This window comes from Hyphomonas atlantica corrig., from assembly GCF_017795365.1.
GTDB lineage: Bacteria > Pseudomonadota > Alphaproteobacteria > Caulobacterales > Hyphomonadaceae > Hyphomonas > Hyphomonas atlantica.
The window spans coordinates 2564749-2620878 of the sequence record NZ_CP051254.1 but is presented as its reverse complement, the minus strand read 5'-3'; the positions used below and the strand labels follow the sequence as shown (position 1 = coordinate 2620878).

The window sequence follows — 56130 nt, the reverse complement described above, 5'->3', positions numbered from 1 at the left end:
CGGAGTAGCTCTGGCACTGCCCTCTCTGTTGCGAGCAGAAAAGCTACAGAAGCGAGCAGCACGGGTAGGTTTTGACTGGACTGACGCACAGCAGATCTTCGACAAGCTTGATGAAGAGGCAGACGAGGTTCGTGAAGCCATCGATATCGGAGATGCGGACAAGATTGAGGATGAGGTTGGTGATTTGTTGTTCGTAACAGCAAATCTGAGCCGACGCCTCGATGTTGATCCAGAGCAGGCCTTGAGGCGCGCAAATGCCAAGTTTGAACGACGTTTCCGGGCGATGGAGGCATTGGCGGAATCAGAAGGCACGCGCTTCGCCGACCTCGAGATCGATGAACAGGAGGCGCTTTGGCAGCGTGTCAAAAAGGCCGAACGCTAATCCGGCTTGAGGCCTGGAAAATGCGCGTAGAACTGTCCCAGTCGGTCATTTGCAAGACGAACAGACATGGCGACATTACCCGTCTCAAGAGCGCTTTCAGATATTACTTCGCCATTTTGGTGCAACCATGCCCGAGCGCGTCCATCCTGTGCGCCAAGAACGAGCTGAATCTCGGAGGCGCCCTTGAGAAGAACCGCCTCGATCAGATCCAGCAATTCTTCGACACCTCGGCCAGTCAATGCTGACACCAGAACCGCCGGAGTTTCGACCGTCCCCCGCGCAGCGAATGAAAGCGCGTCGGCTTTATCGTCTGTCAAAAGATCTGCCTTGTTCCAGACCTCAATCATGGGAGGCAAAGGCAGCCCTGTTTCCTTTTCCAACTGATCAAGCACAATCATGACATCTTCAGCCTGATCGACATCAGACGGGCTCGACCGATCACGAACATGAACCAGAAGATCTGCCTGCATGGCTTCTTCAAGTGTCGCCTGAAAGCTGTCGATCAAATGGGTGGGAAGATCAGTAATGAATCCGACCGTGTCAATCAGCGCCGCCTCCCCCAAAGTCGGCAGATCAAACCTGCGAATAGTCGGATCGAGCGTCGCGAAAGGCATGTCCCGCGCGAAGACGTTGGCACCCGAAATTCGGTTAAAAAGCGTCGACTTGCCGGCATTCGTGTACCCCACCAATGCGATGACCGGCTTGCCACTTCTCTTGCGTCCAGATCTCTGCACGGCGCGGGTTCGCTTCACATCATCCAGATCGCGCCTTAGCCGCAAGATCTTGTCGTCCAGCATTCGGCGGTCTGCTTCCAGCTGACTTTCACCGGGACCCGACAAGAACCCTCCACCACCGCGCTGGCGTTCAAGGTGCGTCCAGGTTCTTACAAGTCTTGACCGCTCGTATAGCAGACGAGCCAATTCGACCTGCAAGCGCCCTTCTTTGGTGCGCGCCCGCAATCCAAAAATTTCAAGGATCAGACCCGTCCGGTCGATGACTTTAACTTCCAGCTTGCGCTCCAGATTGCGCTGCTGAACGGGCGTGAGGTCGCCGTCGATCACCGCAATGGTGCAATCATTCTGTTTCAGGTCGTCAGCCAGACGCTCAAGAATGCCGCCCGAAAGCAGTACAGACGAGTTAACTTTCCTAACATGCTCTGCCCGCAGGAATGCCAAATCACAGCCCAGCGCCTCGACGAGACCCGATGTCTCCTCCAGCCTGTCTTCGGTTGGCCTATTGGCAGGTGTGAACCACGGGATGATCGCACCGGCCACTTCAGGCGCCGGCGTTCGGTCGATCATCTTATCAGTCAAAGCGGTTTAGTCCGCATCCATTTCCTCATCGAACAATTGTACCGGAGCGCTCGGAGCAATTGTGGAAATGGCGTGTTTGTACACAAGTTGTGGTGGCCGCCCGTCACCGCGCAGAAGCACACAGAAATTGTCGAACCACGTCACAACACCCTGCAGTTTGACACCATTGACGAGAAACACGGTCAGAGGCGTACGTGATTTGCGGACGGCGTTGAGAAAAGTATCTTGCAAGTTCTGTTTTTTGTCGGCGGACATGACGGAAATCCAATCTGGCCTGTTCTTGTTATGTGTCGCGCTAACGGGATTACTGCGCAAGTGCAAGTGCGAACAACTGTTAACCCCGCCAAAAGCTGAGGGAAAGCGCTGGAATCAGGGCCAGAACCTCCAAACGCCCTAAAATCATGGTAAAAATGGTTAAAGCCTGCGCAGGTCCAGACAGATCCATGGGGTAGCTCCCAAGGACAGCCGCAGAGTTCGTCAGGCTTCCTATGGCGAGGCGAATTGATGGCACAAATTCCTCGCCCATGAACGAATAGGCCGCCATGGTGAGGAAAATCGCCAAGATGTATCCAATCAAGTACACCCAAACACCGATGACGCTTCTTTCGTTGAGTTCCCTGTCTCGAAATGTGAAGCGCAAAATGGATCGACGGTAGCCAAGCTGTCTGAACTCCTGTCCTGCTCGCCTTGCCAGCACGATAAAACGTGCAAGCTTGACGCCGCCCGCAGCCGACAGCGCAGAGCCTCCAATCAGCGCTGGCAAGACCAGGACTGGTAGTGGAATGCGATTGTAGTCGGCCGGGTCAGACAAGGACAAACCGGACGTCGATAGCGCGGACAGCGCCCAGGAGAGCCCTTCCGTGACGTTCAGGTCTGAGGCCAGTGCAAAACAAATGAAAACGATGAGCAATCCCACGAACAAGGAAACTTCGGGATCGGAAATGGCTTTGAAGGGTTTTCCATCGCGCAAAGGTAACCACAGGGCGAGGCCCATGGCCCCCGCAAACAATCCCACGCCCAAGATAATGGATGGCCCGGTATCAAGAGGTGCGCGCATAACTCCCTGAGGATGCACAAGACCCGTGGTCAGAGCGCTAATCGCGTCGCCCAAGGCCCGCTCTGCTGGAACACCCATGAAAACGAGTCCTGAAAACAATAGCAGGATCGAAACAATCATGAGCATGGCAACCATGCGAACGACGCGTGGAACTGCATCAAAAAAGCTTGTTTCAGGAACCGTAAACAAGACGGTTCGGTGAATTCCTGGCCCACCAAGATTAAGTGCAGCCAGCACACTGGCCGCCGCAACGACCGTCGCCAAACCGCCTAACAAATGCAGCATGCCCCGCCAAACAACCAGACTGATTGGCCACTGATTATCCTGCACCGAAATCACGGATTGTCCGGTGGTGGTCAAGCAGGCCGTTGCCTCGTGAATGGCGCTGATGACGCTGTCGTTTTGAACCCCCAGAATAAAGGGCAAGCACGTAGCAACGGGTGTGATGAACCACCACAAGATAACTGTTGCCAGTGCATCTGAGGGCCTCGCCTTGCGTTCAGGCTTCGGCGTTAGAAGCAGTACGCTGCTCGCCAAGACAATGATTGCCAATGCCATTGTACCAAAGGCAAAGATCTGACTCGTTTCCCTTGCGGCGATTGCCATGAACATGGCGGGAATCGCTGCAACCACAACGACAATCAATAGTAACGCCAGAACCCGAACGACCGATGCGTAGTTCATGACCTAGAAGAAGTCCGGGCTGACCCGGAAATACTTCTCAACCTTCCTGACCATCTCTTCTTCATAGAAGATTATCAATTGATCCTCTGCCTGAACAATAACATCGGGCCCGGCGATCAAAACCTCCTTGCCACGAATAATTGCGGCTGCCGTCATGCCTTCGGGCAGATCATCATAGCCCAGTGGCTTGCCGATCAATGAGGACGACTCAAGTGTAATGCCTTCAGCGACTTCTGCCTTCCCGTCTTCAATCGACTGAAGCCCCAAGATACGGCCGCGTCGCATCCGCAAAAGGATTTGAGATACGGTCAGCGCCCTTGGGTCCAGAACAGCATCAACACGAAGGTCTCTTGCCAAACCGGCGAGTTCTGTAGCGTTTACAAGCGCCAAAGTTCTCTTCGCACCTGCTCGCTTGGCCAAATTTGATATCAACAAATTCGCTTTGTCGTCGTTTGTGATCGCCACAACGAAGTCTGCCTTTGGAGCCCCGGCTTCGGCCAGAATGTCCGGGTTCAGGCCGTCCCCCTGAATGACGATCGTCCGCCTCACTGCCGCGACAACGTCGTTGGCGCGCTTCGCATTGTGTTCGATCAAGCGTACGCGGTTCTTCGCTTCCTGTTCCAGCGTTGTAGCGACGTAGAGACCGACATTGCCCCCGCCAACGATAACAACATGCCCAGACTGTTCGGAATCCCGGTTGAAGATGGATGTAAGCCGCTCGGCATGTTCATCCAGCACCGCAATGTAAGCGCGGTCTCCTGGCTTCAACACGTCATTTGATCTGGGGGCCCTGACAGAATCTTTCCGACCGATGCCGACAATTCGGGCGGACAAGTCTGGAAACAATCCCCGGAGCTGATCGACCGGTGTATCCAGAAGTGGATTACTGTCCTCAACCTCAAGACCGATAAGCCGAACGCGTCCCTTCCCGAACGTCGCGCTCATAACGGCGCCAGGCGTTCTGAAGCGCTGAAGAATGGCCTCACCAACTTCCATTTCAGGCGAGATCACCATGTCTATGGGCAGGCCTTCGCGCGAGAATACGTTCTTCCACGCCGGGTCTATGTAGGATTGCTCCCGCACCCGAGCAATCTTGTAAGGTACCGAGAACAGGGTGTGGGCAATCTGGCAGATGACCATGTTGATCTCGTCAAAATGGGTCACTGCGATGATCATTTCGCAGTCCGCCGCGCCGGCTTTCTTGAGGACATCCGGGTGAGCCGCATGACCTGTGACACCACGAACATCCAGATCCGTCGAAACCTGATCGACGAGGTCGGGATTTTCATCAATGATGGTAATATCGTGCTTTTCGCGTGCGAGGCGGCGCGCGATTCCGTGCCCCACGCGCCCCGCGCCGCATATCAGAACATGCATGTCTACAGCCCTTTGACGGCCCTAACCGTCCTGACGAGTAAGATTGGAGTTAACGCCTAAAGCCTTTAATTTTCTATGCAAGGCGGAGCGTTCCATTCCGATAAATTCAGCCGTCCGCGAAATGTTTCCGTTAAATCGCGTGATCTGAAGCGCGAGATACTCTCGCTCAAACTGCTCGCGAGCATCTCTTAGCGACAATCCAACCAATTCAGCAGAGCCACTTTTACCCGTATTTCCCGGCACGACCGATGTCTCACGCGGCAATTCATCGACGCTGACCGGGCGACTTGCGTCTGACGGAGAAAGGATGAGGATGCGCTCAACGACATTTCGAAGCTGCCGGATGTTGCCCGGCCAATCCATTGATTGAAGCACGGCCATGGCTTCATCCGAAAATGCTCTCGGTGTTAGTCCAGATGAATCGGCAATTCGGTTGGTGAAATAGTCCACCAGGTCGCGAATATCATCGCGGCGTTCGGCGAGAGACGGAACGCGCAAGGGAACCACGCTCAACCTGTAGAACAGGTCTTCACGAAAGCGGCCTTCTGCAATTTCCTGACGGATATCCTTTGTTGAAGCCGACATGACGCGCACATCGACACTGACGTCCGATTTGCCCCCTACTCGCTGAAAACGTTGTTCAGTCAGAACGCGCAGAATTTTGTTCTGTGTGCCGAGTGGCATGTCAGCCACTTCGTCCAGAAGAAGTGTGCCGTTATGAGCTTTCTCGAACAAACCAATACGGGTCGTGCGGCCTTGAGAATCTTCCTCCCCAAACAATGCGCCTTCCATTTGCTCCGGCGCAATCGTGGCGGCGTTCACAACTACGAATGGGCCGTCAGACCTCTGAGAATTTCGGTGTATCAGTCGGGCGGCGAGTTCTTTGCCGGAACCGGCTGGGCCCGTTATCATGACCCGTGAGTTTGTCGGTGCCACCTTGTCGATCGAAGCGCGCAAAGTCCCGGCTGCCTGGCTTTCACCTATCCACTGCTCATTGTCCCCCGCCCTGTTCTTCAGGGCAGCATTTTCATATTTCAGAGCTGCAGATTCGATCGCCCGCTCGATCATATGAAGCAACCGATCGGTCTTGAAAGGCTTCTCAATGAAATCATAAGCGCCGCGCCGGATAGCTGCGACCGCTGTCTCAATATTGCCGTGTCCGCTAATAACGATCACCGGCAAAATGGGGTCGATAGATTTCAGGTACTTCAACAGCGACAGACCGTCCATCCCACTTCCCTGAAGCCAAACGTCGAGGATAACCAGACGAGGTGTTCGTGCACGAACTTCTTCCAATGCGCGTTCAGCCGTGTCAGCTGTTCTGGCGGAATATCCCTCATCTCCGAGAACGCCAGCAATCAGCTCTCGGATATCAGGTTCGTCGTCTACCACTAGAATGTCAAATGCCATCTGTCGGGCTCCTCTACACCAAACCGGCCGGGGCCGGTAATTCGTCCAACTCGTCGTCGTGTTGGGCATCAAACGTTTCACTAACTTTCAGGGAATCATGCGGTAACCAGACCCGAACCCGGGCGCCGCGCATTCCATCCAGACGGTTCTGCAAGGATATCGACCCGCCATGGTCAACGATAATTCGGTTCACAATCGCCAAGCCTAGACCAGTCCCTTTTTCACGAGTTGTCACATAGGGTTCAAGCAGCCGATCCCTGACATCCTCCGGAAATCCGGGCCCGTTGTCCTCGATCGTGATGTCTAGCCCTTTCTCGGACTCTGTCAGGCTCACCCGAATGTGCCCTTGCACGTCAGCTTCTTCCGGCATGCCCTCAATTGCTTCTGCCGCATTCTTGAGAAGGTTTCCAAAGGCCTGGCCGATCAGTCGTTCGTCTCCCAGATACGTGACTGACTCTGCTTCTGATTCAAACACGACCTTGATATCGGGAGACACCATGCCTTGTGAGAAACTCGTCGCCTCAAGAACCGACTTCATATCGAACTTGTTGGCGTTGGGTTTTGGCATTCGCGCAAACGACGAAAACTCCTCTACCATCCGGCCAATATCACCTACTTGGCGCAGGATTGTCTCGATGCATCTGTCGAACACACCATCGGTGTCATCAATGGAACTCGCATACCGGCGCCGAAGTCGCTCAGTCGATAGCATAATGGGTGTCAACGGATTACGGATTTCGTGAGCGATTCTTCGAGCCACGTCGCGCCAAGCCAACTGCCGCTGCGCGTTTACAAGGCGAGTTGTGTCATCAAACGTCAGCACACAACCACCAGCTGGGTCGGGTGCGGTTTTCAGCCGGAAATGCCGTATTGCACCGTTTCTGTTTATATCGATTGAAGCATCAACCGGTGACCCCTGTTGAAGTGTGTCTTTCGCAAACTGAACAAAGTCAGGTGCGACATCTGCTAGAAACGCGCCCTCCTGAATTTCGTCAACACCCAGCAAGTCTCCAGCCGACCGGTTCGCCAGCGTTACGACCATGTGTGGATCCATCCGGATAACGCCTGCACTTACCTCGGCAAGCAGTGTCTCAACAAAATGGCGACGATCTTCTTCATCTTCTCGTGCTCGGATCAGGGCGCTTCTTTGCTCTGACAATTGCTCCGTCATCGCATTAAACGACTTGCTGAGAGCATAGACTTCATCTTTTGCACCGGTAACAGGCACCCGAACGGTCAGGTCGCCGTCCCTGACCGTGTGAGCCGCCATAGCAAGTCGACCGATTGGACCGGTAACGCGACCAGCAGCCTCAAGACCCAAGCGCCCGGCCAATAACAAAACAAGTGCAGCGATTTGCGCGTATCCGATGGCAAAGATTGTCTGGAGCCGCCCGCCCTGGCGCTTCGCATTATTGTACTGAATGATTTCGGCCTCCGCTTCACGAAGGCGAACCGCGGCATTGCGGTCAAAATTCTTCACCGCGTAAATATAGCCGTTCAGGGGTTCGGTAATGTGGATGAGCGCGGTGGCGACGCCGCGATTTTCGTAGAGCGTCGTTGCGATTTCACCTCTGTCAGCTTCCTCAAAAGCTGCTGCGGGCGGCGGGATCAGAATGGCGTCCTGCACGCTTTCCTCGGCAATCAATTCGACCCCGTCGTCACCTAGAATGGCAATGGTAAGAAAGTCCCTGAAGGCAAGTTCAGACCGCAAACCTTCAGAAAACGCTACGGAGGTATTTGCGGACAAGGCACGCGAGACATCGCCATCTCCAAAACTGGCCTCAACATCTCGAGCAAAATTCTCGACATCGAGAGCGGCCAATCGCACATCTACGTCGAATGTCGTCTCGAAATTATCGACATAGTTGCGAAAAATCTCTGCGTTCTTCTCCATCACCGAGTCGACGCGCTCGCCAAGCCAGTTGTCGAGCCCCTGTGTGAAGATGGCACCCAGAAACACAGCGACGATCGCTGAGGGAACCAGTGCCGAAAAGCCAAACAACATAACGAACCGCCGAGCGAGACGACCACGCCCCTCGCTCTCACTGTTTGACTGAATAGCGAAGTATTCGCGCACCACGATAGTCGCGAGCACGATGACGACGACGAAGTTCAGACCCAGCAACCAAGGCGTTGTACCGGCGGTCGGATTGTCGGGGTCTACGCCTGAAATCGCAATAAAAGTTGCAAAAACGGCAACAAGCGCAGCGATAATGAACAGCCCTTCGAAAAGGGCCCAACTTGCCTTGGAGGCTTGCTGACTCAACACGTTCGACAAAAAACTACCGCTCTACACTCGGCTAAAAAGCCCATTGCACTTCAAACACATAATCGTGCCTGAATCGCAACACTGGTGCAGTAATGCCACAGTTGTTGTGTCAGTCAATCAGTCTTCTGCAATGCCTAGCGCGTTGATCTTGGCCCTTAACGTGTTTCTGTTCATGCCTAATAGCTGCGCCGCCTTCACTTTGTTGCCTGCTGTCACGGACAGAGCCAAACGAATGAGTGGGCGCTCAACCTGATCAATTACGCTCGAGTAGACGTTGGATTCCTCATTGTCGCCATTGGCGATGAGATCGCCCATAATGTAGCGGTGCAACAGTGTCTCCATGTCTTTCTCAAATCCTGCGCTGGAGCCTTTCTGCTCGCTTGCACCTGCGCGCAATTCACGTTCGACATCCCTCAAGGTGACTGTCTCATCCGGGCAGAGTACCGCGAGCCTAAGGACAAGATTCTCCAATTCGCGCACATTTCCAGGCCAGTCATAGGCAGTCAGCAAATCCAATGCGGACTTGTCCAGTGTTTTCGCCGCCAGGCCCTGCCGTTGGGCGCGGATCAGGAAAGCGCGTGCGAGTTCGGGGATGTCTTCCTTCCGCAAGCGTAGTGGCGGCATTGTCAGCCGAACAACATTTAGTCGGTAGTAAAGGTCCTCACGAAACTTCCCATCATCCACCAAACGCCCCAAATTTCGACGAGTTGATGCGATGATCCGGGCACCACTGGAATCCCGCATCAACTTCACGAGTTGGGTTTGCGCCTCCGCTGGAAGGTCGCCAATTTCATCTAGGTAGAGAGTTCCCCCTTTTTGATGGACCGCCCCCTGCTCACCGTTGGCACCGAACAACTGCCGGTTAATCTCCGATGCTGGCAGCGCTGCCAAATCCAGAGCCACGAAGTGTCCATTCTTCGCGTCTCCCAACTGGTGGATTGCGCGCGCAGCAAGTTCTTTACCCGTCCCGCTTTCGCCTTCGATCAGGACGGTCAAATCGGTATTCATCACCTTGGCAATGATCCGATAGACTTCTTGCATTGCGTCAGAGCGACCGATCAGAGGCAGGCCGGCGTCCGATATCGCCTTCTGGGATTCAGGGTTGATCGCCTTGCTCGATCCCTTCGGCTGTGATTTCAGCGCCCGCTGAACCAAGCCTGATAGGGTGTCGATATCGAATGGCTTCGGAAGGTAGTCGAATGCGCCATGTTGAGCAGCAGACGCGGCCGTCAGGATCGTATTCTGGCCGCTCATCACAATGAAAGGCAACTCCGGGCGAGCCAGCTTCAACGATGGTAACAAGTCAAAGATCGACGCGTCACCGAGGAAGACGTCTGTCACCACAACATCGCCTTCCCCATTGCGGACCCACCGCTCCAGAGCCTCTGGTGAGCTTGTTGCGCGAACTTCGTAACCTGCAGACACCAAAGTCTGATTCACGATCAAACGAATGCTGGCATCATCTTCTGCAAGCAGAATCGTTTTCTCAGCCATCAGATCTTTCTCCTGTTCCTAGGGGTAACAAAACTGAAAAGCGCGTCGAACCGGGAACGCTATCGACGCGTATTTGGCCGCCATGCGCGGTGACCACTTCCTTCACAATTGACAGACCAAGTCCCCGTGCGCCCGATTTGCTGCTCTGGAAGACTTCGAAAATAGAGCTCTGCCGGTTTCGCGGAATGCCCTTACCGGTGTCTTCTACAGAAACAAGCATAGCGCGCCGAAGCCCGGCCCCTAGCCTTGCCTGGCGGAACGAAAGTCCTGCGGCGTAAGATGTACGCACAGTAACTTTCGCTGGGACGCCACCGTCGCTAGCAGCCTCGGCAGCGTTCCGAATCAAATTCTGGAAAGCTTGTTGCAGGTGGTCTGAATCGCCGATCACAGGCGGAAGCGATGGATCAAAATCTCTCTTGAATTCTACCTTCGATCCCATGGCGGCAGTTTCAGACGCCAGCACGCGCTCCAGCAGCGCATGTATGTTGAATGGCTCCATATGAGGCGCGGAAAACAGCTCAAAGGCCGACAGCCTGTTTACGAGACGCTCAATACGGCGCGCCTCTTCCTTGATGATCTCCAGAAGTTCTGATTGACCGTCAACGGACTGTCTTTCAAGCAACTGCGCCGCGCCGATAATCCCCCCAAGCGGGTTCTTCACTTCATGTCCGAGAATACGGCCAAACCCGGCAACACCCGCTGCGGATTCATTTACGTCTCGAGTCGCAGCGTCGCACATAGCGATCATGAAGCCGCCTTCGTCCGTGGATCTTACCCAGATATCACAGATATGACGAGACAAGAGCCCCGGCCCGCTGATGGGCGTGCCAGGCGCGGTGATATCCCCAACTGTCCGTTGGGCGCGATCCAGCAACTCAAATACAGGCGAGTCGTGGTATACAATCTCGCTCAAAGGTTTGGTTCTCAAAGCCCTACGAGAGAGCTGAAGTAGACTTTCCGCTGCCGCGTTGACCTCGACTACTTTGCGTCTGGCATCAACCAGCATTAGCGCAATCGGAGACAAATCTGCCAAACGAGGCGCCGGCATCGTTACGTCACTCGTCATTACGCGGCCTCCAGTTCGAACGTTTTGCGATACACGCGCCTGAGCGCAGATTGCAGGTCGCCAGCATGATTGATCTGGCACAGCTGAGATCGCAATTTCCGGCGGACATCGTCCGTTAACGGCAGATTCACACTCTCGATAGCCGCGGACACGTGCTTGCGCACTGTGCGCACTCCCAGAAAGTCTCCGTAGAGGTCGACGCTGTCTGATATTTGTTCGAGCAAACTATCAAGTTGCTCTTCCAATGCAGGCTCTTCAAACGTCTCTCCGTCAAGGTGAGCCGCAATCCGGCCGAGCAGCCAGGGTTGGCCCATAGCCGCCCGCCCGACCATCACTCCGTGCGCCCCAGATTCCGTCACAGCTTTCCTGGCATCATCACAGGAAGAAATATCGCCATTGACGATGACCGGTAGCGACACCGCCTCGACAGTGTCAGAAACGCGCTTCCAATCCGCAGTGCCTTTATAGAACTGGCATCGAGTCCGCCCGTGCACCGTCAACATACGGACGCCCATATGCTCGGCTGATTGAGCAATGTCTGGCGCATTGAGCGAGTCATGGTCCCAACCAAGCCTCATCTTCAGGGTCACAGGCAGGTCGCCCGCGCCATCGATAGCCGCCTGTATGATTTCTAGTGCCAGAGGCACGTCACGCATCAAGGCTGAGCCAGACTGCGCGCCTGTCACCTGCCGCGAGGGGCATCCCATATTAATATCAATCACATCGACGCCCGCTTCACGAAGCAACCGCGCCCCTGTTTGCATCGCTTCAGGGCGACTGGCAGCCAGTTGGACAATCCACTGGCCATCGCCATCGTGGCGACATGTGCGCCGCACAACATCCGGACGAGCAATCGCCAGCATATCGCCTGCCACCATTTCGGACACCACAGCCGGCGCGCCAAACCTGACGGCCTGTCGACGCATTGGCGCATCTGTTGCTCCTGACATTGGAGCCAACCAGACTTTAGGTGCCTGAAAATTGGTCATTTGACCATCTTTCCGTTTTTTCATGACTTCGCAAGTGCACAATATGCAAGCAGCTGCAACCGGCGCTGATAGAAATCGCCAGTAGCCAACCCTGGCGCCCTCGCATATTAACCCGCCCATGAATAGAACCGTCGCCATTATCGTCGCCGCCGGCAAAGGCTCTCGGGCAGAAAGTGAGCGCGCCAAGCAATGGTGTGACCTCAATGGCCGTCGCGTCATCGAATGGTCAATCCGTGCTTTTCAGTCCCATCCCGCCGTCGATGACGTAATCATCGTGACCGGGCCTGACGTACCAGACGGCTTTCATTCAGATGGGTGCCTACTTGCGACAGGTGGCGACACGCGCACACAATCGGTTCGCAACGGCCTGCAGGCGATCAAGGACCCTGCGGAAAATACGGCTGTGTTGATCCATGACGCCGCTCGGCCAGGCCTGACTCACGCGATTATCGATAACCTGTTGGAGGCTCTATCCACACACGATGCAGCGGCGCCCGCTTTGCCAGTACAGGATGCTCTGAAACGGGCGTCAGACACGAACTTGGTATCTGTATCGAGAGACGATCTCTATCGGGTTCAGACACCTCAAGCATTCCGTTTCGGCGCAATTGTTCACGCCTTAAGTGAAGCCGCGGACGATCTCGTCGATGACCTGGCCGCTGTAGAGCGCCAAGGCGTCGCGGTGAAACTGGTCAAAGGCTCCGATCGACTGCACAAAATCACCTATCCGGAGGATTTCGACATGGTTTCAAGAATGATGACGCCACGCCTCGCCTTTCCTCGCATCGGAAAAGGTTTTGACGTCCACGCGTTCGAACCGGGTGACCATGTCATTCTTTGCGGAGTGAAAATTCCCCACACCGCCAAGCTTAAGGGGCATTCAGACGCAGACGCTGCATGGCATGCTTTGACGGACGCTATTTTGGGGGCGGCTGCGTTAGGTGACATTGGAGATCATTTCCCCCCGAATGAAGACCGGTGGAAGGATGCAGACAGCGGGCTGTTCCTGAAAGAAGCGCAAAATCTGGCTTTAAAGCGCGGCTTTGCCATAGGAAATTGCGACGTAACGATCATCTGTGAAGCTCCAAAAGTAAAACCTCACCGGGAGACAATGCGCAAACGAACAGCGGAATTGCTCGACCTTTCGCTCGATGCTGTCAGCGTGAAAGCCACAACGACAGAAGCACTTGGCTTCACGGGAAGACGCGAAGGGATCGCTGCGGAAGCAGTCGTCACACTCGTCCCGACGTCAGGTGACTGAATTCGTAATCTTCGCTTCACGCCGCAGCGAACACCCCTTATCTTGCAGTCTATGTTTCCAGATCGACTTCGCAATCTCGCCATGCTTGTGCTCGATGACGCCGCACAATCACGCCTCAGAATCTGCACGGCTGAAAGCTGCACTGGTGGCCTGCTGGCAGGCTTGCTGACAGACATCCCCGGCAGTTCGACCGTTTTTGAACGCGGCTTTGTGACCTACTCAAACCGCGCCAAGGAAGAAATGCTGGGCATTGCTGGCGATGTTTTGGCGGATTACGGGGCCGTATCAGAGCCGGTTGCCCGAATGATGGCGGAAGGCGCCTTGGAAGCCAGTCGCGCAAACATTGCCGTTGCCATAACCGGCGTCGCCGGCCCCGGCGGCGGCACTCGCATGAAGCCCGTCGGCACCGTCCATGTGGCCTGTGCTCGCGAAAACCGTGCCGTCATACATGAAATGCTGCAAACCGGCGATATTGGTCGCGAGCAGATACGCCTCGCCGCGATGGAATGTGCTTTGCGGCAAATACAGATGCAAATCGCTTAGGCTTTGGCCCCGTAGCGTCGCTCCGCCTCAGAAAGAAACGCTCCGAGGATCTTGTTGACTGCGAGTTCCTGATTGGCCGCGGCCAGCATGCCTATCAACGGATTTCGGAAATCGTAGTCTATGGACAGCGAGATGTCTGACCCGTCGCTATCTGTCGCCTCAATCACCCACTCCGCTTTCAGCTTTCGAAACGGACCTTTCACCAAGGACGCAACCACGCGCCCCAGCGCAGGATCCGCCTCGACCCGAGTGGTGAAACGCTCGACAAAACCTTTGAAGCCTACAGCTGCCTCTCCCAGGCAGGTGAAGCTCGCGTCGGGCTGTACGCGCATCTCAGACACGCGCATTGCCGTGATCCACTTTATGAAATCCGGATAAGCGGCGATGTCCGAGACCAGTTCGAACGCCTGTTGACCGCTATACGGCACATGAATCGATTTCGAGAAATGCGGCATCGCCTAGACGGCTTCGGTGGCCAGTTTGGCTTCACGCGCTGCGCGCAGTCGCGCGAAGTCTTCGCCCGCATGATGAGAGGAACGGGTCAGCGGTGACGCCGAAACCATAAGGAAGCCTTTGGCGCGGGCAATTTCTTCGTACGCCTTGAACTCTTCCGGCGGGACATAGCGATCAATCGCGGCATGCTTCCGAGTGGGCTGCAGGTATTGACCAATTGTCAGGAAGTCGATGCCGGCAGAACGCATGTCATCCATGACCTGCATCACTTCTTCTTTTGTTTCGCCGAGGCCGACCATCAGGCCAGACTTGGTAAACTGTGTCGGATCACGATCCTTCACCTTCTCCAACAGGCGCAATGAATGGAAGTAGCGCGCACCCGGGCGGATTGAGAGGTAAAGACGCGGAACTGTTTCAAGATTATGGTTGAACACATCGGGCTTCGCATCAATGACACGGTTCTCCCAGCCATCCTTGCGCAGGAAATCGGGCGTCAGTATTTCGATCGTGGTTCCGGGAGACATGGCCCGAATCGCTTCGATCGTGTTGACGAAATGCATTGCGCCGCCATCCGTGAGGTCATCGCGGTCCACTGACGTGATAACGACATGCTGCAGTCCCATTTCAGCAACTGCTTCAGCCACTCGGCGCGGCTCATCTTCATCCACTCGCCCTGGTGTGAGCGGCTTACCGGTGGAAACATTGCAAAAGCTGCAGGCGCGCGTGCAGATTTCGCCGAGGATCATCATAGTGGCGTGCTTCTTGTCCCAACATTCGCCAATGTTCGGACAGCCCGCCTCTTCGCAAACTGTAACGAGGCCTTTTGATTTCACGATCTGGCGCGTTTCTGCGTAGCCCTGCGATGTCGGGGCTTTCACGCGAATCCAGTCTGGCTTGCGGAGCAACGGCGTATCCGGGCGCGATTGCTTCTCCGGATGCCGGTGCTTGCGCGAGTTTTCGGTCAGATTGATGAGATTTGCCATGGCGGGAAAATGGACCTGACCAACTGTTTCATCAAGGGAAATACACTGCAGAGTGTTCATGCAATCTTGCATTACCGCTTGCGACAGTGTCGATAAATGACAGATTGTTACAAAAAACACATGGGGCAATGCCCCGGAGGGAACCTGAGGCCATCATGACCGGACAGACCATCCCGGCACCTTTGCCATATCAACCATCACGCACCCGCACCGATCTTTTCAGCGCACTCTTTCGCGCAAAAAAGGAATTTGGGAGCGGAAAGGCCATTTTGATTGATGGCGACGAACGCGAACTCACCTACAAAGAGATCGTGCAAGCGGCGCTGGCGCTGGGCTCAGCCTTGCGCAAGGGCACAAAACCCGGAGAGGCCGTCGGCGTGATGCTGCCCAGCGGGGCCGGCGCGGTCATCGGCTTCTATGCAATCAGCGCGTTCAACCGAATCCCCGCAATGCTCAACTTCACGGCAGGCTCTCGCAATCTGAAAGCCGCCATGAAGGCCGGACAGATCAGTCGCATCGTGACAGCGCACAAATTTGTTGAGCTAGGCGGCCTTGAGGATCTGATAGAAGAATTGTCCGATTCAGCAGAAATCCTGTATCTGGAGGATGTTCGGGAAAACCTGACGCTCAGCAACAAGCTGATCGCGGCTCTAGGTTCTGTGCTTCCGGGGCTGGTCCGCAAGCAATCGCGCTACAAATCTCCCGGTGTGATGCTTTTCACGTCTGGCACCGAGGGTGAGCCCAAGGGCGTCGTTCTCAGCCATGAAAACGTGATGGCCAATGTCGAACAGGTTCGCGCGCATATTGGATTGAGCCCGGATACAGATCGCCTGTTCAACCCCCTGCCAACATTCCACTGTTTTGGTCTAACAGTGGGCGCGGTGTTGCCAATTGTCGCCGGAATTCCGGTCATGTTTCACCCATCGCCGCTTCAGCCGCGCGAAATCGTCCGCCGTATTCGTGCCAACCAATCAACGATCCTTCTCGCGACAGACACATTCATCTCGCAATATGCGCGTATTGGTGGGGACGGCGACATGAGTTCGGTTCGACTGGCCGTTTGCGGTGCTGAACGAGTCAAAGATGAGACGCGTGCACTTGTGCGCCGGAAGTTCGAAATCGAGATCCTCGAAGGATATGGAGCAACCGAAGCGTCCCCTGTAATCGCCGCGAACCAGTGGGAGAATAATCGTCCCGGCACGGTCGGAACACTCATGGCGCGTATGGAATCGCGACTGGTACCCGTTGAAGGCATTGAAGACGGTGGCCGGCTCCACGTGAAAGGGCCGAACATCATGCTAGGGTATCTGCGCCCTTCGAACCCTGGCGTCCTGGAACGCCCCGAGGGCGGATGGCACGATACAGGAGATATCGTGGCCATCGATGATGAAGGCATCATCAGGATCATGGGGCGGGTCAAGCGCTTCGCGAAAATCGGCGGCGAAATGGTGTCGCTGGCAGTCGTCGAGAATTGCGCCAGCGCTATCTGGCCGGATAATCTTCACGCAGCTGTCACCCTGCCCGATCCCAGAAAGGGCGAACAAGTTATTTTGTTGAGCGACACCAAGGACAGCAATCGAGAAGACATTCTGGCCTGGGCGAAGAACCATGGCGTGCCCGAACTGTCCGTTCCCAAGCGGGTATACCAAGTGGATGAAATTCCGGTGCTCGGCACAGGCAAGATCGATTACGGAGCCGTTCAGAAAAAAGCCGAGCAATTGCTCGCAGACTGATCAGGCAGACGTCGCCCGGCGCACCGGCAAGTGTTTTTTGCCCCAATCGCGAAGTGACAACAGCGCGGGCGCCAGCTCCTTGCCCTTCTCCGTCAGGACATAATCGTAGCGTTTGGGTGTCGTGGTATAGGCAACACGCTCCAGCACGCCCGCTTCAACGAGCCGCTTGAGACGGTCGGCAAGGATGTGCCGGGTCATTCCACTCGATTCAATGAATTGTTCGAACCGCGACATACCCAAAAAGCAATCGCGCAAAACAAGCATTGTCCAGCGGTCGCCAACAACGGAAAGCGTTCGCGCAACCGGACACCAATTATCTGATAGATCGGACCATTTCATGCTGACACACCTATACTGATTTGCCATAGTTCCAAAACGACACTCAATACGGAGCGATCATGGCAAACTCTCTTGAATTCTATTTCGACTATATCAGCCCATTTTCTTACGTCGCCAATGCTGCAGTAGCGCAACTAGCAGAACGAATTGATGTGTATGTGGAATTCAAACCCATGTTCCTCGGGGCCGTCATGCAATCCACTGGCAACCGCCCGCCAGGTATGGTGCCGGCGAAGGGGGCCTACATGATGAAGGACCTCCTGCGCTGCACCTCGCGCTACGGGTTGGACTTTAGAATGAATCCCTACTTTCCAATGGTAAACACGCGCGTCCTGCTGAGGGCGACATGTGGCCTCGCAAATAATCCAGCCGAACAAAGACGCTTCATGGATTCCGTCTTCCGCCATATGTGGGCGACCGAGACCGCCCTGAAACCAGACGACGAATCATCGGTCAAAGTCATGTGCGAAGCCGAGGGCTTTGAGTACAGTCAAGTTCTAGCCTTCGCTGAAGACCCGGCGAACCGGGAAGCAATGCAATCCAACACCGATTCAGCAATTGCACGTGGCGCATTCGGCGCCCCAACCTTCTTTGTGGGTGATGAAATGTTCTTCGGTCACGACCGCCTGGATTATGCAGTGGAAGCGCTCAAGGCTCAGGCGTAGATGCCAGCCGCCTCTGCGAGCTCCTTGTACGACTTCTCAGGCCGAGGTCCGAAGTGAGAAATGACTTCCGCGGCGGCGATATGCCCGAGATGCGCACAAGTGGCCAAAGGAAGCCCTCGTGAAATGCCAAAAAGGAACCCGGCGGCGTATTGGTCTCCAGCACCGGTCGTATCAACAACGTTTGAGACAGCTTCAGCCCCCACCGTGATCGGGTCTCCCTCGCCTATGACGACAGACCCTTTCTCGCTGCGCGTGACTGCGGCGATTGCGGTGTCGGCCTGAAGTGACGCGAGCGCCTCCTCGAAATTGTCGGTCTGATAGAGGGACAGCAACTCCTCCTCATTCGCGAATACGATGTCCACATTGTTCCGCACGAGTTGGAGGAAGCTGGCACGATGTCGATCAACGCAGAACCGGTCTGACAGGGTGAGCGCAACTTTGCGACCCGCCGCCCGGGCAATCTCTGACGCAAAAACAAAAGCCTCCTTGGCTTCTTCGCGGTCAAACAGATACCCTTCAAGGTACAGAATGCCACCAGAGCGAACCGTCTCTTCGTCTACGTCATTCTTCGAGAAGAGGACCGATGCACCGAGAAAGGTGTTCATGCTGCGCGCGCCATCATCGGTTACGAAGATGATGCTGCGCGCGGTCGCGGGTCCACTTTCGAGTGGCGTCGTGGCGAAGGGCACACCGGTGGCAGCCATTTCCCTGGTGAACTGGCTGCCGAGTTCATCCTTTGAAACCTTGCCAATGTAAGCGGCCTTTGCGCCGAAACTTGCCAAGCCCGCAATCGTGTTCGCTCCACTGCCGCCGGATGTGTAGAGCGGGTCGATCGCCGCTTCAGTCAACGCTTCTGCCCGATCCTCTTCAATGAGATTCATCGCATCCTTGTGGATACCCCACTTCTCGAGAAAGGAATCGTCAGCGCGCGACAGAACATCTACAATTGCATTTCCAAGGCCGACGACGTCGAAGCGGATTTCACTCATTTCACAATTTCCTTGATACCAGCAGGTCGATTGCCAGAGCTGAGTTGTGGACGCAACTGCGCTGCATGCTAAAGGCCTGCGAATGAAAGTTGCTTATCTCTCCTCGCAAGTCACCCAGCCGGGTTCACCAATCCGTCGATCAGACGCATTCGAGCATGATTACATGATGCGTGCGCTGCGGCCGGAGTTCGCTGAGCGCGGGATGCAGATCCTGGACATCTGCTGGGATAATGAATCAGCAGACTGGTCCCGTTTTGATGCTGCGTTGATCGGAACAACCTGGGATTACTGGGATCGACCGGATGAATTCCTGAAGACGCTGGAATCTATTGAACAGCAAACCATTTTGCATAACCCCGCCAGCCTTGTGCGCTGGAACTCGCATAAATCCTATCTGAAAGAGTTGGCCGACCGCGGCGCAAACTTGATTCCCACCTTGTGGATAGATGAAATGACGGACGCGCGTTACCTGCAAGCGTTTGACACGCTTCAATCAGAAAAGCTCGTCTTCAAACGGCAAGTCGGCGCTGGTGCAGCCGGGCAGCATCTTCTGTCACGCGATGACGTCCGTCCAGATATGCCCCATGCCATGATGGTGCAGCCTTTCGTGTCCACCATTCAGACCGAAGGAGAGTATAGCTTCATTTTCGTTGAAGGGACTTTGTCTCATGCGCTGATCAAGCGCGCGAAAAAAGGCGACTACCGGATTCAATCGTCCTACGGCGGTCAGGAAGAAGCGATTACGCCCGCAGCATCGGACCTTCAGGCCGCGAGAGACGTTCTGACGACATTGGACGACGTGCCGCTCTACGCTCGTGTTGATATGATCCGGCATGAAGACGGGTCCCTGCTCCTGATGGAACTCGAACTGATCGAGCCATACCTCTATCCGGAACAAGGACCACGCCTGGGTGAGCTGATGGCCAAAGCCATCTCAGCACGTATCAGGGCGCGCTAGAGCTTACTCGCCAAGGGTATAAACCAGCGAGAATTTCGTCGCTGTATCCGTCGCCTCGTAGGTTGGCTGAGGCGATGTATCGTGCCGCACGTCAAACGACACCCGAGCGGCCAGGTGACCATTCAAAGCTGCAGTAAGACCGATGCTGTTGTTGATCTGGGTAGACTCCTGTCCATAAACGACGTTCGTCTTGTTGCTGAGGGATACCGCCTCATTGAAGGCATAGAAGTATTCTGACTGGGCTACGGCGCCGAGCGATTCTTCAGTGCTGGCCGGAATGATGGTCACCGCGCCTGTGTTGGCATCTGTCGTGACTTGTCGCTTCACTTCGTCGATCTTGAAACCGGGACCGCCACGAACAGTCCAATTGTGGTCTTCATCGTCCAGAATGTGCCAACCGACACCGCCGCCGACAAAGGTACGGCTGTCAAAGCCGGTGAACTGGTCGACTTCGTAAGACGCGCGACCAAACGTAAACATGGTGTCGTTGAAATCATGCTCTACGTCGCCTGCCAGGAAATAGCGATTACGGCTCTCAATGCCGTCTTCCTCGCCATAATCTCCTGAAAGCTGCAGGCCGAAATTCCATGCGCCGGAAGCTCGATCAACATCGACGGCCAGTCCCGCTTCGGATGTTTCAGTGTTCCCTGTTGTCAGACCTGCGCTGAGGGCTGCTTCTCCTGACCAACCATCTTCGGCGATCGCCGGTAACGCAGACACCAGACTGACTGACGCTGCGCTCACGAGAATTTTGGCGACATGTTTCATACGGTACGCTCCATTTCAAAACCTGCGAGAGGCCGTGTCGGGGGGAGATGGCCGTGATTTGGTTAAATTTGGGCGAACTGGAGGCACCGGTTCAGCAGTGCATCAGGGCCACAGTGTCTCAGTTGGATTTCGGGCCTAAAGCCGAGACAGATGCCGGATCTGGTGTCTTTGGCTTGAACCGGCACAAATCAATGATCGCGCAATGCCAACACTCGGGTTTCCTCGCCTTGCAGACATATCGCCCATGAAGGATGAGCCAGTGGTGGGCGCCTTTCTTGAACTCTGGAGGCGTCGCGCGTTCCAGGCCCGCCTCGACTTCGTCCGGGTTTCTACCAGGGGCGAGCCCGGTGCGATTTGATACTCTGAATATATGCGTATCAACGGCGATGGTCGGCTGACCAAACGCCTCATTGAGCACAACATTCGCCGTCTTGCGTCCCACGCCCGGCAACTGGACGAGTTCCTCGCGCGTTTCCGGAACTTTTCCGCCGAACGTTTCGATCAGCATCTTGCTGAGCGCGATCACGTTCTTGGCTTTGTTGCGCCACAGGCCGATCGTCTTGATGTGTTCGGCTACACCCTCCTCTCCCAGCTGAAGCATCTTCTCAGGCGTGTCCGCCACAGCAAACAACTTCGCAGTCGCCTTGTTCACGCCGACATCTGTCGCCTGAGCGGACAGCGCGACAGCGACAACCAGCGTATAGGGATTGACGAAATCCAGCTCGGTCTTGGGGTCCGGCCTGTCCTGCGCAAGTGCGGCGAACAAGGCGGTGGCTTTCTCGCGACCGAACACCCGTGGCGGGCGCTTTTTTGAAGCCGGTTTTGAGGGAGATTTTGGCTTTGTCATACCGCCTGTCTAATGAACCCTCGCCGACGAACAAGACCGTGCTATCTAGTTCGCATGACCGAAACGCAGGAAATCGTCTACATGGACGCGGTGTTGCGTCCCAACCAATCGCTGAGCGAGCGTGGTTTTGCCATTGTAATGGCAATTGTTGGCGTCGTCAGTTTCGCTACGGGCATGATGTTCATGGCTTTGGGCGCTGTTCCGGTAATCGGCTTCTTTGGGCTGGATGCCCTGATCTTCTATTTTCTCTTCCGTGCTTCCTTCAGAAAACAACGCGAAGAGACGCGAATCATTGTGACCGCAAGCGAGCTGCAACTCACCCATACCCCCAACAAAGGGGGCGAGAAGCGTGTCACTCTTCCATCGGCATTCGCGCGAGTCGAACTGGACGAACCGCTGACAACCAGCAGCTGGTTGCGAATCGAGTACGGAAAAAAAGCCTACATTATTGGGCGGTTCCTAACGCTATCAGAGAGAAAATCGCTGGCCGATGCGATACGTGCGGCACTGCTGGCATCAAAGCGCGAACGACATTTCTCATAAAAATGACGCCTGCGTCATAGTTTTTTCAGAATAGCCATGTTAAGGTGACGCCGACGTCATAAATCGAGCCTGAGACAAAGGCTCACTGTCGGAGGAACATCCATGGCTGCCGATACGGTTCACCTGTTAGATCACCCTGCCCTGCAACGCCCAAAGATCTCTCATCGGGATCCATTGTTTGAGGGCTATCTGGAAATTGGCCAGCCAGCGCCGCCAGCCAGCGAGTTGCCGCTGTCAGAGCTTCATCCGGAAGATCCTGAACTCTGGCGCCAACAAAAAATGTGGGATCGTTTTGAACGCCTGCGCAACGAAGCGCCCGTTCACTATACAGCGGATTCTTTTGTCGGTCCGTTCTGGTCCATCAGCCGCTACGAAGACATCATGGCGGTAGATACCGACCACAAGCGCTTCTCCTCCAGCTGGGAATATGGCGGCATCACTCTGGGTAGCCCGCCCGCTGATTTCGAATTGCCGATGTTCATCGCCATGGACGAACCGCAACACTCAGAACAACGCAAAACTGTTCAGCCGGCCGTTGCGCCCAACATGCTGAAAGAGTTTGAACCGCTCATTCGCTCCCGAACCCAGGGTCTTCTTGATTCCCTGCCCGTCGGTGAGCCGTTCGACTGGGTCGACAAAGTGTCCATCGAACTGACCACGATGATGCTGGCTACCTTGTTTGATTATCCATTCGAAAAGCGCCGCGACCTCACTCATTGGTCCGATATGGCGACCGGCATGAACAATCCAGACATCTGCCCTGGCGGTGAAGAACAGTGGAAACGCGAGATGATGGAGTGTCTCGCCACCTTCATGCAGATCTTCCAGGAGCGCGGCGCACAGCCCCTGAAGAACGATCTGATAAGTTTGCTGGCTCATGGCGAAAAAACCAGGAACATGACGCCGATGGAATTGCTCGGCAATGTGATCCTGCTGATCGTTGGCGGCAATGACACAACCCGCAACTCGATGACGGCATCTGTCTACGCGCTGAACAAATACCCAGCTGAATACGAAAAGCTGAAGGCCGACCACTCCCTCATCCCGAACATGGTTTCAGAAACCATTCGCTGGCAAACGCCTCTGGCACACATGCGCCGGACAGCGCTTGAAGATGTCGAGATGCACGGCCAAACCATCAAGAAGGGCGATCAGGTCGCCATGTGGTATGTTTCCGGAAACCGCGACGAGCGCTTCTGGGATCGCCCGAACGACTACATTATCGATCGCGAGAATGCCCGCCGTCATATCTCGTTCGGCTTTGGCATCCACCGCTGCGTCGGCAATCGTCTCGCTGAACTTCAGCTTCAGATATTGTGGCAGGAACTGATGGAGCGTTTCAGCCACATTGAGGTTATGGACGAACCATCCTTCACGGCCGGCGCATTCGTCAAAGGCTATACTTGGATGCCCGTGGTCCTGCATGGAAAATAGTCTTTGGCTGACGCCACGCTAAGCCTTTAAACCTCCCATCATCGCCAGATGGGAGGTTTTTTCATGGACGTTTCAAAAGCCGTTGATCAACGCATATCAACTCGGGCCTTTCTACCTGATGCCTTGCCGGAATCGGAAATCCGCGACTGGCTGGAACAGGCCCAGCGGGCCCCTTCTGGTGGAAACACCCAGCCTTGGCGAACGATAATTGTCAGCGGAGCAGCCAAGGATGCAGTTATCGGAATGGCCGCGCCAGTACTTGCAGCCAATCCGAAAGGTCAGCCAACAGATCGTCCGATATACCCCAAGGATCTCTGGGAGCCTCACGAGTCGCGCCGCCGGAAGGTAGGTGAGATGATGTATGAAGCTCTTGGCATTCCTCGCGAGGATCGTGCTGCGCGCGTTGGCTGGTTTGCCAACAATTTCCGATTCTTCGGTGCGCCAGTCGCAGCCTTCATCATTATCGACGAGAGAATGGGGCACGGACAATGGGGGCACACCGGCATGTATCTGCAGACGTTGGCGCTGCTCGCCGAAGAGCGCGGTTGGGGCACCTGCATGCAGGAGTGTTGGGGGATGCTACGCCCTGCCCTGAAAGAACACTTCAAGCTGTCCGATACGGAAATGGTCTGGTGCGCCATGGCGGTGGGCAAGCCGGATAAGGAACACCCGGTCAACACGCTCCGCGCTGAGCGCGCTCCGCTCGACGAAATTGCCGAACTACACGGTTTCTGAATTTCGCCCCAATCCTGCCGGATCTGCATGGCGCAATAGCGTCATGCTTACCCGTCGCTCTGCTCTTCTTTGTGGCCTGGCCATGCCTTTGGCACCGGCCCAGCTCTTCAAGGAAACGCTTCCCTGGCCCACGCGGCTGGTAAATTCGGCGCGCAGGCAAATTGGCGTCACGCGGACATACGATCCTGCCTATGTGCAACTGGATTATCCGATGGGCGACATCCCACGCGACCGGGGCGTATGCACCGACGTTATTATTCGTGCCTACCGCGACGCTTTTCAGATCGACCTTCAGAAACTCGTCCATGAGGACATGATGGAGGCGTTCAACTCCTATCCAGCGATTTGGGGGCTCACACGACCTGACAGGAATATTGACCACCGCAGAGTGCCGAACCTCGAACGCTTCATCGAACGATATGGCAGCGCTCTTTCAACACCGAGCAAAGTAACCGATTGGAAAGCTGGTGATCTGTATACGATGCGCTACAAGGGCAGCTTGCCGCATATTGGGATCGTGTCAGACAGGACGTCCTACTCTGGCACGCCACTTGTGATTCACAATATAGGGTGGGGCACGTCTGAGGACGACATAATCGGTCGCTTCGATTTCGAGCGAAGGTTCAGACTTTCGCCCATGTCACTGATCTGACCTATTCGTCGTCATCCCATGAGGTCATGGGTTGCTCGGGAATTCGCGGCTGTTTGGACAGCTGGATCACGGCCGCCTTAACGTCTCCGCTGTCAAACTCCTCTTCCTCGACGACTGTACGCTGAGGCGCGCGCGTATAGGAAAAAACGCTGACAGTATCGGCGTCTTCATCCTCGTTTTCTTCAAGCGCTTCGTCCGTACCCGTTTTTTCCAGTGCCGCGTCCTCGACGATGGCTTGCGCTTCATCTCCGTCTTCCTCAGCGTCCATGAAGTCAGTCACAAAGGATTCAGTCTCTTCAAGCGCAGTGGAATCATCTTCCGGCATCTCTTCGCCATTCAGCGCTTCTTCGTCAGGCATCTGGAAGCCTTCCGGAATTACATCGGACAAGAGGCCCTCGGCTTCGAGGTCCGCTTTGCCAGGGAGGGTGTCGAGACTTTCAAGCCCAAAATGCTCCATGAATGCATCTGTCGTGCCGTAGGTGATCGGCTGTCCGGGTGTTTTGCGGCGCCCCTTGATCTTTACCCAGCCGGTTTCCAGCAGAGTATCGATAGTTGTTTTCGAAACCGCGACACCGCGCACTGCTTCAATCTCCGCCCGAGTCACGGGCTGGCCGTATGCAATGATTGCAAGCGTCTCCAGCGTGGCCTGCCCGAGTCGCTTCTGTACCTGACGTTCTTCGACGAACAGGTAGGATAAATCCTGCGCCGTCTGGAATCGCCACTTCCCGGCCACTTCCACAAGATTGACACCACGGCTGACATATTGCGCCTTGAGCGCCATAAGCACTTCAGCGGCCTCTACGCCATGAGGAAGTGTTTCCGAGATCTGCTCTGCACTCAGTGGCTCACCAGCCGCAAACAGGATTGCTTCTGCCCGGCGTATGCCCTCCGCCAGTGCTTCGCTCGCCCCTTCAGCCAAGGCTTCTTCAGAGCGGCGGTAGGCGAACGACAACTGCGCAATGGGATCGCGGTCCGTATCAGGCGTGTCGTCAGTCATCAGGTGTTTCTCAAGCGGTTGCATTTTGGGCCCCCTCTGGACGTTCACCCGCATTACGCAAGTAAAGCGGTGCGAAATGCTCTTCCTGGCGCACATCGACTTCACCATCTCTGGCAAGCTCCAATGCGGCTGAAAACACACTTGCTGTGACAGACCGTGGCGGCAGTTCCGGATCCACGTCTGTCATGGTTGAGCGGATCTCGTCCAGCGAAGACCACTGTTCCAACTGTTGCCGAAGTGCACGCAAAGTGGTCCGCGCCAGCTCCAGCGGCAGCACGAGTTGCTGCTCGATTGTATGCGGGCGTTCTTTCTCACGACGATCACGAATGGCACCGAAGGCTTGCGTCAGTTCAAACAACGATGCCTTGAATTCAGTGTGCTTCACCACCTTTGGCTGAACTGGCGCCCCACGAAGGTAAACCACATTGTTCAAAATGGGCCCCGCCTCAAGCTCTTGTACGGCACTGCGCATTGCGTCCAGCCGTTTGAGCCTGAATGCTAGGCGTTCGGCCATTTCCTCGCCTGTCGGCTCATCTTCCCCGGTGCTTTCCGGCTTTGGAAGCAAAAGGCGCGATTTCATGAATGCCAACCAAGAGGCCATCAGCAGATAATCTGCGGCAAGGTCTATCCGTTGGCTTTTCGCTTCATCGATAAAGTCGAGATACTGCTCAGCCAGAGACAACATCGAGAGATGAAGCAGATCGACTTTCTGTTTACGTGCCAACTCCAGCAAGAGGTGCAACGGCCCCTCATACCCGCCGACATCGACCGAGAACAGATCGCCAGCTTCTGCTTCCTGAGCGTCTGCCGACAAGGCGTCGATGGAAATCATGTCAGAGCTCATGTCTTGCCCGCCAATTGCGGAAAGTAGGATCGGAATGTGTTCCATCCTTCCGCCACATCGAAATCCTGTTCATGCGTCGACAAAGCCTCAGCGCGCTGGGCCCGCGCCAACGACTTGCCGGTAAGTTCAGGTGCAACAGACGCGACTTCTGACATTTCGGCCAGAATCTCCTGAGCATCAGACAAGAAACCAGAACAGTGCAAAAGCACGTCACATCCTGCAGCGATCGCCGCCTGACCTCGCTCGCCCAGACTACCGCCCAGCGCTTTCATCCCCAGATCGTCTGTCATCAGCAGACCATCAAACCCGATTCGCTGGCGGATCACGTCTTGAATCATGATTTTTGACAGCGTGGCCGGCACAGTGGCGTCAAATGCGTCGTAGGCAATGTGAGCGGTCATGGCCATTGGCGCATCCGCGAGCCGCGCAAAAGCATCAAAATCCTTGGATAGCTCGTTGTCGCCAGCCGTGACGCGCGGCAATTCCATATGGCTATCGGCCTTGGAACGCCCATGCCCAGGAATATGCTTGATCACGCCCGCTACGCCGCCAGCTGCCAGGCCGGCAAGTGCGGCTCCAGCGAGGCTTGCAACCGTTCCGGTATCAGAGCCGAAGGCCCGATCCCCAATGACGTCATGCGCGCCTGATACGGGAACATCTACAACCGGCGCACAATCGGCGTGGATCGCCATGTTTGTCAGTTCCGACGCGATCAGGCGGTGCCCAAGCCAGGCTGCCGATAGACCGAGATCTCGATCTCGAGCGTAAATTTCCGCATAATCCTGTCCACGTGGAAACAGCGGCCACTCCGGCGCTTTCAAACGGGCAACCCGGCCGCCTTCCTGATCTATGAATATCAAGCACGGACGCTGCATCGCGTTCCAGATATCGTCGACAAGCTGGCGGACCTGCTGACGCGTTTCGCAGGAACGCCCCATCAGAATGACGCCCCAAGGCTGCTGCGCCGCAAACAAAGCGGCTTCATCTGCAGTCAGGACTGGGCCTGATACGCTGAGGATGCAGGCCTTCATCACTAGCCCGTCACCACGATGCAGTTATCCCCCGCGGCTTTGACAGCATCGCAGAACTCAGAGGCATCCGCGCGATCTGCAAAGCTGCCAACGCGCAGGCGGTAGAATACGCCTTTGGCGCCGAGATCAGCTCGCTGAATGTGCTTTGTGGCGCTGCCGAACAATTCGGGCTTCTTCCGGTTCAACTCAGTCCAGGCCGACTCCGCGGCTTCTTGTGAGCGGAACGCTGCGAGTTGAACCAAAAATGCGCCGCCATTCGAAAACGCGAACTCAGGCGCCGCTGAAACAGGCTTTCGTTGGACTTGCGGTGCTGGCGCCGGTGCGGCCGGAGTGGCGGGAACCACGCGCAAGGGTTCTTCCTCGTCTTCTGGCATGGATTCCAAGTCGGCCAGAGCGCGCACCTGGTCGTCATCGGGCTCAGCGCCCTCTAGACCGGGTCGCAACTCAATTGGGGGGCCTCCTTGCAGAAGACCATCCTCAGCGTTTTCAAGTTCGGCAACTTGGGATTCAGTCATGATTGGACGCTCAGAGTCGTCCATCTGGTCGTAAAAGCGTTTGTCAGTATCCGGGATGGCAACGCCTTCACGATCTTCAGGGGCGCGCTTGTAGGGTTGCTTGTCTGCAATAACGCTTGGAATACCCGCGCCATTGTCCCGAATGCCCTGCCTGTACGTGTTCCAGACCACAGCGCCAAACACCAGCAAAACACCTATCGCCAGGGCGAGTATAAGCGGGCCACGCGCGGAATCGTCCCCACGCACGTCAAAACCGCGATAATCGTCCTCGAACGGGGAATAATCCCTGTCATCTTCCCGGTATCGCCCCATGGAATCACCCTTAGAACAGCTTCACAAAGTTAATGTTAGCGACCGTTTCGTTAACGACGCTTGAATGCCACGTCAGAAACCGTGACCGCTGCTGTATCGTCGGCGTTACGTGTCCGGAACGGCAGAAATGTGACTATCGCAGGACATCTGGATGATAGAGACGTCGGTGCTCTTCAATTGCGTACGTATCCGTCATGCCGGCAATGTAGTCGCAGACAATTCGTGCGCGCCGCGCTTCGTCAGCCTGGGAGGCGTCCAGACGCCATAGAGAAGGCAAAGTATCCGGCTCTTTCAGGAATATATCAAACAATTCGGCAAGCATCCGCTTTGCTTTGCTTCGCATCCTGTTGACGGTGTAATGCTTATACATGCGCTCGTGCAGAAACGCGCGTAAAGCTCTCTGACGACTTTCCAGTTCTTCGGAAAATGCGACCAACGGCACGTCCATTGCGCGAACATCGGCGGCGCTTTTGGGCGCGTACTCTTTTATTCGGCGCTCGGTTTCTGATGTCAGGTCATTGATCCAAAGTCCGATCAGGCGCCGCACAGCTTCGTACGAGACCATTCGGTCTTTCAAATGCGGATATTCCAGTTTCACGGACCGGAATACGTCTCCGACAATTGGAAGGTCCATAAGGTCGTCGACCGTGAACAGACCTGCAGCGATGCCGTCATCAATGTCGTGATTGTTATATGCAATGTCGTCCGACAACGCTGCGACCTGAGCTTCAGGACCGGCAAACTGGTGTGGCTCAAGGTCCATGAAGTTTGCATATTGGCGGAAGGCGGCTGGCAGCGATTCCATTGGTGCATCCCGCGTCACCATTGGTCCATTGTGTTTGACGAGGCCCTCCAGCAGCTCCCAAGTGAGATTGAGTCCTTCGAAATTGGGGTAGCGAACTTCCAGTTTTGTCACCACGCGTAGCGTCTGTGCATTGTGATCAAACCCCTGGTAATCGGCCATGCATTCATCAAGCTGGTCTTCCCCGGCATGACCGAACGGGGGGTGTCCGATATCGTGCGCTAACGCCAAAGCCTCTGCGAGATCTTCATCCAGACCAAGCGTTCGGGAGATGCTTCTCGCGATTTGGGCTACTTCCAGTGAATGGGTCAGCCGCGTGCGGAAATGGTCGCCTTCATGCGCAACGAAAACCTGCGTCTTCTGCTTCAAGCGACGAAAAGCGGTGGAATGAATGATGCGGTCACGATCCCGCTGGAATGGCGTCCGCGTGGCGGATGGGGCCTCTTCATGGTACCGACCACGACTATCCTCGTGCCTCGTAGCAAACACTGCTCTCTTTTCCATTGGCTAGAGAATCCCTATGTTGAGGTCATGAGCACGATTACCGTCCCCGATGTGACCCTTACAGCCTCCGCTGCCAAGCGAATTAATGCGATTCTGGCAAAACAGGACGGCGTAGACTATCTGCGCGTATCCGTTGAAGGCGGCGGATGCTCCGGCTTTTCCTACAAGTTTGATTTCGACAAGGTAGCAAACGCTGATGATGTGGTGCTTGAGCGCGATGGCGCGAAGGTTCTGATCGATGAAATGAGCCTCGAATTCCTGAAGGGATCCGAGATTGATTTCACAACCGAGCTGATCGGGGCGGCCTTCAAGATCAACAATCCGAATGCGACAGCTGCGTGTGGCTGCGGAACCAGTTTTTCGATTTAACTTGCCTCGCCCAACGGCATGGTCGCTAGGTGGTCCTCAAATTTGAGCGAGGATTAAACCATGCCTACAGCAAAGCCGTTTCGCATCGATGTGCCCCGTGTAAAACTCGACACCATCATGGCGCGGGTCAAAGCGTATGATTGGTTTCCTGCTCCTGCAAACGAAGACGGCTTCACTTACGGCATGTCAACGCCGGTGATGAAGGACATCCAGCGATACTGGCTCGCTGGATACGACTGGCGCAAATCAGAGGAAATCCTCAACAAGTTTCCTAGCTACAAAGTCGAGATTGAGGGCCAGGTAATTCATTTCGTTCATGTCGTTGGGGAAGCAGGCGGAAGACGCCCCCTGCTGTTGACGCATGGCTGGCCGGGATCGGTCTTCGAGTTCTGGGAATCAATTGCACCGCTCGCATTTCCATCTCGCTACGAAGGTAACTCCGAAGATGCCTTTGACCTGATTATTCCGTCCCTTCCCGGCTACGGATTTTCAGGAGCTCCGAAATCTCCCATCGGACCTCGGACCACGGCGGCGCTGTGGGACACGTTGATGCGGGACGTGCTGAAATATGATTCCTATCTTGCTCAGGGCGGCGATTGGGGAAGCATGGTCACCTCCCATCTTGGTCTCAATCATGGCACAGTCGATGGCAAAGGAGGATGTCGCGCAATTCATCTCAATATGACGGGATTTCGTCCCACACCTGCTACGCCGGAAAATGAAGACGAAGCCAATTGGCTTACCGGCATGCAGGATGCGATGCAGCGTGAAGGCGCCTACCTCATGCAACAGTTGACCAAGCCGCAAACGCTGGCGATGGCGCTGATGGACTCTCCTGTGGGCACGGCTGCATGGATCATCGAGAAGTTCAACGGATGGTCTGACCTTTCAGAGGGCGGACTACTTGATACCTACACGAAAGACCAGTTGCTCACCAATGTGATGATCTATCTCGTGAACGATGCCATTGCGACCAGCGTCTGGTTCTACAATGGATTCGCTCAGGAAGGCGGTAATGCGCTGCCTGAAGGTGTTCGTTGCGAAACGCCAACTGGCTTTGCAAGCTACCCTGGAGAGCCGGTCTACAAGCCTGCGCCGCGTTCCTGGATGGAACGCGCCTATAACATCACTCGTTGGACGGATATGCCCCGTGGCGGCCATTTTGCTGCGATGGAAGAGCCAGAACTCTTCGTCAAGGAAATGCGCGAATGGGCGCGAGAGCTTGACGCTTAAGCTCTTAGATCTTTGGCAAGATTATCCAGCACAGCGTTCGCGAACTTTGCTTCCTGCTCTTCGAAGAAGTCGTGAGCAAGCGAGACATACTCATCAAGAATGATCGCGTTCGAGAGATGCTGATGCTGAATGAATTCAGCCGCGCCGGCCCGCAACAATGCTCGCATGGTTGCATCCAGACGGGTCAGTTTCCAGCCGGATGCGAGACGCGCCAGAATTGCTTTATCGATGGCAGCCTGGTGTTCGACGACTGCGTTTACAATGGATTTGAAGATGTCCGGATCGGCTTCCTCGATCGGCTCTTCATTCGGTCCAATGCCAAGCCGGTCTTCCATGAAGGCGCGAATAGTGGCGCGTGCGGATTTCCCGGTCTGCTCCATTTCGTAGAGCGCCTGAACGGCTGCGAGGCGCGCTCCCGCCCGCCTCGCTCTTGTAACTTCAAATGGGATCTTCTGATCGGTCACCGAATAAGTTCCTTGCGGAATTTGATCATCGCCAAGCACGCTTCTGCAGCGTCCTTACCCTTGTTGCCGCGCTTGCGATCAGCACGGGCAAGTGCCTGCTCTTCATTCTCAACTGTGAGGATACCATAGCCGATGGCCTGGCGCCGCTGAACGATGAGGTCCATCAAGCCACGTGCACTTTCACCACAGACATAGTCGTAGTGAGACGTCTCTCCGCGAATGACGCAGCCAAGCGCAACCGCACCATCAAACCGGCCGCTATCTGCCGCCATCGCGATCAGTCCCGGCAGTTCGAATGCACCAGGCACTTCCATTACGGTGACTTTTGCGCCAGCTGCTTCGAGTGCTTCCAGAGCCCCGGCTTCCAATTCATCAGAAATGTGTTTGTAGTAGCGGGAAATGGCGACAAGTACGCGTTCAGCCATCAATTGCTCTCCTCATCAAGTTTGCGCCACCCCTCTATGCTTAAGCCATAGCCGTCAAGGCCTGCGAGGCGGGTGGGCTGAGTACCAGAAAGATAAATCATCTTGCGAACGCCCAGGTCACGCAGGATTTGCGCCCCTACACCATACTCGCGGATGGGCGCAGTGGGATCTGCAGGCGCAGACGGCTTCAGGCCGAGGCGCTCTGCAATAACGTTCGGCCGGATCGTGTTCACGAAAACTATCACGCCCGGCTCATCGGCGTCCGCGATCATACGCATTGCGCGACCGACAAGGCCTTGACGGGGGCCATTTTCACCCAGCACGTCAGACAGAACATCCATGCGGTGAACACGCACGAGCGTGGTGCTGTCAGGCGTGATATCGCCATGAACAATGGCAATATGTTCAGAATTGTCGAGCGCATTGCGGAAGCAAACCGTTTTGAACCCTTCGCCAAAGCCGGAATTCAAAGGCGCCTCGACACGTCGCTCCATGAAGCGATCATTCTTCCGACGCCAGGCGATCAGATCAGCAATCGTTCCGATCTTCAGATTGTGGAGCTGCGCAAACGCAACGAGCTCTGGCAGCCGGGACATCGAGCCGTCCTCGTTCATGATCTCACAGATCACACCGGCAGGATAAAGCCCGGCCATGCGGGAGATATCTACGGCCGCCTCGGTATGCCCGGCTCTGACCAATGTGCCGCCCTCGCGCGCGATGAGCGGGAAGACATGCCCCGGCGAAACGATGTCTTCATGGTCCTTCGTAGGATCGATCGCGACCGCAATTGTCCGAGAGCGATCGTGGGCTGAAATGCCCGTTGTTACGCCCTCTTTTGCTTCGATCGAGACCGTGAAGGCGGTGCCCATACTTTCCCGGTTGTTCCGGGTCATCATATCCAGGTTCAGCGTGTGGGCGCGCTCCTGAGTCATTGCAAGGCAAATAAGCCCACGACCATGACGGGCCATAAAGTTAACATGTTCCGGCGTCGCGAAGTTTGCCGGAATGATGAGGTCACCCTCATTCTCGCGATCTTCTGCATCGACCAGAATGTACATGCGACCATTGCGGGCATCTTCGATAATCTCATCAATCGAAGAGATGGCCTCGTGGAATTCGCTACTCATGACGCTTACTGCCCTTCTGGCGCATCGGCGCCGATCATGCGTGCCACGTAGCGCGCGAGCATGTCGATCTCAAGATTGACGCTGGAGCCGGGCTGCAGTTCGTTGAGGGTTGTCACGTCCCACGTGTGAGGAATGATCGCGAGTTGGAAATCGCCATTCGGCAACGCCTCGGCGACGGTGAGCGACACGCCGTTCACGGCGGCAGACCCCTTCGTTGCGAAATAGCGCGAAATCGCTTCAGGTGGCCGAATGGTGATCCGAAAACTCTCGCCCTCAGGCTCAATGGACACCACCTGACCGACGCCATCGACATGGCCAAACACGAAGTGCCCGCCTAATTCATCGCCCAGTTTGAGACTTTGTTCGAGATTGACCCGGGATCCGACGTGGAGGTCGCCAAGAATAGTTTTTGCCAGCGTTTCAGGCACTGCCTCCGTCGCAAACCAGGCGCCGCGCTCTCCTTGCCCCATATCCACGACAGTGAGGCACACACCGGAGTGCATGATCGAGGCGCCCATGGAGATTTCATCAAGAGGGTAGCCGCTTTCGACTTCAAACCGGCGCAGGCCATTGCGATCTTCAACAGACCGAACCGTACCAACGTCGGTCACCAGACCTGTAAACATTTTCCTGCCCTTAGTTTCTTATTCAGACTCGTACATAGGTATCGAGAACGTCATCCCCAATCCGTTCCGTTGCGACAGCGCGCCAACGTGACGCCTGACCGAGGTCTGAAAGCCCCAGAGCCCCGAGAGCAGGTAGGCCGTCTCCTCCGATCAGGATAGGCGCACGGAACCAGGCAATCTCATCAACCAATCCCTCGCGAATGAAGCTCGCCGCGAGAGTACCGCCACCTTCAATAAGTAACGACGACAAACTTTCGGCCTCAACGCGTCGCAGCAAATCTTTGACATCCACCCGGATGCCCCGTCCGCAACGCCAGATCTCCACGCCACTTGCCGCCAATATGTCCTGCGGCTGGCCATTCGTGGCGACGACAACGCGGCCCGTCCCGGCCGATTGAACCAATCTGGAACTTCTAGGTGTGCGCCCATGAGAATCCGCCACGATCCTGACCGGCTGCTTCGCAGGCAGCGGTACGGTCCGCGCCGTCAAGAGTGGATCGTCAGCGAGTACTGTGCCGATACCCACAAGGATCGCATCATGAGCCGCCCTGAGTTGATGTCCCCGTGCGCGGGATTCGCTGCACGTGATCCACTGGCTTGTTCCATCAGACAAGGCGATACGTGCGTCCAGCGATGTTGCGATCTTCAGGGTGACCTTGACCCCGCTCATTCCTCGTCGCCCTCATCGTCGAGCGCAGTGTTTTCAATGAACTGGGCGAAATCGTTCGGATCCTTGAAATCCTTGTAGACACTTGCAAACCGCACATAGCCAACAGGGTCGACCCGACGCAGGGCTTCCATCGCGAATTCCCCGACATCGTTTGAAGATACCTCGGTCTCGCCGGCACTTTCGAGGTTTCTCGCAATTCCGGAAACCATCTGGTCAATCTGATCGCGATCCACTGGCCGTTTCCGCAAAGCGATCGTGATAGACCGAGTCAGGCGATCACGATCAAACGGCACCCGTTTTCCGTCTCGCTTCACCACGGTAATTTCGCGAAGTTGAACTCGCTCAAAAGTGGTGAAGCGGGCCCCACAAGACTCGCAAACCCGCCGGCGACGGACAGCCGTGTTGTCTTCAGCCGACCGGCTGTCCTTCACCGATGTGTTCTCGGAACCGCAGAACGGGCAACGCAAAGTCTATCAGCCCCCCAAACCATTATAGATTGGGAATTGCGCAGTAAGCGCCTTCACTTCTTCGCGAACCTTGTCCTCAGCCGAACTGCTCTCACCAGAAGCGACAGCGTCCACAATTTCACCAATCCAGTTGCCGATCTGAGTAAACTCTGCTTCGCCGAATCCACGCGTTGTGCCCGCGGGTGAACCGACCCGTATGCCGCTGGTGATCGTTGGCTTCTGAGGGTCGAATGGAACGCCATTCTTGTTACAGGTAATGAATGCGCGCTCCAGCGCATGTTCGGCGTCACGACCCGTTACGTTTTTCGGACGCAGGTCAATCAAGGCTACATGCGTATCCGTACCACCAGAAACAACATCAAGACCGCTGGCTTTGCACGCCTCCGCCATGGCGGACGCGTTTGCGACAACTTGAGCCGCGTAGGTCTTGAATTCCGGTGTCAGGGCTTCCCCGAACGCAACGGCTTTAGCGGCGATCACATGCATCAGAGGACCGCCCTGAATGCCCGGGAAGATTGCTGAGTTGATCTTCTTGGCTAGCGCTTCGTCATTGGTCAGGATCATGCCGCCGCGTGGACCGCGCAGGGTCTTGTGCGTCGTCGTGGTCGCAACATGCGCATATTCAAGCGGATTCGGATGTGCGCCGCCGGCAACCAATCCAGCGAAGTGGGCCATATCCACCATGAACAGCGCACCGACCTCATCAGCGATTTCGCGGAAGCGCTTGAAATTGATCTGACGCGGGTAAGCCGATCCACCGGCGATAATCAGTTGAGGACGATGTGCTTTCGCCAGTCGCTCAACCTCAACGAAATCGATCTGGTCGTCTTCGCGGCTAACTCCATACTGCACAGCATTGAACCATTTACCCGACTGGTTTGGACGCGCCCCATGCGTAAGGTGTCCACCAGCATCCAGGCTCATGCCAAGAATTGTGTCTCCTGGTTTCAATACCGCCTGAAACACGCCTTGGTTGGCCTGACTACCGGAGTTGGGCTGTACGTTGGCAAACTCGCAATTGAAGAGTTGTTTGGCCCGTGAAATAGCCAGCTCTTCCGCGATATCCACGAACTCGCATCCGCCATAATAGCGCCGACCGGGATACCCTTCCGCATACTTGTTCGTCAGGATCGTACCCTGCGCATCAAGCACGGCCTGGGAAACGATATTTTCCGAAGCAATCAATTCAATTTGCTGCTGCTGACGCGTGCGCTCTTTCTTGATTGCTTCGAACAGTTCAGGATCACGTTCCTCCAGCCTTTGGCTGAAGAAATCAGTCGTGTCGGGGCGTGCTGACTGGGCTGTGTCTGCCATGTAGCGAATCTCCTGCTGGGTTACGCGCTGTTTACGCCCGGCGGCGAGAAGCCGCAACCATTCCAAACCGCGCACGGCAGAATATCGCACTCAATGCCGTCATGATGCGAATTAACATCAAGAATATCATGTAAATACTTGAAGATGTGTGGTATTTAAAGATTAACAGGGGCTACAAATCAAAACTCCATATCGCTTTTCATACCCGAGTCTTGTCCGACCATGACCGAATACGAGACATCTGACCTACTCGACATGACGACGGAGATCGTTTCGTCGTACATCTCTAATAATCAAATTGATGCAGAGACGTTGCCTGTCCTGATCCGCAATGTTTACAGCACAGTCTCTTCCCTGTCCGCGACAAGCGAACCAGTCACAGAGACAGCCGAGCCCGCCGTCCCGATCGCCAAATCCATATTGCCTGATTACCTGATCTGCCTGGAGGATGGGCGAAAGCTCAAGATGCTGAAGCGCTACCTTCGGTCGAAATTCGACATGACGCCTGAAGAGTATCGTGCGAAATGGGACCTTCCTTCGGATTATCCCATGGTTGCGCCCAACTACGCAAAACTCAGGTCAAAACATGCCAAACAAATCGGTCTGGGCAAGAAAGCGGCACCGACTACCGGCAAGAAAGCCAAATAGGCACCAAGATACCTAAGCGGCCTTGTCGAGCCCAAGCTGTTTCCAAACAGCAAGAATGGCCGCGACCAGCTCGTCCATCATGACCTCATCATGGACAGGGCTAGGCGTGAAGCGGAGACGCTCGGTGCCTTTTGGAACTGTTGGATAGTTGATCGGCTGCACGTAAATCCCAAAATCAAACAGCAGCGTGTCAGACAGGGCCTTGCAACGCTCAGGGTCTCCCACAAGCAACGGAACAATATGGGTGTCCGTGTCAATCATTGGCAGACCGGCATCACGAAACTTCTGCTTCAGCAATGCAGCATTGGCCTGATGTTTTCCGCGCAGTTCGCGCCCCGCATCTGTCCGCAACTTCTGAATGCTGGCCAGAGCACCAGCCGCCATGACCGGGCAGGTTGACGTCGTGAAAATAAATCCCGAAGCCATCGACCGGATCGCGTCGACCACGGTCTCGTGGCTGGCGATATAGCCGCCCATCACACCATAAGCTTTGCCGAGCGTACCCTCGATGATATCAATCCGGTCAGCCAGGCCCCACATTTCTGCGACGCCAGCGCCATTATCTCCGTACATGCCGACCGCATGGACTTCGTCCAAATAGGTCAGGGCATCAAACTCATCGGCTAGATCACAGATTTCTTCCATGCGGCCGAAATCGCCATCCATGGAATAGACGCTCTCGAATGCGATCAGCTTCGGACGGCTCGGATCGTCATTCTCCATGAGTGCCCGCAAATGATCGACATCATTGTGACGGAAGATTCGACGGTCCGCCCCTGACCGACGGATGCCTTCGATCATGGATGCGTGATTCAGGGAGTCCGAATAGATGATGAGATCTGGAAGGATCTTGCCCAAAGTGGACAGCGTCGCCTCATTGGAAACATACCCTGACGTGAACAGCAGCGCAGATTCCTTGCCATGCAAGTCAGCGAGCTCTCGCTCAAGGTCTACGTGATATCGGGTTGTGCCAGAAATGTTGCGCGTACCGCCAGATCCTGCACCAAAACTGTCGATCGCCTGATGCATGGAGTTGATGACATCATCGTCCTGCCCCATGCCGAGATAATCGTTGGAACACCAGATCGTGACTTCGCGCTCACCGTCCTCGAATCTCGCGGTCGCCTTTGGAAACCGTCCCTTGTGACGGTGCAAGTCCACGAATACGCGGTACCGGCCTTCGCCGTGAATGGAATTGAGGGCGTCTTCAAAGGCCTTCAGATGTTTCATCTGCTTCGTTCCCGATATTTCGTGAGCCTACATAGTGCCGTATTGAGCAATTGATAATGGCTCCATACGCCGCGGGCCGCTTTTGTCGCATAGGGGAAACCCCTTACGCGTCATAGCCCGGCATTTCACGGTCGAGCTTCCGCAACAGCGCTGGCCAGATCAGTTTCTCAGTCAACATGCTCATTCCAGAGCTGTGCTCGGTCATTCCACCCTGCCCGGCAACCTTTTGCTGCAGGTCGTTGTCACATTCGAGCACGCCGTCGCGCCCAGCTGACAGCGCCATAATCTGCATGTTGCACGCGCGCTCGAGGAAGAACATGCGCGTGAATGCTGAAGCCGCCGTCTCTCCGATGGTAAGCGTGCCGTGGTTGCGCAGAAGCATGGAATGCTTCTTAGGACCAAGGTCAGCCACCAGGCGCTCACGCTCATCCAGATCCAGGGCGATACCCTCATAATCGTGATAGGCAATGTCTTCGCGAACGATCATCGCAGTCTGGCTCAGTGGCATCAGCCCCTCTTTCTGCGATGACACCGCAACGCCTTGGTCTGTGTGGACGTGAATGACCACTTTGGCGTCATCGCGTGCGTCATGAATCGCCGAGTGAATCGTGAAACCAGCCGGATTGATGAAGTGGTCAGTTTCCTGAACCACATTCCCTTCAAGATCGACCTTGACCAGCGACGAAGCGGTAATCTCTTCGAAAAAGTGCCCATAGGGATTGATCAGGAAGTGGTGGTCGGGGCCAGGAACGCGATGTGAAATATGGGTGAAAATCATGTCATCCCACCCATGCATGGCAATCAAACGGTACAGTGCCGCAAGGTCGACGCGCGCTTGCCACTCCTCCGCTGAAACACTGGAACGAATATCTACTTTCTGCGCGCCATCGGCCATGACCTGTTCTCCCATAATAACTTTTGCAGGAGAGTAACGGATTAGTGGTGTCTACGCCAGAAAAAGCTGACACTGGCGTCATCTTGCAAATGCGCCGCACGCTTAGCTGATTTGGGTATTCCCAATGGCTTGACGCACCCTTCAATACCAAAGCACATGACGCAAATGAGTGGACCACGCCTGCATTTTTACGCCTCCAAACGCCCTGAAGCTCAGGAAGCCTTGTCCGTGTTGACCAACAAGTATGGCCAGCATGATGAGGAAGATGCCGAAGTTATCGTCGCCCTGGGAGGCGACGGTGCCATGCTGGATTCGCTACGTCGGCAGTTCGAGGGTGGCAAACCGGTTTACGGCATGAATCGAGGGACGGTTGGGTTCCTGATGAACGAATACGGCGTTGATGCCCTGCCCGACAGAATCAATGCGGCCGAACGCGCTGTAATCTCACCGCTGCGCATGACCGTTCGCGACGTGCATGAACACGAGCATCACGCGTTGGCGATCAATGAAGTGTCGATGTTTCGACAAACCGCGCAGACTTCACGCTTCCGGATTACGGTCGATGGAAAAACGCGCATGGACGAGCTTGCCTGCGACGGATTGATGGTGGCGACTCCTGCCGGTTCCACGGCATACAATTTGTCCGCCCATGGCCCCATTTTGCCAATTGGTGCGGGCTTGCTGGCCCTGACACCTGTGAGTGCTTTCCGCCCGAGACGTTGGAAAGGTGCCCTGCTCCGCCGCGATGCGCATGTGAGGATTGATGTAATCGCCCCGATCCTGCGTCCTGTGGCGGCTGCTGCGGACAATCAGGAAGTCAGGGATATTGTCAGTGTGGACGTTCAGGAAGACCGCAGGCGCCTGACAATGTTGTTTGACCCGGGGCACGCCCTGGACGAGCGCATTCTCCGCGAACAGTTTGGTTTCTAAAGGAATTACAAAGGTTTTCGGTCAGGAAAACGTTAAGCCTTATAAACTATGATGGCACCAAATACGGGGAGTCATCATGCTCAAATCCATGCTTCAGAAACTCAAATCCGGAAATGGAGCTCGAACCAGTTCTTCGGATGTTGTCGTACCGGATATCAGCCGCGTAATCAAAATGCCCCCGTCCGCATCATCCCCTGATGCCGCACCTTCTGACCCTTCAATCGAGCACGATCCGGAAGAGCTTGGTGATCGTGCAGAAGCCGCGGTCGATGACCTGTCATCACGTTTCGAGGCGTGGATGCAGGCAGATCTCGACAAGCTCAAACAGGCTTGGGCAGTTGCAAAGGAAGACGGCGCAACTTCAGACGACTACAAGTCGCTGGAAACTTGCGCACACAATATCCGTGGCGTGGCGACATCTTATGGATACCCAGCGATATCGCGGCTCTGCGGTTCACTCTGCGCCTTGCTGGCCGACACGCAGCCCGGCGAGAATGACGCCTTGATCAACCTTCACGTTGAGGCATGCTCTGCAGCTTTTGGATCAATAGGGCGCGGTGAGGCGGCACAGTCTGTTGCGGACGCTGTGTGCGACGCGCTTGAAGAACGCGTCGCAGTGAAAGCGAAAAAGTCCTCAGAGTAGCTTTCAAAAGCTCTGCGCGCACTTTTTGCTGGAGCCATGAAGCACAATCGTTGGTGGTACTTTTCCGTTTGGGTCTACTTCATCAAACGTCTGGCCTGCTTCACCCACTCTTCTCTCACGATGCGACCGCGAGCCATGATCTTCGCATCAAGCGCTTCGATTTCTGCCTTGTTCAAGGCGGCGATCTCGGAGAACGTTACAATTCCTGCAGACTTCAATCTCGCGGCAAGCGCTGGCCCAACGCCCGTCATCAACGTGAAATCATCCACCGGGTCTGTATCCTGTTTAGGCTTGGGTGTGGACTTGTCGGAAGGTTTCGCAGGTGCATCGACAGAGCCGACCATTGCTTCGTGAAGTGCATCCGTTGTCTTCTTGGCCGCCTTCATACTGGACTTCACAATGTCTGAGCTCGCCTCAGCGGCAACGGCTTCAATCTCTGTAGACAGACGGGAAATTCGCTCCTTCAGATCCTGACTTCGGGCCTTCGAGTGTGCCCGCGCTTTAGAGAATGACTGCACAACCTCCTCTTCAAGCTTTTCGAGTTTTGCCGCGAGCTTCTTTCCCTTTTTACCTGCTTCCGAGTTTTCTACACGAGCCTGCAATTCCTTCTCGATTTCCTGGCCCTGCTGGACCAGCTCCTCGAAGAGCTCAGTAGACTGTTTATTAAAGGCCTTGCTGCTCTCGATCGCCTTGTCGTAGGCTTTTCCATATGCGCCAACTCCAGCGAGCCATATCTTATGCGCTATCTCAGTCGAGCTGAGTTCTGGAATGGACGTCGAGGACTTCTTGTTCTTCTTTGCCTTCTTGGTCTCTTTTGGCGACTTGCTCGAGTTTGATTGCTCTGACGAGAGCTTGGACTTCTTGTCCTTCTTCTTGGCCATGGAATGACTCCTTCATTCGATTAATACTGTGAACATCCAATACTGGTTACAGTCAAATCTTATACTAAACGCGACACCCCTTGAAACCGGGCTTCGAATGTCCTGTATCTGACTCTCACGCACGAAGGAGAGCAAACAAATGAGCGCAGTTGATTATACCGTCGATGGTAAGAGCTATGAAGGCTATTTCCTTCGGCCCAAAGGTAAGGACGTTGCTCCGATCGTTGTCATCGCTCACGCTTGGGGCGGGCTTGGAGACAATGAACGCGAAAAAGCTGAGCGGATCGCCAATCTCGGCTATGCCGCTTTCGCCATGGATGTGTATGGCAAAGGCAAGCGCGGCACGACTGTTGAAGAAAATCAGGCTCTGATGAATCCACTGGTCGAAGATCGCGCCGAGCTTCAAAAGCGCCTCGCTGGCAGCCTTGAAGCAGCGAAACAACAAGTTGGTGTTGATGCCAAGAAAGCGGCCGCAATCGGCTTTTGCTTTGGCGGCCTCGCTGTCCTGGACATGGCTCGCGCAAATCATGACGTTCTGGGCGTCGCGTCATTCCACGGGCTTTTCCGTCCGGCAGAAAATGTTCCGGCGCCAAAGATCACTGCCAAAGTCCTGATCGAGCATGGCTGGCACGATCCAATGGCAACGCCTGAAGACGTTCTTGCGATTGCAAAGGAGCTGGAAGGCGCTGGAGCTGATTGGCAACTGCACGCCCACGGCACCGCAGTTCATTCGTTCACAACGCTAGGCGCAGACAACAAGGAAATGGGAACAGTTTACAGCGCAGACGCGGACCGTCGCAGCTTCGAAAACCTTGAGAATTTCCTGGCTGAGCTGTTCTAGTCGGCTCGAAGAGCATACCCGGCGGAGCGGACGGTCCTGATGGGATCGTCCCCGCCTTCCTGGCGCAACGCCTTGCGCAAACGCCCCACGTGAACATCAACTGTTCGCGCCTCGACATACACATCAGATCCCCAGACCGTGTCCAGCAATTGCTCTCGGGAAAACACCCTCCCCGGATGCTGCATGAAGTAGTCCAAAAGACGGAACTCGGTTGGGCCCAAGTGAATATCCTGACCATTCCGCGCAACCTTATGAGCCACGCGATCGATCTCTATATCCCCCACGGTGATCCGATCGTCTTTCAGGCCCGGTCGAATGCGGCGCAGGACGGCGCGCACACGCGCCATCAACTCTGTAGTTGAGAATGGTTTGGTGACGTAATCGTCCGCGCCAGTATCGAGGCCACGGATCCGGTCGCTTTCTTCACCGCGCGCAGTCAACATGATGATCGGCAAGTTTGGATTCGTACCGCCACTGCGAACGCGGCGACAGACCTCAATCCCACTGACCTTTGGCAGCATCCAATCCAGCAACAGCAGATCTGGAGCGCGCTCCTCAATCATGAGCATAGCCTCTTCACCGTCACTGGCGATGGCGACATCATAATCTTCTTTTTTGAGATTGTAGAAGAGCAGCTCCGAAACGGCACTTTCGTCTTCAGCAATGAGCACATAGGGCTTCATGACAGATCCTCTTGTCCTGCGTCCGGGTCAGACGCCCGTATTCGGTGATTTAGGGCGCTCATGGGGCATGAGATATTCGCCAGTGATTTGAAAGTAAATGAATTCTGCAATGTTCGTGCAGTGATCGCCAATCCGCTCGAGATTCTTTGCCATGAAAAGCATGTGCGCTCCGGCACCAATCGTGCGGGGATCTTCGATCATGTAGGTTATCATCTCGCGAAATAGCGAATTATAATGCTGGTCGATGTCATCATCGCTTTCCCAAACGGTTTTGGCCGTCTCGGCGTTGCTAGTTGCATAGGCATCCAGCACGGAATGCAATTGAAACGATACGGGGCGCGCCATTCTCGCCACTCCGTGCCTCATATTTGAGGGCACGGAATCGTCCAGCATAAGTGTGCGTTTCCCGATATTCTTGGACAGGTCGCCAATTCGCTCCAGTTCGCCAGCAGTCTTGAGCGCTGCAAAAACTGATCTCAAATCATGCGCCATCGGCTGACGGCGCGCGATCAAACTGACGATCTGACGCTCAACCTCTTCCTCAAGCCGGTCCACGCTTGGATCGCGAGAGATGACATCTTTCGCAAGACTATGGTCATTTCTGTCCACAGCCAGGCATGAATCCAGGATCATTGTCTCAACAATGCCGCCCATTCGCATGAGATCAGCGGCGATTTTATCGAGTTCATCTGTAAAGGCTGAGACGATATGGTCTGCCATTGCTGCTCCCTTTAGCCGAACCGGCCTGTAATGTAGTCTTCCGTGCGGCGCTCGCGCGGGCTGGTGAAGATTTGGTCTGTATCACCCATTTCGACCAAGTGCCCCAAATGGAAGAAGGCGGTACGCTGGGAAACGCGGGCAGCTTGTTGCATCGAGTGCGTGACAATTACGATGCAGTATCGCTTGCGAAGTTCATCAATCAACTCTTCGATCCGCGCCGTAGCAATCGGGTCGAGCGATGAACACGGCTCATCCATAAGGATCACTTCCGGACGCACCGCGATAGCCCGTGCGATACAAAGCCTTTGCTGCTGACCACCTGACAGGCTGGTACCGGGTTGTCCCAGACGATCCTTTACCTCTTCCCAGAGCCCAGCTCGGCGAAGGCTCTTTTCAACAATGGCGTCCAGTTCTTGCCGATCATCCACAAGCCCGTGAATGCGCGGCCCATAAGCGATGTTATCGTAGATCGATTTCGGGAATGGATTAGGCTTTTGAAATACCATCCCGACGCGGGAACGCAACAAGACTGGATCAATATGCGATGAGTTGATGTTTTCCCCATCCATGAAAATCTCGCCGGTAACTTTCGCCCCATCGATCGTATCGTTCATGCGGTTCAGGCATCGAAGAAATGTCGATTTTCCACAGCCAGACGGACCGATAAGCGCAGTTACCGAGCGGTCAAAAACCGGCAGCGACACATCAAACACAGCTTGCTTGCCGCTATAGAATACGCTGACGTCCCGACAATCGATGCGCGGATAGAGCAGCGGTTGGCCATCGTCAGCGCCTTCTCCAGCAAGTGCCGGATCATAAGTCGTGTCCATTACCATCTCCGCTCAAACTTGCGCCGCAGCAGGACTACAGCAAGGTTCATCAGAACCAAAATCGCCAGCAGTATGACAATCACTGCAGCAGTCATTGGCTCCCATGCCCTTTCGGCATTGGAGGCCCAACTATAGATCAGAACCGGCAACGCTGTTGCCTCATCTGTTGTAGAAGACGGAACTTCAGCAACAAATGCCACCATCCCGATCAGCAGCAGCGGCGCTGTTTCACCAAGCGCGCGCGCCATGCCAAGGATTGCTCCAGTCAACATGCCCGGTAGGGCCAGCGGTAATACGTGATGGAAAACCGCCTGCATCCGGGATGCACCAACGGCCAGGGCCCCGCTTCTGATTGAAGGGGGCACAGCGCGAAGTGCGGCTCGCGCGGCAATAATCACGACCGGCAGGATCAACAACGCCAACACCAGACCTCCGACAAGTGGGGCTGATCGTGGCAAGCCGAATGTTCCCAACAGCAATGTCGCCCCCAGCAGTCCAAACACGATGGAAGGAACTGCGGCCAGATTGTTGATGTTCACCTCGATGATCTGAGTGAGTCGGTTCTTTGGGGCAAATTCTTCCAGGAAAATCGCCGCAAAAATACCCATCGGGATAGAAACCGCCGCCGTCACGAGCATTGTCAACAAGGATCCGACAAGCGCTGCCAGCGCACCGGCCAGTTCCGGGTATGTGCTGTCAGTATGAGTAAGCAAACTAAAGTGAGGCACACGCTTGATGACGCCCTCTGCTTTCAATGCCAGCGCCCACGCAATTTGCTGGTCAGATACAGATCTTTGATCTTCCGGAGACGGAATTATCACTGCCTTCACAGACGCGCCGTCAAACTGATCCTGACGGCCCGTCAGAATCTCCAAGATGACGTCACCGTCTTCCATACTTTTTATTCGCCCGACTGATTTGTCCGCAACCAGCAACACGGTTGGCTCAGCACCATGTTGACCAATCGCGGCGATTTTAGCCGACACCTTGTTCAACCTGTCGACCTCAATCTTGAAGTCGCCCTCTTCCGCATTCCGCATTGGCGACGACGCTTCACCCACTCGCAGGAAGATTGCTCTGGGAGCCGCGCCTTTAAGAAACATGTCCACATCATCAGACAATGGCACATCTACCGATGTCGTCTGTCCGATCAGGTGAGGTTCATCCGCCACTTCTCGCGCCAGTGGCAGCACAGCCATTCTGTCTATCAGGGAACTAAAGGCCCGTTTTGACTGAACTGTTTCATTCGCTTCAGGAAATCGCGTTAGCAAGTCATTCCGAACCAGGGAATAGAAGCCTTCGATATTTCGAGTGATTTCCTCTGGTGACGCGTCCCCTTCCGGCAGAATGGTCTGCGGACTTAACTCCAGATCAACGCGGATAACGTGATAAGTGGACGCGCCGCTAGCCTTCCAGGCTATAGCAGAAATCAAGAACACCAACGCGAATAGCGCAAAACCCAGCGCCACAATTCCGTAGCCCTGAAATCGCATATCAGCATTCCGGCGGCGCCGCAGGCGCTTCAGGGCCTTTTCTGACCGAAACGGATTGTCCTGCGCGTTATTCATACTTGTCCCGATACCTCTGGACGACGCGCAAGGCGATCAGATTGAAAATCAACGTTACGACAAACAAGACCAAGCCAAGGGCAAATGCTGAAAGCGTCTTGGGGCTATCGAACTCGGTTTCTCCCGTGAGGAGGGCCACGATCTGAACAGTAATGGTCGTCAAGTCGGTAGACGGATCGAAGGAAATCCTGGCGCGCTGCCCCGCTGCCATCACAACAATCATCGTTTCGCCGATCGCCCTTGAAACCGCCAGGAGCATAGAGGCAACAATCCCTGGCAAAGCTGCGGGCAAAATGATCTGCTTGATAGTCTCTGACTTCGTCGCCCCCATCGCAAATGCACCATCTCTCAATGAGTCCGGAACCGCATTGATCACGTCGTCGGACAGCGACGACACAAACGGGATTACCATAACCCCCATCACCAATCCTGCAGCGAGCGCGCTGGTAGGCTGTGCGGCGAGAACCGGTCCGTTGGCCGCGCCCAGTTCAATAAGAAAACTATTGATTCCCAGCGCTGAGGCGCGAACCGCAGGTGCGACCACCAACAAAGCGAAGAAGCCATAAACGACCGTCGGGATACCCGCGAGCATTTCCAGAAGCGGCTTCACGTATCGACGTGTGCGGACCGATGCGTACTCTGAAAGATAGATGGCAGAGAAAAGGCCCACCGGTGCCGCCACCAACATTGCGATGAGGGCGATCATGAACGTGCCGAAGAATAGCGGCAACGCTCCAAATTCTGCACTCGTCTGGGCGTTCCATCGTGTGCCAAACAAGAAATCCGTAAAAGGCACCTCTGCAAAAAATCGCAAACTTTCGTAAAGTAGAGACGCGACGATCCCGACCGTTGTAGCAATAGCGATTGCTGCGCAAAGGAACAGGAACGCCTCTGCACCTCGCTCCACTCTCAACCGCGCCCGAAACGCCGGGCTGACCTTCCGACGGGCGTACATGATCCCCAGCACGGCGCCAGCCAACATGAGCGCGAGGGTCGCACCCTTCAGGCTACCCCATAACTCCAGATAGCGACCTGTTACTGTCGCGAATACAAGATCGCTTCCACTATAACCCCCCATAGCCGCAGCATTGGCAACAGATTCCAGATAGGATTGAAGCTCGGCGGACGAAAGCGTGTGAAACGCCTCGGGAAGTTCGCTTGAAAGCAGGCCCAGCGCCGTTGGTTTCGCGAACAGTACGTAGAGCCCAGCAACCAATAGTGGCGGTATGAAGCCCCACATCGCGACATAATAGCCATGATAATTGCCACGGGAATGAAACTTCTGACCGCCCGCGATCAGATAGCGCTCAGCCCTGATGCGACCTATCGAGAATCCCGAAGCGACCACGATCACTATCAACGCGGTCAGCAGCCATCCCATGGGGAGTTGACCGAGCTCTTGGGCCATTCGGGCGATCCCTTTCCATCCGCGCCCAAATAGCCGGGCAAAGCTACACTAATGTGACATATCTCTGTGGAAATTCATGTAACAGGTCCTCTCTTGAACAGACAGCCCGGATCGGCCACATCAAGGCCCATGACGAATGAACACACCAGCGCAGCTATCTGGCACGGCACAACCATTCTCGCTGTCCGGAAGGGACAGAAACTTGTCATGCTGAGCGATGGCCAGGTTTCGATGGGTCAAACCATCATGAAGGGAAATGCCCGCAAGGTGCGCCGCATCGCCAATGGCGAAATTCTGGCCGGTTTTGCCGGTGCCACTGCGGACGCCTTCACCCTCTTCGAGCGGCTCGAAGCGAAGTTGGAACGCCATCCGGGCCAGCTACAACGCGCAGCAGTCGAATTGGCCAAGGACTGGCGAACCGAGAAGTATCTCCAGAAGCTTGAGGCCCTATTGATTGTGGCGGACAAGGAATCCACCCTCGTCATCACGGGCGCGGGTGATGTGCTGGAACCTGAGCACAATGTTGTCGCGGTAGGTTCAGGTGGGAATTATGCGCTCGCCGCAGCACGTGGGCTTTATGACTACGAGGCTGACGCGGAAGAAATCGGTCGCAAGGCCATGCAAATCGCGGCGGACATCTGCGTATACACGAACAGCCACTTCACTCTGGAAACACTGGACCTCTGAGTTCGCTCCCCTTTTGCGCCTCATTGCCCCCAGGTGGCACTGAAGCAGCCAAACTTGGAATGCCCTATGAAAGACCTCACCCCTCGCGAAATCGTTGCTGAACTGGATCGACACATTGTTGGTCAAAACGGCGCCAAACGTGCAGTAGCCATCGCTCTGCGTAATCGCTGGCGACGCAAGCAGGCACCCGATGCCATCCGCTCGGAGATAACACCCAAGAACATCTTGATGATTGGGCCAACCGGAGTCGGCAAGACGGAAGTTTCCCGTCGCCTTGCCCGGCTCGCGAACGCACCCTTCCTGAAGGTTGAAGCCACCAAGTTTACGGAAGTCGGCTATGTGGGACGAGATGTTGAGCAGATCATTCGTGATCTGGTCGAATCAGCCATCTCCATGATCCGTGAGCAAAAGCGCGAAGGCGTGTCTGCACAGGCGCAAGATGCCGCCGAAGAGCGCTTGCTTGATGCTCTCGTGGGAGAGGACGCCCAGTCTTCAACCCGGGAAGTGTTTCGCGGGAAGTTAAGAGCGGGAGACCTGGACGACAAACCTGTCGATCTGGACATCGCTGACAGCGGTAATCCGATGCAGATGATGGACATCCCCGGCCAGGGCGGCTCCATGGGCATGATCAATCTGTCGGACATGCTCGGGAAGGCTATGGGCGGACGCACCAAGCGCGTTCGCACCACAGTGAAGGAAGCTTACAAGCCGCTCATTGAAGAAGAGTCCGACCGCCTACTCGACGAGGATGCCATTGTACGTGAAGCAGTTTCGTCAGTTGAGGAAGACGGCATCGTATTCCTTGACGAGATAGACAAGGTGGCTGCCAAGCAAGGTCGCGGCGGTGCAGACGTTAGTCGTGAAGGCGTTCAGCGGGACCTCTTGCCGCTCATCGAAGGCACAACTGTCAGTACAAAACGCGGAGCCGTAAAGACGGACCACATTCTGTTTATCGCATCCGGCGCGTTCCACGTTTCGAAACCATCTGACCTGCTGCCCGAACTTCAAGGCCGCTTGCCTATTCGCGTTGAACTGGATGCACTTACACGAGACGATTTGCGCCGTATTCTCGTTGAACCCGAAGCCAGCCTCATCCGCCAGTATCAGGCACTAATGGAAGCCGAAGGGGTTACGCTGGAATTCGAAGATGCCGCGATAGATCGCCTCGCCGATCTGGCCGAGGCGGTGAACAGCAGCGTCGAGAATATTGGTGCACGCAGGCTCCAAACCGTACTCGAACGGCTGCTGGACGAAATCAGCTTCGATGCCCCGGACAAGAAAGGTGAGACGATCACCATCACGCCTGATTATGTGAATGAGCGCGTTGAAAGCCTTGCCGGCAACGCCGACCTTTCCAAATTCATTCTCTAGACATTTACGCGAGAGAGCAGTTCGACAGTCTGGCCATAGCCCTTCACGTCCGGAATCACGAGGCACGGCTCGCCTTCGGGTGTTTCTGACTGCTCCGGCTTTACTGTAACAACAGCCTCACTGCCGAAGCGTTGAATGGCATCCTCTACGGAATTCGCTGTTGCCAGCTTTTTCAAATTCATCCGCGTCGGGAAGATAATGACAGATTCTCCTGACTCCTCTGAATTCAGCGCCGCTTGGGCGCCGATCCAGATCGCATCAGTTGTTTCCCTTCCATCATGGGCCGCGATTTGGTCCGGCGGTGCGGGAGCCAGGTAGAAATGGGTATCGAAGCGCTTCGGCATCATGTCAGGCGTAATCCAGTGCCCAAAGTACACGAGACTATCAAGCGCGAGCACGAGATCATTATCTTTGATAAGTTCCAGAAAGCTCTGCTCCCCTCGGTCAACAGCGCCCCGATAAGGGTTTAGTCGATCCGCCACGTCGGTACCAACCAGCGGCTGTTCCGTTCCCCGCCGCGCCTTCGGGCGTGCGAGCAGCAATCCTGACTCCTCAAAAGCCTCGCGCACGGCTGCAATGCGAGCATCCTGTTGAACCGGACCGAAGTCTCCGTCCGTATAGTCGTCCCACCCCGAACTCGCATCTTCGTCTGTCGCCTTTCCACCGGGAAATACCAGTGCGCCCGCCGCAAAATCTATCTGATAGTGCCGCTTCACCATCAAGACTTCAGGCAATGTCGCCCCGTCTCGTACAATCAGAACTGTTGCGGAAAGTCTCGGCGCATCGGGCGATGTTGTCATTCTTGTTGTCCCGTCATTCTTTTAAATTTTCTCGAAATCCAAACGGTTTTCTGCGCGTGATCTTCAATCCTCTCCCCTAGGTAAGGCAATAGGCACAGTCAGAAAGACGGGAAGAGTGATGCGGGAATTACTTCAAACGAAAATTGTCGCTCACAGTGGACAGAAGGTCCATCTCCGTTTCCAGCCCGTGATGCACGTGCAAGACGGATCTTCCTACGGTGCCGTTTGCGAGATGTCTCGCCAATACGAAGAGCGTGTGCGTTTCGGGCCGGCTGCCAAAACCACCACAGAGAACGGCCCAGCCAAATGGTTGGCCGATCGCCTGCTCGAAGTCGCCTCCGCTGCGCACGATGCCGACCATCGCCTGAGACCAATTCTGGTGCCAGCACCCACAGCGGCGCTGTTTGACGACAATACAGCAATTGGCTGCGACGCAGTCATTCGCCGCACGACACTGTGCCAACAGGAAATCAGTCTCGAATTTCAGGATTCAGCCTTTGCCGAAGGCAATCAAGACGTAATCCATTGTGTGGCAAATCTGCGTAAACGCGGCTTTCGAGTCGCCATCGACATGCGCAAAACCTGGAAAACACAGCTCAGAGATGGACTGGGCCTCTTGGTCGACAGCATCCGCGTTGATGCACGCGAACTCAGCGACAATGAGCAATTGATGGATCTGTGCGAATCCGTAGGCACCGCAGGTATCCTGGTGATTGCCGATCAGGCGAATTGGCGCGACGGCGAATTCCTTGAACGTATTGGGGTCAAAGCAGGCGTTCGCATGCAAAGCGACTGTTAGGCAGCCCCGACCGAGCTTTCGACGTCGTCCATCGCGGCCATTTCAGAATAGTAGTCCAGCTTCTCCAGAAGGTAGTCGAGGTCTTCCTTGGGGATGGCCTGGAACTGGGTCAGAACACGCTCAATCATGCGCGCGCGGAACCTGGCCCGGTCGTTCGGGCCGCCGTCATGGCTTGTTTCATGGAACACATTCACTGCGGCTCGGAAGGCAGGAAGCATCTTGCGAGGCATGCCGGCACGATCAAACACAGCCTGAAGCCCCAAAGGCCCGGCATCATGGATCATCAACCACACGCGCTGGTGCCCAACACCTGAAAGTTCGGCGAGCGAATGCTCTACAAAAGGCATTTGGCCACAGCACAAGGCTCGCATGATCAGCGAATGAGTCAGTCTGCCATTCAAATGCAACTGGGACACAAATCTCGGCAAATCGTGAGTTCGCCCCGCCTGCTCAACCAAGTCTATTGTCGCGCGTTCACGCGCGCCTGAGGCCAGATCAATGGCCAGCTGCGCCGGCAGCTCGTGACGATTGACCAAGAGGTCGAACAATTGGCCCGACACCAGCGAAACCATTTTCTCTGCAATGTGTGTCGGAATGTATTCTCGGCTGATCAGGCCCTTCTGAACGCCCTCATCCGAGCCAAAGCGGCGTATTGAATGCTCAAAAGCACGATCCGTGTATTCTGCGCCTTCATTCGCGGACAATGCCCGTACGGCTTCGACCGCACCATGTTCTGAGATCACTTCGGTCAAAGTTACTGACAACCCATCACGATTGGCGATGGCGGCCTGCTTCGAAGCAGTCAGTGACAGCACCAATTCGATCAAGTCTTCATCTGTGAAGACCGGCGAGTCCTGAAGGACAGGAATTGCAACAGCTTCCACGTCCTGAGCAAGCTGTATCGCAATGTCACGTGGCAGAATGGGGGAATTGCGAAGCGTCACAGACAAGGTACGGCGCACCAGATCGGCAGCATCCTTGGCCAAAATCGCCATGATTTCCTGCGCGTAGGCTCTCTCTGCATCGCTCAGGACATCAAGCGCAATGCGACGACACAAGCGATGCGCAACCGTTGCACGGTCTTCCGGTGTCTCACCCTTGATGAGTCTGTGGATGTCCTGCTCAGTCAATTGAGGGCGAATGCTCTGGACGCTCATCTTCTGATGCCTCTTCCTTACGATTCGACACAAATTCGCTAGATGCGGTTAACATCCAGTTTACCTATTAACGTTCGCAGCATGAAAAAAGCCGGTCACTGCGGACCGGCTTTCTAGAAATTCGAAATTCGTGTGGACGACTATTCGTCGTCTTCCTTGAACAAGTCTTCGCGTGAAACAGTTTCCTCGGTGATTTCAGCCACTTCCAGGATGTGATCAACCACCTTGTCTTCATAGATCGGCGCACGAAGCTGGGCCATCGCGCCCGGATTATTGCGGAAAAATTCCACAACCTGCTGCTCCTGCCCCGGATACTGGCGTGCTTCGCGGACGAGTGCCTGGTTCACTTCCTGCTCTGAAATGCGAACATCGGCGACACGACCTATCTCGGCAAGGACCAGACCGAGGCGCACGCGGCGCTCAGCGATCTTGCGATACTCTACTTTCAACTCGTCTTCGGACTTGTCCTTGTCCTCATCCGCCGTGCGCCCGGCATCCATTTCAGCCTGCAGCTGTTGCCAAATCTGATTGAACTCTTGTTCAACCATATTCGGCGGCAGATCAAAGCTATGTGCCTCGTCCAATTGATCCAGAAGATTGCGCTTCGCCTTCGCACGGGAAGCACCATCATGCTCGGCCTTCAGCTGATCTTTCAACAAGCCCGTAAGTTGCTCGAGGCTTTCAAGGCCAAGACCCTTCGCAAACTCATCATCGACGTCTGCGGTTTTCGGAGCGCGCACTTCGTGTACTTTCACCTCGAAGACCGCTTCTTTTCCGGCGAGATGCTCAGCGCCATATTCTTCAGGGAACGTGACGGTGACTTCTTTTTCTTCACCTGCCTTCACGCCAACGAGTTGATCTTCGAAACCGGGAATGAACTGTCCGGAACCAAGAACCAGCGTCTGTTGTTCAGCGCTACCGCCCTCAAACGCTTCACCATCGATCTTGCCGACAAAATCCATGACGACTGCGTCGCCATCTTTCGCCTTGGCCGTCTTGGCGCGCGGCTCGTACTGGGTGTTCTGCTCTGCAATACGGGCCAGAGCTTCGTCAATCTGCTCTTGCGAAACCTCAGCAACTGGGCGCGTGATCGTCAGCTTGGTTACGTCAGCTGGCTCGAATTCCGGCATTACATCGACGTTCATGTTGTAGGAAAGGTCAGCCTCCCCCTTCACGACAGCTTCCATGTCGCCGTCAATCTGAACATCGGGCTGGCCAGCCGGACGCAGTTCGTTGTCTTCCAGCGCCTTCTGATTGGTTTCTGTGACGAGCTTGTTGATCAACTCACCCATCAGATCCTGACCGTACATCTTGCGCACGTGGGAAGCAGGGACTTTGCCCGGACGGAAGCCTTTCAGCTTCATTTGCGGCCGGATTTCCTCGATCCGCTCATCAAGTTTCGCCTGCAGCTCAGATGCCGGCACCTTGATGGCAAACGTGCGGCTGAGACCTTCTGACTTGGTCTGGGTAACTTCCATCGGTTCAATCATCCGTAATCTTGGGTCACGGGCGCAAGAAATGCGCGCGGGCGCCCTGTGAATCCTGTCTGAAGGGGCGGCTTATGTCATAGCCGAAAGCCCCTGTCCACGCTGGACTATGCGCGGATAGCAGCGCTTTCAAGCGTGCTGTTAAGGGAAACCATTGTTGTAAGGTTTTCCGCGCAAGCTAACACCCGGAATTCACGATCTCCTGAAACGGAAATGGCCCGCCGCATTTGCGGCCGGGCCTGAGACCAGGGAGTAAACTGGTCGGAAATGAGGGCGCCGAACGTTCATTCGGGGGACTGACGGCCGCCCGGCGCCCTCTTCCGCACTTACTGAACCGAAATGTTCACCGTGTTGCCGATCGACGCTGCGGTAGCAGCAGCTTCAGCGCCATGGCAAACTTGGGCAGCGAGTGTGGAAATCTGATGACCCGAATTGGCTTGATTGATGCGGGTCAAAACGTTGCCGACAACATCGGAGTTGAGGCTGGTCAGCGATGCCGAGTTGCCGATTGCCGCAGCGGTTGCTGCACCATCTGCAAATCCGGACAGGCGGCCATTCAATTCGGCAACCATGGTTCCGGAATTGTACTGCTGAGCACTCATGCTGCCACTTCCGGGTACTTCGACAGACAATGAGTTGCCGATCGACGCTGCGGTTGCAGTAGCTTCAGTGATGTCGTCGATCGAAGCATTCATTTGCGTCGTCATGTAGCCACTGTTTGACTGCAAGGAACGTGTGGCAATCGTGCTGACATCAGACGTAACAGATGCCGTGTTGCCGATGGCAGCCGTCGTCGCAGTGGCGATTCCGGAGTTCTGGATGTCCACGTTTGCGTTAGCGTAACCGGCTCCGGAATTTGCCTGATTGACCGAAGAGACGGCATCCGCGACAGAGTCGATTGAATACGAGTTGCCGATGGCGGCTGCAGTTCCAGCGATTTCACCCATGGCACCGCTGACAAGGTTCAGCGTCGCCGTTTGGTTGCCGCTGTTCACTTGGCGTGTGGCGTAGTTCACAGCGTTGGCTGCTGCGTTTGAGGCATCAGCCGCCACTGGAGTATCAAGGCCGAGATTGACATCAGCGTCAGCCAGACTGTCGCCGCCAATATCAGCAGTCGCATCAACAACGTCCCCAAGCCCGAGGTCGACATCAATGGGCCCCCTGCCATTGTGCTTGCCCGGTTCGGCGAACGCATGTCCAGCAAGGACGAGGACGGAAGCGAAGAAAAGAGCAGACCGTTTCATGAATATTCTCCTTTAATGTTGGGTCTGTTGAAGGGCAGGCACGTCCAACATGACGAACTCTGCTTGAGAGCAGGCTTGCGCGGACGGGCCGGCGATACCTGAGACGAGGTCGAAAACTGCGCTTTCGACAATCGTTCGAATTGCGGTGTGCACCGGCTCTTGAGCGCGCTCACCCAAACCGATGTCAATGGTCGTGTCTCCGATGAACTCAAAGACCCCCGCGCGAATTTCGCGACCACGAATAACTTTCCGTTGGCTGACCAGATTGATCACGGACAGGTCCGTCGTGTTTACCAGTCGAAGGTCAAGCGCCACGGTCATGGCATAATGTCTGGCACCGCCGATGACTGGGCCGATACGTGCTTCTCGAACACCGCTATGCACATTGAAGTTCAGCTCTGTTATGCCGCCGAGCAGAATGTAGTCGCTGCCTGCAATGGAACCCGTGAACACTTTGCGGTAGTCTTCTGTTGGCTCGCCTGATTCACTGATCAAGCGATTGTTGGCAAACTCGAGTTCCTGCTCTGCAACAGCCGTATCAAGACGTTCAGCAAGCGGAAATCCTGCCTGACTAAGTGCAGACATCACCATGAGAGAAGCACCTTGCGTGGCAACCGCCCCTTCAAATGTGGAGAATCTGCCCGTCATGTCGCGAATATCACCG

The 56130-nt window shown here is 55.3% G+C and carries 59 protein-coding genes (2 of these 59 cut by a window edge); 19 read left to right on the top strand and 40 right to left on the bottom strand.

Features of this window, described 5'->3' with window-relative positions:
* A protein-coding gene (mazG, locus tag HF931_RS12675) for a nucleoside triphosphate pyrophosphohydrolase (RefSeq protein WP_051602903.1) crosses the window boundary here: on the top strand, window positions 1-382 show its 3' portion. Its footprint begins 443 nt before the window's first position; only the last 382 of its 825 coding nucleotides appear in the window; its start codon lies off the left edge, out of view; the stop codon is at window positions 380-382.
* Here mazG and hflX read toward each other — a convergent pair.
* The 9 genes from hflX to HF931_RS12630 all read right to left on the bottom strand — a co-directional run bounded on the left by hflX (window position 379) and on the right by HF931_RS12630 (window position 12041).
* On the bottom strand, window positions 379-1695 hold the full coding sequence (gene hflX / locus HF931_RS12670; protein WP_155842010.1) for a GTPase HflX: 1317 nt from the start codon (window positions 1693-1695) through the stop codon (window positions 379-381). The two genes, mazG and hflX, sit on opposite strands and share 4 nt — an antisense overlap.
* Before the next feature lie 6 nt (window positions 1696-1701).
* Window positions 1702-1950 (bottom strand): RNA chaperone Hfq, encoded by a 249-nt coding sequence (hfq, locus tag HF931_RS12665; RefSeq protein ID WP_034812840.1) that lies wholly within the window; start codon window positions 1948-1950, stop codon window positions 1702-1704.
* A gap of 79 nt (window positions 1951-2029) precedes the next feature.
* Window positions 2030-3436 (bottom strand): potassium transporter TrkG, encoded by a 1407-nt coding sequence (locus HF931_RS12660; RefSeq protein ID WP_035555191.1) that lies wholly within the window; start codon window positions 3434-3436, stop codon window positions 2030-2032.
* A gap of 3 nt (window positions 3437-3439) precedes the next feature.
* On the bottom strand, window positions 3440-4813 hold the full coding sequence (gene trkA / locus HF931_RS12655; RefSeq protein WP_035555194.1) for a Trk system potassium transporter TrkA: 1374 nt from the start codon (window positions 4811-4813) through the stop codon (window positions 3440-3442).
* Between the two features lie 21 nt (window positions 4814-4834).
* The gene (ntrX, locus tag HF931_RS12650; protein WP_035555197.1) at window positions 4835-6223 is read right to left on the bottom strand and encodes a nitrogen assimilation response regulator NtrX; all 1389 of its coding nucleotides are present in this window, start codon (window positions 6221-6223) and stop codon (window positions 4835-4837) included.
* Between the two features lie 13 nt (window positions 6224-6236).
* Window positions 6237-8492 (bottom strand): sensor histidine kinase, encoded by a 2256-nt coding sequence (locus HF931_RS12645; protein WP_162176022.1) that lies wholly within the window; start codon window positions 8490-8492, stop codon window positions 6237-6239.
* Between the two features lie 117 nt (window positions 8493-8609).
* Window positions 8610-9986: a sigma-54-dependent Fis family transcriptional regulator gene (locus HF931_RS12640; protein ID WP_035555200.1), complete on the bottom strand. Its 1377-nt coding sequence runs from the start codon at window positions 9984-9986 to the stop codon at window positions 8610-8612.
* Window positions 9979-11034 (bottom strand): two-component system sensor histidine kinase NtrB, encoded by a 1056-nt coding sequence (locus HF931_RS12635; RefSeq protein WP_273243193.1) that lies wholly within the window; start codon window positions 11032-11034, stop codon window positions 9979-9981. The genes HF931_RS12640 and HF931_RS12635 overlap by 8 nt, the downstream gene beginning before the upstream one ends.
* A 17-nt stretch (window positions 11035-11051) precedes the next feature.
* The gene (locus HF931_RS12630) at window positions 11052-12041 is read right to left on the bottom strand and encodes a tRNA dihydrouridine synthase (protein WP_155842012.1); all 990 of its coding nucleotides are present in this window, start codon (window positions 12039-12041) and stop codon (window positions 11052-11054) included.
* Window positions 12042-12159: 118 nt separating this feature from the next.
* Here HF931_RS12630 and HF931_RS12625 point away from each other — a divergent pair, with 118 nt between their 5' ends.
* Window positions 12160-13302, top strand: a complete 1143-nt coding sequence (locus HF931_RS12625) for a bifunctional 2-C-methyl-D-erythritol 4-phosphate cytidylyltransferase/2-C-methyl-D-erythritol 2,4-cyclodiphosphate synthase (RefSeq protein ID WP_035555208.1) — start codon at window positions 12160-12162, stop codon at window positions 13300-13302.
* Between the two features lie 51 nt (window positions 13303-13353).
* Entirely contained in the window at window positions 13354-13845 is a 492-nt protein-coding gene (locus HF931_RS12620; protein ID WP_035555212.1) for a CinA family protein, read from the top strand.
* Here the strand turns inward: HF931_RS12620 and HF931_RS12615 are convergent.
* Both HF931_RS12615 and lipA read right to left on the bottom strand, forming a co-directional pair.
* Window positions 13842-14300, bottom strand: coding sequence for a type II toxin-antitoxin system RatA family toxin (locus HF931_RS12615; RefSeq protein ID WP_035555214.1), 459 nt, complete (start codon window positions 14298-14300; stop codon window positions 13842-13844). The genes HF931_RS12620 and HF931_RS12615 overlap by 4 nt on opposite strands.
* Window positions 14301-14303: 3 nt before the next feature.
* Entirely contained in the window at window positions 14304-15281 is a 978-nt protein-coding gene (gene lipA, locus HF931_RS12610; protein ID WP_035555393.1) for a lipoyl synthase, read from the bottom strand.
* A 155-nt stretch (window positions 15282-15436) separates the two neighbouring features.
* On the opposite strand from lipA, the gene HF931_RS12605 reads away from it, so the two are divergent.
* Window positions 15437-17014, top strand: a complete 1578-nt coding sequence (locus HF931_RS12605) for an AMP-binding protein (RefSeq protein ID WP_051602905.1) — start codon at window positions 15437-15439, stop codon at window positions 17012-17014.
* Here HF931_RS12605 and HF931_RS12600 read toward each other — a convergent pair whose 3' ends face one another.
* A complete protein-coding gene (locus HF931_RS12600; RefSeq protein WP_035555217.1) occupies window positions 17015-17353 on the bottom strand; it encodes a winged helix-turn-helix transcriptional regulator in 339 nt (112 codons plus the stop codon).
* Between the two features lie 59 nt (window positions 17354-17412).
* Between HF931_RS12600 and HF931_RS12595 the strand changes: the two genes are divergently transcribed.
* Entirely contained in the window at window positions 17413-18018 is a 606-nt protein-coding gene (locus tag HF931_RS12595) for a 2-hydroxychromene-2-carboxylate isomerase (protein WP_035555220.1), read from the top strand.
* Here the strand turns inward: HF931_RS12595 and HF931_RS12590 are convergent.
* Window positions 18009-19007: an adenosine kinase gene (locus HF931_RS12590; RefSeq protein WP_035555224.1), complete on the bottom strand. Its 999-nt coding sequence runs from the start codon at window positions 19005-19007 to the stop codon at window positions 18009-18011. The two genes, HF931_RS12595 and HF931_RS12590, sit on opposite strands and share 10 nt — an antisense overlap.
* Before the next feature lie 82 nt (window positions 19008-19089).
* Here HF931_RS12590 and HF931_RS12585 point away from each other — a divergent pair, with 82 nt between their 5' ends.
* Window positions 19090-19965 carry an ATP-grasp domain-containing protein gene (locus HF931_RS12585; protein WP_035555228.1) on the top strand — a complete coding sequence of 292 codons (876 nt, stop codon included), beginning with the start codon at window positions 19090-19092 and terminating at the stop codon, window positions 19963-19965.
* A gap of 3 nt (window positions 19966-19968) precedes the next feature.
* On the opposite strand, the gene HF931_RS12580 is transcribed toward HF931_RS12585, so the two are convergent.
* Entirely contained in the window at window positions 19969-20733 is a 765-nt protein-coding gene (locus HF931_RS12580; RefSeq protein WP_035555231.1) for a DUF481 domain-containing protein, read from the bottom strand.
* Between the two features lie 118 nt (window positions 20734-20851).
* Window positions 20852-21580, bottom strand: a complete 729-nt coding sequence (nth, locus tag HF931_RS12575) for an endonuclease III (protein ID WP_081806251.1) — start codon at window positions 21578-21580, stop codon at window positions 20852-20854.
* A gap of 54 nt (window positions 21581-21634) precedes the next feature.
* On the opposite strand from nth, the gene HF931_RS12570 reads away from it, so the two are divergent.
* From HF931_RS12570 to HF931_RS12555, 4 genes are all read left to right on the top strand, one after another.
* On the top strand, window positions 21635-22123 hold the full coding sequence (locus tag HF931_RS12570) for a DUF2244 domain-containing protein (RefSeq protein ID WP_273240375.1): 489 nt from the start codon (window positions 21635-21637) through the stop codon (window positions 22121-22123).
* 102 nt (window positions 22124-22225) lie between these two features.
* A complete protein-coding gene (locus HF931_RS12565) occupies window positions 22226-23557 on the top strand; it encodes a cytochrome P450 (RefSeq protein WP_081806253.1) in 1332 nt (443 codons plus the stop codon).
* 63 nt (window positions 23558-23620) lie between these two features.
* Window positions 23621-24292 (top strand): nitroreductase, encoded by a 672-nt coding sequence (locus HF931_RS12560; protein WP_272983104.1) that lies wholly within the window; start codon window positions 23621-23623, stop codon window positions 24290-24292.
* 43 nt (window positions 24293-24335) lie between these two features.
* On the top strand, window positions 24336-24944 hold the full coding sequence (locus HF931_RS12555) for a DUF1287 domain-containing protein (protein WP_035555237.1): 609 nt from the start codon (window positions 24336-24338) through the stop codon (window positions 24942-24944).
* A gap of 1 nt (window position 24945) precedes the next feature.
* On the opposite strand, the gene scpB is transcribed toward HF931_RS12555, so the two are convergent.
* The 5 genes from scpB to HF931_RS12530 all read right to left on the bottom strand — a co-directional run bounded on the left by scpB (window position 24946) and on the right by HF931_RS12530 (window position 29949).
* On the bottom strand, window positions 24946-25941 hold the full coding sequence (gene scpB / locus HF931_RS12550; protein ID WP_273240373.1) for an SMC-Scp complex subunit ScpB: 996 nt from the start codon (window positions 25939-25941) through the stop codon (window positions 24946-24948).
* A gap of 10 nt (window positions 25942-25951) precedes the next feature.
* Window positions 25952-26785, bottom strand: coding sequence for a segregation and condensation protein A (locus HF931_RS12545; RefSeq protein WP_273240371.1), 834 nt, complete (start codon window positions 26783-26785; stop codon window positions 25952-25954).
* Complete coding sequence (nagZ, locus tag HF931_RS12540) at window positions 26782-27816, bottom strand: beta-N-acetylhexosaminidase (protein ID WP_273240370.1); 1035 nt, start codon at window positions 27814-27816, stop codon at window positions 26782-26784. Before nagZ ends, HF931_RS12545 begins: the two co-directional genes overlap by 4 nt.
* Window positions 27817-27818: 2 nt before the next feature.
* On the bottom strand, window positions 27819-28643 hold the full coding sequence (locus tag HF931_RS12535) for an SPOR domain-containing protein (protein ID WP_273240368.1): 825 nt from the start codon (window positions 28641-28643) through the stop codon (window positions 27819-27821).
* 133 nt (window positions 28644-28776) lie between these two features.
* Window positions 28777-29949 carry a deoxyguanosinetriphosphate triphosphohydrolase gene (locus HF931_RS12530; protein ID WP_273240366.1) on the bottom strand — a complete coding sequence of 391 codons (1173 nt, stop codon included), beginning with the start codon at window positions 29947-29949 and terminating at the stop codon, window positions 28777-28779.
* 27 nt (window positions 29950-29976) lie between these two features.
* On the opposite strand from HF931_RS12530, the gene erpA reads away from it, so the two are divergent.
* Together erpA and HF931_RS12520 are read left to right on the top strand one after the other, a co-directional pair.
* Window positions 29977-30318, top strand: coding sequence for an iron-sulfur cluster insertion protein ErpA (erpA, locus tag HF931_RS12525; RefSeq protein WP_035555250.1), 342 nt, complete (start codon window positions 29977-29979; stop codon window positions 30316-30318).
* Window positions 30319-30378: 60 nt separating this feature from the next.
* Window positions 30379-31551 (top strand): epoxide hydrolase family protein, encoded by a 1173-nt coding sequence (locus HF931_RS12520; RefSeq protein WP_035555253.1) that lies wholly within the window; start codon window positions 30379-30381, stop codon window positions 31549-31551.
* On the opposite strand, the gene nusB is transcribed toward HF931_RS12520, so the two are convergent.
* From nusB to glyA, 7 genes are read right to left on the bottom strand one after another with little or no spacing between them, the layout of a single operon-like run.
* Window positions 31548-32015: a transcription antitermination factor NusB gene (nusB, locus tag HF931_RS12515; RefSeq protein WP_035555255.1), complete on the bottom strand. Its 468-nt coding sequence runs from the start codon at window positions 32013-32015 to the stop codon at window positions 31548-31550. The two genes, HF931_RS12520 and nusB, sit on opposite strands and share 4 nt — an antisense overlap.
* On the bottom strand, window positions 32012-32440 hold the full coding sequence (gene ribH / locus HF931_RS12510) for a 6,7-dimethyl-8-ribityllumazine synthase (RefSeq protein WP_035555258.1): 429 nt from the start codon (window positions 32438-32440) through the stop codon (window positions 32012-32014). The genes nusB and ribH overlap by 4 nt, the downstream gene beginning before the upstream one ends.
* On the bottom strand, window positions 32440-33567 hold the full coding sequence (gene ribB, locus HF931_RS12505) for a 3,4-dihydroxy-2-butanone-4-phosphate synthase (RefSeq protein ID WP_272983101.1): 1128 nt from the start codon (window positions 33565-33567) through the stop codon (window positions 32440-32442). Before ribB ends, ribH begins: the two co-directional genes overlap by 1 nt.
* A 5-nt stretch (window positions 33568-33572) precedes the next feature.
* Window positions 33573-34193, bottom strand: coding sequence for a riboflavin synthase (locus HF931_RS12500; protein ID WP_273240364.1), 621 nt, complete (start codon window positions 34191-34193; stop codon window positions 33573-33575).
* A gap of 22 nt (window positions 34194-34215) precedes the next feature.
* The gene (locus tag HF931_RS12495) at window positions 34216-34863 is read right to left on the bottom strand and encodes a RibD family protein (protein ID WP_273240362.1); all 648 of its coding nucleotides are present in this window, start codon (window positions 34861-34863) and stop codon (window positions 34216-34218) included.
* Entirely contained in the window at window positions 34860-35330 is a 471-nt protein-coding gene (gene nrdR, locus HF931_RS12490; RefSeq protein WP_035555270.1) for a transcriptional regulator NrdR, read from the bottom strand. The genes HF931_RS12495 and nrdR overlap by 4 nt, the downstream gene beginning before the upstream one ends.
* A gap of 6 nt (window positions 35331-35336) precedes the next feature.
* On the bottom strand, window positions 35337-36644 hold the full coding sequence (gene glyA, locus HF931_RS12485) for a serine hydroxymethyltransferase (RefSeq protein WP_273013019.1): 1308 nt from the start codon (window positions 36642-36644) through the stop codon (window positions 35337-35339).
* A gap of 222 nt (window positions 36645-36866) precedes the next feature.
* Between glyA and HF931_RS12480 the strand changes: the two genes are divergently transcribed.
* A complete protein-coding gene (locus HF931_RS12480; protein WP_035555276.1) occupies window positions 36867-37292 on the top strand; it encodes a Ros/MucR family transcriptional regulator in 426 nt (141 codons plus the stop codon).
* A 12-nt stretch (window positions 37293-37304) separates the two neighbouring features.
* Here HF931_RS12480 and hemA read toward each other — a convergent pair whose 3' ends face one another.
* Both hemA and HF931_RS12470 read right to left on the bottom strand, forming a co-directional pair.
* Entirely contained in the window at window positions 37305-38522 is a 1218-nt protein-coding gene (gene hemA / locus HF931_RS12475) for a 5-aminolevulinate synthase (protein WP_035555279.1), read from the bottom strand.
* A 103-nt stretch (window positions 38523-38625) separates the two neighbouring features.
* The gene (locus HF931_RS12470) at window positions 38626-39417 is read right to left on the bottom strand and encodes a class II aldolase/adducin family protein (RefSeq protein WP_035555412.1); all 792 of its coding nucleotides are present in this window, start codon (window positions 39415-39417) and stop codon (window positions 38626-38628) included.
* Window positions 39418-39582: 165 nt separating this feature from the next.
* Between HF931_RS12470 and HF931_RS12465 the strand changes: the two genes are divergently transcribed.
* Window positions 39583-40347, top strand: coding sequence for an NAD kinase (locus HF931_RS12465; RefSeq protein ID WP_035555414.1), 765 nt, complete (start codon window positions 39583-39585; stop codon window positions 40345-40347).
* Between the two features lie 76 nt (window positions 40348-40423).
* Window positions 40424-40990, top strand: a complete 567-nt coding sequence (locus tag HF931_RS12460) for an Hpt domain-containing protein (protein WP_035555282.1) — start codon at window positions 40424-40426, stop codon at window positions 40988-40990.
* Between the two features lie 74 nt (window positions 40991-41064).
* Here HF931_RS12460 and HF931_RS12455 read toward each other — a convergent pair whose 3' ends face one another.
* The gene (locus HF931_RS12455) at window positions 41065-41871 is read right to left on the bottom strand and encodes a hypothetical protein (RefSeq protein WP_273240359.1); all 807 of its coding nucleotides are present in this window, start codon (window positions 41869-41871) and stop codon (window positions 41065-41067) included.
* Window positions 41872-42010: 139 nt separating this feature from the next.
* On the opposite strand from HF931_RS12455, the gene HF931_RS12450 reads away from it, so the two are divergent.
* A complete protein-coding gene (locus tag HF931_RS12450) occupies window positions 42011-42712 on the top strand; it encodes a dienelactone hydrolase family protein (RefSeq protein ID WP_035555286.1) in 702 nt (233 codons plus the stop codon).
* On the opposite strand, the gene phoB is transcribed toward HF931_RS12450, so the two are convergent.
* The 5 genes from phoB to pstC are packed head-to-tail and all read right to left on the bottom strand — an operon-like array spanning window position 42709 to window position 47921.
* Entirely contained in the window at window positions 42709-43395 is a 687-nt protein-coding gene (phoB, locus tag HF931_RS12445) for a phosphate regulon transcriptional regulator PhoB (RefSeq protein WP_035555289.1), read from the bottom strand. The two genes, HF931_RS12450 and phoB, sit on opposite strands and share 4 nt — an antisense overlap.
* Window positions 43396-43422: 27 nt before the next feature.
* A complete protein-coding gene (gene phoU, locus HF931_RS12440; protein WP_035555293.1) occupies window positions 43423-44115 on the bottom strand; it encodes a phosphate signaling complex protein PhoU in 693 nt (230 codons plus the stop codon).
* A gap of 11 nt (window positions 44116-44126) precedes the next feature.
* Window positions 44127-44945, bottom strand: coding sequence for a phosphate ABC transporter ATP-binding protein PstB (gene pstB, locus HF931_RS12435; RefSeq protein ID WP_035555298.1), 819 nt, complete (start codon window positions 44943-44945; stop codon window positions 44127-44129).
* On the bottom strand, window positions 44945-46513 hold the full coding sequence (gene pstA, locus HF931_RS12430; protein WP_035555301.1) for a phosphate ABC transporter permease PstA: 1569 nt from the start codon (window positions 46511-46513) through the stop codon (window positions 44945-44947). Before pstA ends, pstB begins: the two co-directional genes overlap by 1 nt.
* On the bottom strand, window positions 46506-47921 hold the full coding sequence (gene pstC / locus HF931_RS12425) for a phosphate ABC transporter permease subunit PstC (protein ID WP_273240355.1): 1416 nt from the start codon (window positions 47919-47921) through the stop codon (window positions 46506-46508). The genes pstA and pstC overlap by 8 nt, the downstream gene beginning before the upstream one ends.
* A gap of 129 nt (window positions 47922-48050) precedes the next feature.
* Here pstC and hslV point away from each other — a divergent pair, with 129 nt between their 5' ends.
* Entirely contained in the window at window positions 48051-48608 is a 558-nt protein-coding gene (gene hslV, locus HF931_RS12420) for an ATP-dependent protease subunit HslV (protein ID WP_273240353.1), read from the top strand.
* 66 nt (window positions 48609-48674) lie between these two features.
* On the top strand, window positions 48675-49979 hold the full coding sequence (gene hslU, locus HF931_RS12415; protein WP_273240351.1) for an ATP-dependent protease ATPase subunit HslU: 1305 nt from the start codon (window positions 48675-48677) through the stop codon (window positions 49977-49979).
* On the opposite strand, the gene HF931_RS12410 is transcribed toward hslU, so the two are convergent.
* Window positions 49976-50779 (bottom strand): NUDIX hydrolase, encoded by an 804-nt coding sequence (locus HF931_RS12410; RefSeq protein ID WP_273240349.1) that lies wholly within the window; start codon window positions 50777-50779, stop codon window positions 49976-49978. The two genes, hslU and HF931_RS12410, sit on opposite strands and share 4 nt — an antisense overlap.
* Before the next feature lie 118 nt (window positions 50780-50897).
* Between HF931_RS12410 and HF931_RS12405 the strand changes: the two genes are divergently transcribed.
* Window positions 50898-51578 (top strand): EAL domain-containing protein, encoded by a 681-nt coding sequence (locus HF931_RS12405; RefSeq protein WP_035555315.1) that lies wholly within the window; start codon window positions 50898-50900, stop codon window positions 51576-51578.
* Here HF931_RS12405 and HF931_RS12400 read toward each other — a convergent pair.
* The 4 genes from HF931_RS12400 to HF931_RS12385 all read right to left on the bottom strand — a co-directional run.
* Entirely contained in the window at window positions 51575-52735 is a 1161-nt protein-coding gene (locus HF931_RS12400) for a DUF2336 domain-containing protein (protein ID WP_035555319.1), read from the bottom strand. The genes HF931_RS12405 and HF931_RS12400 overlap by 4 nt on opposite strands.
* A 140-nt stretch (window positions 52736-52875) precedes the next feature.
* Window positions 52876-54213 carry a trigger factor gene (tig, locus tag HF931_RS12395; protein ID WP_420537743.1) on the bottom strand — a complete coding sequence of 446 codons (1338 nt, stop codon included), beginning with the start codon at window positions 54211-54213 and terminating at the stop codon, window positions 52876-52878.
* 335 nt (window positions 54214-54548) lie between these two features.
* Window positions 54549-55466, bottom strand: coding sequence for a hypothetical protein (locus HF931_RS12390; RefSeq protein WP_035555321.1), 918 nt, complete (start codon window positions 55464-55466; stop codon window positions 54549-54551).
* 12 nt (window positions 55467-55478) lie between these two features.
* A protein-coding gene (locus HF931_RS12385; protein ID WP_273240344.1) for a CsgG/HfaB family protein crosses the window boundary here: on the bottom strand, window positions 55479-56130 show its 3' portion. Its footprint extends 203 nt past the window's final position; only the last 652 of its 855 coding nucleotides appear in the window; the start codon falls outside the window, past its right edge; the stop codon is at window positions 55479-55481.

Bases quoted from the DNA above. Each gene is read 5' to 3' on its own strand.
- pstC (WP_273240355.1), bottom strand. From the start codon at position 47,921: ATGGCCCAAGAGCTCGGTCAACTCCCCATGGGATGGCTGCTGACCGCG.
- HF931_RS12545 (WP_273240371.1), bottom strand. From the start codon at position 26,785: ATGAGCTCTGACATGATTTCCATCGACGCCTTGTCGGCAGACGCTCAG.
- hemA (WP_035555279.1), bottom strand. From the start codon at position 38,522: ATGAAACATCTGAAGGCCTTTGAAGACGCCCTCAATTCCATTCACGGC.
- HF931_RS12640 (WP_035555200.1), bottom strand. From the start codon at position 9,986: ATGGCTGAGAAAACGATTCTGCTTGCAGAAGATGATGCCAGCATTCGT.
- pstB (WP_035555298.1), bottom strand. From the start codon at position 44,945: ATGGACACGACTTATGATCCGGCACTTGCTGGAGAAGGCGCTGACGAT.
- glyA (WP_273013019.1), bottom strand. From the start codon at position 36,644: ATGGCAGACACAGCCCAGTCAGCACGCCCCGACACGACTGATTTCTTC.
- trkA (WP_035555194.1), bottom strand. From the start codon at position 4,813: ATGCATGTTCTGATATGCGGCGCGGGGCGCGTGGGGCACGGAATCGCG.
- tig (WP_420537743.1), bottom strand. From the start codon at position 54,213: ATGGAAGTTACCCAGACCAAGTCAGAAGGTCTCAGCCGCACGTTTGCC.
- erpA (WP_035555250.1), top strand. From the start codon at position 29,977: ATGAGCACGATTACCGTCCCCGATGTGACCCTTACAGCCTCCGCTGCC.
- HF931_RS12405 (WP_035555315.1), top strand. From the start codon at position 50,898: ATGCGGGAATTACTTCAAACGAAAATTGTCGCTCACAGTGGACAGAAG.
- HF931_RS12535 (WP_273240368.1), bottom strand. From the start codon at position 28,643: ATGGGGCGATACCGGGAAGATGACAGGGATTATTCCCCGTTCGAGGAC.
- nth (WP_081806251.1), bottom strand. From the start codon at position 21,580: ATGACAAAGCCAAAATCTCCCTCAAAACCGGCTTCAAAAAAGCGCCCG.
- HF931_RS12560 (WP_272983104.1), top strand. From the start codon at position 23,621: ATGGACGTTTCAAAAGCCGTTGATCAACGCATATCAACTCGGGCCTTT.
- HF931_RS12390 (WP_035555321.1), bottom strand. From the start codon at position 55,466: ATGAAACGGTCTGCTCTTTTCTTCGCTTCCGTCCTCGTCCTTGCTGGA.
- HF931_RS12615 (WP_035555214.1), bottom strand. From the start codon at position 14,300: ATGCCGCATTTCTCGAAATCGATTCATGTGCCGTATAGCGGTCAACAG.
- HF931_RS12460 (WP_035555282.1), top strand. From the start codon at position 40,424: ATGCTCAAATCCATGCTTCAGAAACTCAAATCCGGAAATGGAGCTCGA.
- HF931_RS12570 (WP_273240375.1), top strand. From the start codon at position 21,635: ATGACCGAAACGCAGGAAATCGTCTACATGGACGCGGTGTTGCGTCCC.
- HF931_RS12660 (WP_035555191.1), bottom strand. From the start codon at position 3,436: ATGAACTACGCATCGGTCGTTCGGGTTCTGGCGTTACTATTGATTGTC.
- hfq (WP_034812840.1), bottom strand. From the start codon at position 1,950: ATGTCCGCCGACAAAAAACAGAACTTGCAAGATACTTTTCTCAACGCC.
- HF931_RS12630 (WP_155842012.1), bottom strand. From the start codon at position 12,041: ATGACCAATTTTCAGGCACCTAAAGTCTGGTTGGCTCCAATGTCAGGA.
- ribH (WP_035555258.1), bottom strand. From the start codon at position 32,440: ATGGCTGAACGCGTACTTGTCGCCATTTCCCGCTACTACAAACACATT.
- HF931_RS12455 (WP_273240359.1), bottom strand. From the start codon at position 41,871: ATGGCCAAGAAGAAGGACAAGAAGTCCAAGCTCTCGTCAGAGCAATCA.
- HF931_RS12465 (WP_035555414.1), top strand. From the start codon at position 39,583: ATGAGTGGACCACGCCTGCATTTTTACGCCTCCAAACGCCCTGAAGCT.
- HF931_RS12580 (WP_035555231.1), bottom strand. From the start codon at position 20,733: ATGAAACATGTCGCCAAAATTCTCGTGAGCGCAGCGTCAGTCAGTCTG.
- HF931_RS12605 (WP_051602905.1), top strand. From the start codon at position 15,437: ATGACCGGACAGACCATCCCGGCACCTTTGCCATATCAACCATCACGC.
- scpB (WP_273240373.1), bottom strand. From the start codon at position 25,941: ATGACTGACGACACGCCTGATACGGACCGCGATCCCATTGCGCAGTTG.
- HF931_RS12400 (WP_035555319.1), bottom strand. From the start codon at position 52,735: ATGAGCGTCCAGAGCATTCGCCCTCAATTGACTGAGCAGGACATCCAC.
- pstA (WP_035555301.1), bottom strand. From the start codon at position 46,513: ATGAATAACGCGCAGGACAATCCGTTTCGGTCAGAAAAGGCCCTGAAG.
- HF931_RS12470 (WP_035555412.1), bottom strand. From the start codon at position 39,417: ATGGCCGATGGCGCGCAGAAAGTAGATATTCGTTCCAGTGTTTCAGCG.
- HF931_RS12480 (WP_035555276.1), top strand. From the start codon at position 36,867: ATGACCGAATACGAGACATCTGACCTACTCGACATGACGACGGAGATC.
- HF931_RS12495 (WP_273240362.1), bottom strand. From the start codon at position 34,863: ATGAGCGGGGTCAAGGTCACCCTGAAGATCGCAACATCGCTGGACGCA.
- phoU (WP_035555293.1), bottom strand. From the start codon at position 44,115: ATGGCAGACCATATCGTCTCAGCCTTTACAGATGAACTCGATAAAATC.
- HF931_RS12585 (WP_035555228.1), top strand. From the start codon at position 19,090: ATGAAAGTTGCTTATCTCTCCTCGCAAGTCACCCAGCCGGGTTCACCA.
- hslU (WP_273240351.1), top strand. From the start codon at position 48,675: ATGAAAGACCTCACCCCTCGCGAAATCGTTGCTGAACTGGATCGACAC.
- HF931_RS12600 (WP_035555217.1), bottom strand. From the start codon at position 17,353: ATGAAATGGTCCGATCTATCAGATAATTGGTGTCCGGTTGCGCGAACG.
- lipA (WP_035555393.1), bottom strand. From the start codon at position 15,281: ATGGCAAATCTCATCAATCTGACCGAAAACTCGCGCAAGCACCGGCAT.
- ribB (WP_272983101.1), bottom strand. From the start codon at position 33,567: ATGAGTAGCGAATTCCACGAGGCCATCTCTTCGATTGATGAGATTATC.
- HF931_RS12565 (WP_081806253.1), top strand. From the start codon at position 22,226: ATGGCTGCCGATACGGTTCACCTGTTAGATCACCCTGCCCTGCAACGC.
- ntrX (WP_035555197.1), bottom strand. From the start codon at position 6,223: ATGGCATTTGACATTCTAGTGGTAGACGACGAACCTGATATCCGAGAG.
- nagZ (WP_273240370.1), bottom strand. From the start codon at position 27,816: ATGAAGGCCTGCATCCTCAGCGTATCAGGCCCAGTCCTGACTGCAGAT.
- hslV (WP_273240353.1), top strand. From the start codon at position 48,051: ATGACGAATGAACACACCAGCGCAGCTATCTGGCACGGCACAACCATT.
- HF931_RS12530 (WP_273240366.1), bottom strand. From the start codon at position 29,949: ATGGAAAAGAGAGCAGTGTTTGCTACGAGGCACGAGGATAGTCGTGGT.
- HF931_RS12595 (WP_035555220.1), top strand. From the start codon at position 17,413: ATGGCAAACTCTCTTGAATTCTATTTCGACTATATCAGCCCATTTTCT.
- HF931_RS12555 (WP_035555237.1), top strand. From the start codon at position 24,336: ATGCTTACCCGTCGCTCTGCTCTTCTTTGTGGCCTGGCCATGCCTTTG.
- phoB (WP_035555289.1), bottom strand. From the start codon at position 43,395: ATGAAGCCCTATGTGCTCATTGCTGAAGACGAAAGTGCCGTTTCGGAG.
- HF931_RS12625 (WP_035555208.1), top strand. From the start codon at position 12,160: ATGAATAGAACCGTCGCCATTATCGTCGCCGCCGGCAAAGGCTCTCGG.
- HF931_RS12590 (WP_035555224.1), bottom strand. From the start codon at position 19,007: ATGAGTGAAATCCGCTTCGACGTCGTCGGCCTTGGAAATGCAATTGTA.
- HF931_RS12500 (WP_273240364.1), bottom strand. From the start codon at position 34,193: ATGTTTACAGGTCTGGTGACCGACGTTGGTACGGTTCGGTCTGTTGAA.
- HF931_RS12410 (WP_273240349.1), bottom strand. From the start codon at position 50,779: ATGACAACATCGCCCGATGCGCCGAGACTTTCCGCAACAGTTCTGATT.
- HF931_RS12520 (WP_035555253.1), top strand. From the start codon at position 30,379: ATGCCTACAGCAAAGCCGTTTCGCATCGATGTGCCCCGTGTAAAACTC.
- HF931_RS12620 (WP_035555212.1), top strand. From the start codon at position 13,354: ATGTTTCCAGATCGACTTCGCAATCTCGCCATGCTTGTGCTCGATGAC.
- HF931_RS12450 (WP_035555286.1), top strand. From the start codon at position 42,011: ATGAGCGCAGTTGATTATACCGTCGATGGTAAGAGCTATGAAGGCTAT.
- HF931_RS12635 (WP_273243193.1), bottom strand. From the start codon at position 11,034: ATGCCGGCGCCTCGTTTGGCAGATTTGTCTCCGATTGCGCTAATGCTG.